A 57,671-nucleotide genomic window follows, 5' to 3' on the forward strand; every position below is an offset into this window, starting at 1 on the left:
CCAACACCAACCGCTGCTGCGGATCCATCCCCACAGCCTCACGCGGCGAAATCCCGAAAAACCCCGCATCAAACCCCGCCACATCATCGACGAACCCACCAAAACCAGACCCCCACCCCCGGTCCGCCGGGAACCCCGAGATGACGTCCCGCCCCTCGGACACCAGGTCCCACAGGTCTTCCGGAGATGCCACGCCACCGGGAAAGCGGCACGCCATGCCCACCACCACGACCGGGTCGTCGTCATCGCCGTCGGAGCCGGACAGGGCGACGGGCGCGTTCGCGACGCGGTCGCCGTTCAGGTGGTCGGCCAGGTCGGCGCAGGTGGGGTGGTCGAACAGCGCGGTGACGGGCAGCGCCGCGCCGGTGGCGCCGACGAGCCGGTTGCGCAACTCCACCGCGAGGTGGGAGTCGACGCCGAGTTCCCGGAAGGGCAGGTCCACCGGGACGGTGTCGGGTGACGGGTGCCCGAGCACGGCGGCGAGGTGCGCCCGCACGAGCCCCAGGGCGTCACCGGGCGCCCGGCGCGCTTCGGGTTCGGGCGCCTCGGGTTCGGGCGCCTGCTCGCCGAGCCAGTGGCGCTGCCGCTGGAACGGGTAGGTGGGCAGGTGGGCGCGCGGGCCGTCCGACACCCGTTCCCAGGCCGGTCGCAGGCCGTGGACGTGGAGCTGGGCGGCCGAGGTCAGCACCTGGTCGAGGCCGCCCTCGTCCCGGCGCAGCGTGCCGACGACCAGGGCGTCCCCGGCGATCTGCTGGACCGGGCCGGTGAGGACGGGGTGCGGGCTGGACTCGATGAACACGTCGCAGCCCAGGGCGGTCAGCGACCGGGTCGCCTCCTCGAACTCGACGCGCTGCCGCAGGTTGCGGTACCAGTACGAGGCGTCCAGGTCGGCGCCCGGCACCGGTCCGCCGGTGACCGTCGAGACGAAGGTGACGTCGGCGGCCCTCGGCGCGATGTCGCCCAGGTCCGCGAGGAGCTGTTCGCGCAGCGGCTCGACCAGCGGTGAGTGCGACGCCGTGCTGACGTGCACCCGCCGCACCCGGACGCCGTCGCGCTCGCAGGACTCGGTGAACCCGCGCACCGCCGCCGCCTCGCCGACGACCACCGTCGAGGCGGGTCCGTTCACGGCGGCGATCCACAGGCCGTCGGTCAGCCTGGTCGCCACGTCCCGTTCCGGCAGGGGGACGGCCGCCATCGCGCCGACGCCGGGCATGTCGCGGAAGGCCCGGCTGCGCACGGCCGCGACCTTCGCCGCGTCGTCGAGCGACAGCGCGCCCGCCACGCACGCCGCCGCGACCTCGCCCTGCGAGTGGCCCACCACGGCGTCGGGTTCGACGCCGAGGGAGCGCCACAGGGCGGCCAGCGACACCATGATCGCGAACAGGACCGGCTGCACCACGTCGACCTCGTGCGCGTCCCCGCGGGCCACGTCGAGCAGCGGGAAGTCGATGTGCGGCGCCAGCGCCTCGGCGCACTCGCGCATCCGGTCCGCGAAGACCGGCGAGGTGTCGAGCAGCTCGGCGGCCATCGCGGGCCACTGGGTGCCCTGGCCGGGGAAGACGAAGGCGACGCCGCCCGGTCGTCGGGCGGTGCCCCGGACCAGGCCGGGGAACGGCAGGTCGGCGGCGAGCGCGGCCAGGCCGGCGCGCACCCGGTCCCGGTCGGGCGCGATCAGCACCGCGCGGTGCTCGAAGGTGGAGCGGGCGGTGGCCGTGGTGCGGGCCGCGCCGGCCAGGTCGAGCCCCGGGTCGGCCTCGACGCGCTCCCGCAGCCGGGTGGCCTGGTCCCGCAGGGCCTGGGCGGTCCTGGCGGAGAGCACCCACGGCCCCGCGGCCGTCCCGGCCGACCGCCGGTCGCCGGTCCACTCGGCCAGCACGACGTGGCAGTTGGTGCCGCCCATGCCGAAGGAGCTGACGCCCGCCAGCCGCGGTCCCGGTTGGGGCCACGGCCCGGTGCGGTCCTGGACGCAGATCCCCAGCGCGTCCAACGGGATCTCCGGGTTCGGGGTCTCGTAGTTCAGGCTGGCGGGCAGCTCGCCGTGCTTGACCGCGAGCACGGCCTTGAGCAGGCCGGCCGCGCCCGCCGCGCCCTCCAGGTGGCCGATGTTGGTCTTCACGGACCCCACGAGCAGCGGCCGGTCGGCGGGGCGGCCGACGCCGAGCACCTCGCCGAGGGCGGCCGCCTCGACCGGGTCGCCGACCCTGGTGCCGGTGCCGTGCAGCTCCACGTACCGCACGTCGGCCGGGTCGACGCCGGCGCGCCGGTAGGCCAGCCGGAGCACCCGCGCCTGCGCGGCCCGCACCGGCACGGTCAGGCCCGCGCCGCCGCCGTCGTTGGTCACCGCGCTGCCGCGGATCACGCAGTGGACCGGGTCGCCGTCGGCCTCCGCGTCGGCCAGCCGCTTGAGCAGGACCAGCGCGCCGCCCTCGCCGCGGACGTAGCCGTTGGCGCGCGCGTCGAACACGTGGCAGCGGCCGTCCGGCGAGAGGCCGCCGAACTTCACCGCGGTCACCGCGCTCCGCGCGCTCAGGTTGAGGTTGACGCCGCCGGCCAGGGCGACCGAGCACTCCTCGCGCAAGAGGCCGGCGCAGGCGGTGTGCACGGCGACCAGCGAGGAGGCCTGCGCCGCGTCGACCACGAAGCTGGGACCGCGCAGCCCCAGCGCGTAGGAGACCCGGTTGGCGATCATGCCGCGCTGCGAGGCGGTCATGGAGTGCGCGCTGAGGTCATCGGGACCCCGCAGGTCCGCGTAGTCCTCACGGATCGCGCCGATGAACACGCCCGCGTCGCCGCCGGGCAGCACGCCCGCGTCCTCGAACGCCTCCCAGGCCAGCTCCAGCACCAGCCGCTGCTGCGGGTCCACCTCCGCCGCCTCGCGCGGGGAGATGCCGAAGAACGCCGGGTCGAAGTCGCCCACCCGGTCCAGGAAACCGCCTCGGCCCGTGCCCGCGTCCACCCGGTCTGGCGGCACCGGCGTGACCGCCTCCGCGCCGGCGCGGAGCAGCCGCCAGAACGAGTCCGGGTCGGGCGCGCCGGGGAGCCGGCAGGACATCCCCACGACGGCGACATCTTCGGAAAACCCCATGCCGCGGCCTCCTGCGTGGTCCGAGTGACAGGACGACGGGCGGCGGACCCCGTGCGCGTCGCACCGCCGTTCCAGCACCAGGTGGCCGCCGCCAACTCAGTCCACTATGGACAGAACACGCCGAGTGGACACCGGCACCCCCCGAGCAGGCGCCACACCCGTCGCGGTGTGCAACCGCACAGGGGCGCCCCGGGACACCGCACCACGCCCGGCCGGAAGGCACATACCCCTACTTTGCGCCGCCACCACCCCTACACCCTTCGTCGCCGGCGTCGGGGTGCCGATACGGTCGGCTGGACGGAGGGGGACGCACCATGTGCGGAGTTGCCGGCTGGGTTTCTTTCGACCGCGACCTGACCGAAGAGCGGTCCACCATCGAGGCCATGACGCACACCATGCGTCAGCGCGGCCCGGACGAGTGGGGCGCCTGGACCGGGACCCACGCCGCGTTCGGGCACCGCAGGCTGTCGATCATCGACCTGCCCGGCGGCACGCAGCCGATGTCGGTCGACACGCCGGACGGGCCCGTCGTCCTCACCTACAGCGGCGAGACGTACAACTTCGTCGAGCTGCGCGACGAGCTGCGCCGGCGCGGGCACCGGTTCCGCACCGCCAGCGACACCGAGGTGGTGCTGCGCGGGTACCTGGAGTGGGGCGAGGCCGTTGCCGAGCGCCTGGTCGGCATGTGCGCGATCGGCCTGTGGGACGGCCGCGACGAGCGCCTGGTCCTCATCCGCGACCGCCTCGGCACCAAGCCGCTGCACTACTTCCCGACCCGGGACGGCGTCGTGTTCGGCTCCGAGCCGAAGGCGGTCCTGGCGCACCCGCTGGTGGAGCCGGTGGTGGACACCGACGGCATCCGCAGGCTGCTGCTGGGCTTCCCGACCACCGACCAGGGCGTCTGGTCCGGGGTGAGGATCGCCAAGCCCGGCACCGTGATCACGGTGGACCGAACGGGCCTGCGCGAACGCGCCTACTGGCGGTTGACGGCCGCGCCGCACGAGGACGACCGCGAGACCACCGTCCGCACGGTCCGGGCGATGCTGGAGGACAACGTCGCGCACGAGCTGGTCGCCGACGTGCCGCGCGGGGTGCTGCTGTCCGGCGGCCTGGACTCCAGCGTGCTCACCGGCCTGGCCGACCGCGTGCTGCGCGAGCGCGGCGAGACCGTCCGCACCTTCTCGGTCGACTTCCCGGACCAGTCGGAGAACTTCACCGCCGACACGATCCGGCCGAGCGCCGACGGCCCCTACATCGCCGACGTCGTGGCCCACACCGGGACCGACCACCTCCACCTCGTCCTCGACCACCGCGCCCTGTCCGACCCGGAGGTCCGCCGGGAGGTCGTCGCCGCGTGGGACGCCCCCTACGGCATGGGCGACATGAACACCTCGCTCTACCTGCTGTTCAAGGCCCTCAAGGACCACGTCACGGTGGCGTTGAGCGGCGAGGCCGGCGACGAGGTCTTCATGGGCCACTTCTGGCACCACGCCGAGGTGGTCTACTCGGGCGACGACTTCCCGTGGTCGGTGGCCTGGCCCCAGCTGAACACCTCCTCGTACATGACGCGGGAGTTCACCGACCTGGTCGACCTGCCCGCCTTCAGCCGGGACAGCTACCGCCAGGCGCTCACCGAGGTGCCCCACCTGGACGGCGAGGACGCGCGCAGGCGCAAGCAGCGCGAGATCGCCTACCTCGGCCTGACCCGCTTCATGCGCACCCTGGAGGATCGCCTGGACCGCCTCGCGATGCGCGCGGGCGTCGAGACCAGGGTCCCGTTCTGCGACCACCGCCTGGTGGAGTACCTGTACAACGTCCCCTGGTCGCTGCACACCTTCGACGGCCACGAGAAGAGCCTGCTGCGCGCGGCGGGCCGGGACCTGCTGCCCGAGTCGGTGGCCTCGCGCCGCAAGAGCGGCTACCCCTCGACCCAGGACCTCCGGTACGTGGCCGCGCTCCAGCAGCAGGTGCGGGACGTCCTCGCCACCCCGAACACCGACGCGCTGTTCATGTGCGACCCGGCGAAGGTCGCCGAAGCGGCCGCCGCCGACCCCGCCGACGTGGGCCCCGCGGCCCGCCTGACCTTCGAGCGGCTCCTCGACGTCGACGCCTGGCTGGACATCGCCAAGCCCACCCTCAAGCTCTCCTGAGCCCGGGTCGCGCCCGGTCGGGGCGGCCCACCTGCGAGGATGGGCGCGCTGACCAGGCAGGACGCGTGGAGGTGGGGTCGGTGGCGGAACCCGGTGGCGGTCGGCGCGACCGCGGCGAGGGCGGCGACCCGGCGTGCAGGCTGTCGCAGGTGTGCCCGGAGTGCGGTTTCCTGGACGACGGCGAGCCGCCGGAGGTGTGCCCGCGCTGCGGCGCGGTCATCGCGGAGGACGGGCCCGTCGCGGGGTGACCAGGGGCTCGGCCGCGCGGGTACGGGGTCACGCACCCGACGCGGTCGGGACGACCTCGCGCCGGCCCGCCGGAAGAGGCCACAAAGGACTCGTCCGGACCCCTGTTCCCGCCGCCCCACCAGCGGGTCCGTCGTCGGTGACCGCGTCGTCGACGACGGGCCGCGACCGCTACCGCCACGCGGTTCTCGGCTTCGGTTCCCTTGTCGCCGCTGTCGGCGGTTGCCAGGATCCCTGTCAGGCGCTGAATCATCACTGGGGGCGATCGCGTTGTCGAACGAGCTGAAGACCCGCGTGCTCGCCGCGGCGGTGCTCGCCGCGGGACTGGTCGTGGTGTCGCCGCAGACCGGCCAGGCCGCCGCGGCGGCCTGCACGTGGCAGGGGACCGGGTGGGAACTGCCCGCCGAGGCCAACGGCGGCACGCTCCAGGGCTACGACGGCAGCCGGTACGCGGTCGGCACCACCGGCAAATACGTGCCGTTCACCGGCCTGACCAATCCGCGCGGGACGTTGTGGGACAACGGGAAGATCGTCCTGCGGGCCACCGCCGCGACGCCGCGCTACCGCGACGTGAGCAGGTCCGGGCTCGTCGTCGGCAACGACGTCGTCGGCGGGAGGACCGTCGCCGTCACCATCGGCCGCGACGGCGGTGCCACCGTGCTGCCCGGCGACGCCGCGTGGACCGGCTACTCGGCCGAGCTGGTCAACGGCGCCGGGGACGTCTACGGGTACGCGGACACCGCTGCCCGGGACGTCGTGGTGGTGTGGCCGGCCTCGGCGCCGGGCACCTACCGCGAGCTGCCCGCACCGGACGTCGACTTCATCCGCCCCGTCGACGTGGACGACCAGGGCCGGGTCGTGGCCATCACCGGCACGGCCTCGGGTGGCGGCCTGGTGCGCGACACCGATGGCCGGTGGCGCGTGCTCGCGGCGCAGGGCGCCGGAGGCTACAGCGACCCGCGCGCCATCCGCGGCGGCCGCGTCGTGGGCTCGCAGGGCACCGACGCTGGCCACGCCGCCACCGAGTGGACCGCGCGGGGCGCGCTGGTCCGCACCTTCCGCGACGCCGCCGTGGCGTTCGCCATCGGCGGCAACGGCACCGTGGGCGGGCGCACGGTCGTGAGCGCGGGCCAGCGGACGGTCCTGTGGCGCGACGGCGTGGTGGTCGACCGGCTCTCCGCCGTCCCGTGGACCTACTCGCTGCGCTGGATCAGCGACGACGAGAGCACCCTCGTGGGCAGCGACGGGGGTCGTCCCGTGCAGTACCGCTGCTCCTAGCGCCGCTCCCGGCGGCCCGCCCGCGCGTCGGCGCGCACCCCGTCGGCGCGCACCCCGTCGGGGCGCACCCCGTCGGGGCGCACCCCGTCGGGGCCGAACAGGACGAGGAGCTCGACCGCGCCGCCGTCGGCGCTGCCCAGCCAGTGCGGCGAGGACGTGTCGAACTCGGCGAACTCGCCGGGCGGCAGCGTCAGGTCGCGTTCACCCACCACCAGCCGCAGCCGGCCGTTGAGCACGTACAGCCACTCGAAGCCCCGGTGCCTCTGGGGTGTCGGTTCGAGCGGTTCCGGCCGGGCCGGGATGACCACCTTGAACGCCTGAGTCCCACCCGGCCGCCGGGACAGCGGCACGAGGACCATCCCGAACCGCCGGAGCGGCTTCAGGTGGATGCGGGGGTCGCCGGTGCGCGGCGCGCCGACGAGGTCGTCCAGCGGGACGTCGTAGGCGCGGGCGAGCGGCAGCAGCAGTTCCAGGGTCGCCCGGCGCTGCCCGCCCTCCAGCCGGGACAGGGTGCTCTCCGACACCCCGGTCGTCGCCGAGAGGTCGGCGAGGGTGAGGCCCCGGTCGCGGCGCAGCGCGCGCAACCGCGGCCCCACCGCGGCGAGCACGTCTTCCTCTCCACCGTTCACGGGACCAACTTGCCACAACGGCAAGATCCCGTGCCAAACCGGTCCGCGCCCGGCGAGGCTGGCCCTGCCGCAGCCCCGAACCGAGGACAGGACACATGATCACCGCGTCACGGCCGCCGCGCCGCCCCACCCGACTCGCGCTCGCCCTCGCCCTCCTGCTCACGACCGGCGCCGCGGCGTGCTCGACGCCGGCCGACGACCCCGTCCCGGCCCACGCCGCCGCCACCCGGGACGACCCGCGCTTCACCGGCGCCTTCCGGCACGGGTTCGCCGACGTCGACGGCGTCCGGATGCACTACGTGACCGGCGGCAGCGGCCCGGCGGTCGTGCTGCTGCACGGCTGGCCGCAGACCTGGTTCGGCTGGTGGCCGATCATGCCGGCGCTCGCCGAGCACCACACCGTCTACGCCGTCGACCTGCCCGGCCTCGGCGACAGCACCGGCTCCCCGACCGGCTACGACAAGGCCACCCTGGCGCGGTACGTGCACACCCTGGTCACCGACCGGCTGGGCGTGCGGGACGCCTCCGTCGTCGGGCACGACCTCGGCGCCGCGGTGGCGTTCCAGTACGCCGCCCGGTTCCCCGCCGACACCGCGCGCCTCGGCTACCTCGACCTGCCGCTGCCCGGCCCCGGGATCGACGGGCCCACCTACCGCTCGCTGAGCTGGCACATCGCCTTCCACTCCCAGCGCCGGGTCCCCGAGGCGGTGGTCGGCGACGACGTGCGCGAGTACCTGGCGCTGTTCTACCCGCAGGTCGCGTTCGGCGGGACGGCGTTCGGCGGCACCTCGGACCGGTCGCCGTTCACCGACGCCGAGATCGACGAGTACGCGCGGACCTATAGCAGGTCAGAGGCCCTGTCCGGCGGCTTCGAGCTGTACCGCGCCCTCGACCAGGACGTCCGCGACACCCTGGCGGCGGCCCCGGTGGGCGTCCCGACCCTGCTCATGACCGCCCAGGGGCAGCTCGACGCGATCCGGGCCACCGTCGCGCCGCGCCTGACCGACGTCGTGCGGGCGGTGGACGTGCCGAACGCCGGGCACTGGCTCGTGGAGGAGAACCCGGGGTTCGTCACCGAGGAGCTGCTGCGCTTCCTGGGCGGCTGACGAACCGCCGGTCCCGGTGGCGGCGCGACCGCCGGTCCCGGGGCCCCGACCCGGCGACGGCTCGGGGAGGCGGTTGGTCCGAACAGGGCATCCTGGGAGCGCATCGGCCTCGGGCGGCGTCCCACCCGAGGTAGCGTGGCGCGATTTCCACGTCGCCGGAGGGGGAGCCGATGACCGACCCGCTGTCCAACGTGCAGCGCCTGGTCGACGACTGGGAGCGCAACGCGCAGGAGAAGGCCGCGCGGTACGAGTCGATGCGGCAGGAGGTCGAGCGGATCTCGCTCACCCGGTCGGCCGCCGGGGGCGCGGTGAGCGTGACCGTGGGCCCCAACGGCATCCCCAGTGACGTGTCCATGACCGAGGCGGTGTCGCGGTTGCGGCCCGAGCAGATCGCGGCGGCGGTGATGGAGGCGATGCGCCAGGCCCAGGCCGCCTACCCGGCGGAGCTGGCGCGGATCGTCGGCGAGACCGTGGGCGACACCGAGTCCGGGCGGCACATCGTGGCCACCGCGGAGCAGCACTTCCCGCAGGTCGAGCCCGACACCCCGCCACCCGCGCCGCCGCGCCGGCGGCGCGAGGGCGACGACGGGGACTTCAGCGACGACAGCTACCTGGGGTGAGGCGATGACGGGCTACGAGGCGGTCACCGGGGAGATCTCCGCGCTGGCCGGGCGGGTCGAGGGCCTGGCCGAACGCCTGCGGGCCGCCGCCGACGCGGCGCGGACGGTGGCGATGAACGACTCCGCCTACGGCGTGGTCTGCCAACCCTTCGCCGCGCTGCTGCAACCGTTCGAGGAGATGGGCGTGCAGGCGTTGACCACGGCGGCGGAGACGGTGGCCGACAACGCCGCGAACCTGCGTAGCACCTCCCGCGCCTACGACGCGCAGGAGACGGCAGAGTCGGCGCGGATGGACGGGATGAACCGGTGACCAATCCGTTGATCGCCGCGCCGCAGAGCGACACCACCGCGGTCACCGGCATCGGCATCGCCGAGTCGGCCCAGGGCCTGGCGCAGGGCATCTCCGACGGCAGCTGGGTCGAGGCCGGCCTCGGCGGCGTCGGCGTCGGCCTGGAAGTGCTGTCCATGGTCATCGACCCCATCGGCACGGTCGCCTCCTACGGCGTCGGGTGGCTCATCGAGCACGTCCAGCCGCTCAAGGAGGCGCTGGACTGGTTCGCCGGCGATCCCCCGGTGATCCGCTCGTTCAGCGAGACCTGGTCCAACGTCGCCGCCGAAGTCGGCCGCATCGCCACCGAACTGGGGCAGCAGGACGCACCCGGCTGGACCGGCGCCGCCGCCGACACCTACCGCGGCCACGCCGCCCAGACCGCCGACGCCATCGCCGGCGCCGCCACCCTGGCCGAGGGCGTGGGCGTCGGCGTGATGGTCATGGGCGAGGTCGTCGCCGCAGTCCGCGAGATCATCCGCGACCTGGTGGCCGAAGTGGTCGGCAAGCTCATCACCTGGGCACTGGAGGCGGTGGCCACCCTCGGCCTGGCCACCCCGCTCATCGTCGCCCAGGCCACCTCCACCATCGCCCGCGTCTGCAACCGCATCTCCGACCTCGTCCGCAAACTCGTCAAGACCATCGGCAACGTCACCCCCCGCATCCGCCAAGTCCTCGACAAACTCGGCGAAATCATGCAGAAGCTCGGCGCGCTGGGCCGCCGCGCCGACGGACCCGGCACACCGGGCACCACCAGCCCGTCGAGCACACCCAGCGCACCCGACGCCCCCACCGTCAAGGGACCGGACGGGACCACCAGCCCATCGGGCACGACCAGCCCGTCCGGCGCACCGGACACCACCAGCCCGTCCGGCACCACCAGCCCGTCCGGCACCACCAGCCCGTCCGGCACCACCAGCCCGTCCGGCACGACCTCCCCGTCCGGCACCGCCTCCCCCACGGGCACGACGCCGAGCGGCACCGGCCCGGACGGTTCCCCGACCGGCGCCACGACACCGTCCGGCAGCCCGCGCACCGACGCGCCCGGGACCAACCCCGGCAAGCCCGGCGCCTCCCCCGACCAGCAGGCGCCCAGCCGGCCCGCCGACCCGGACACCAGCCGGACGCCGGAGGACCAGCGCCGCTGCGTCAACGACCCCGTCGACGTGGCCACCGGCGAGATGGTGGTCGCCAAGACCGACCTGTCCCTCCCCGGCCTGCTCCCCGTGGTCCTGCGCAGGGTCCACGTGTCCGGTCACCGCACGGGGAGGCTGTTCGGCCCGGGGTGGGCGTCGACGCTCGACCAGCGGGTGGAGGTCGACCGGCTCGGCGTGGTCTACGTCGCCGAGGACGGGATGCGCCTGGTCTACCCGGAGCCCGCCGACGGTCCGGTCCTGCCCGTGGTGGGGCCGCGCTGGCCGCTGCGCCGCACGCCGTCCGGCTACACCGTGACGGAGCCGGGCAGCGGGGTGACCCGCCACTTCGACGGTGCGGGGGCCGACGTCCCGCTGACGGCGCTCAGCCACCGCTCCGGCCAGCGCGTCGAGGTGTTCCGCTCCGCCGACCGGATCGACGTCCGCCACTCCGGCGGGCACCACGTGACCGCGCCGGTCGCGGACGGCCGCGTGGTCGCGCTGGGCGTCGTCGGCCCCGACGGCGTCACGGCGGTGGCGGCGTACGAGTACGATGACGCCGGCGGCCTGGTCGCCGTGCGGAACTCGTCGGGCGCGGCCCTGCGGTACGACTACGACGACGCCGGGCGGGTCACCGGCTGGCAGGACCGCAACGGCAGCTGGTACCGCTACGTCTACGACGAGCAGGGCCGCTGCGTGCGCAACCTCGGCGCGGACGGCTTCCTCGACGGCGCTTTCGAGTACCTGCCCGACCGGACCGTCTTCACCGACTCGATGGGGCACAGGACCACGTTCCACCTCGACGACCGCGGGCGGGTCGTCGCCGAGGTCGACCCGCTGGGCGCCGTGGTCCGCACCGCGTGGGACGAGTTCGACCGCCCGCTGCACCGCGTGGACGCCCTCGGCGGGGTGCACGCGTACCGCTACGACGGCGACGGCAACCTCGTCGAGGTGACGCGTCCCGACGGCCGCCGGTCGACGGCGGAGTTCGACGCCGGCGGTCAGCCGGTCCGCGTCGTCGACCCGGACGACGGCGAGTGGACGTGGTCCTACGACGAGGCGGGCAGGTTGCTGACCGCCACCGACCCGACGGGGGCGACCACCCGGTACGCCTACGACGAGCGCGGCGGGCTCGCCGGGGTCGTCGACGCGGGGGGAGCCGCGCGCCGCGTCCGGTGCGACGCCGCCGGGCTCCCGGTCGAGGTCACCGCGCCCACGGGCGCGACCGTCCGCTACGAACGCGACAAGTTCGGCCGGGTCACCGCGGTCCTGGACCCGGTCGGCGGCACGACGCGGGCCTCCTGGACCGTCGAGGGGAAGCTGACCCGCCGCACCTTCCCGGACGGCTCCGTCGAGCGCTTCACCTACGACGGCGAGGGCAACCTGGTCGAGCACGTCGACCAGCTCGGGCAGTCGAGCCGGATGGAGTACGGCCGCTTCGACGTGATCACGGGTGAGACCGGGCCGGACGGGGCGCGGGTCTCCTTCGCCTACGACACCAACCTGCGGCCCGTCTCGGTCACCAACGCCAACGGCGAGACGTGGCGCTACGACTACGACCCGGCGGGCAGGCTCGTGCGCGAGACCGACTTCGCGGGCCGCGAGACCCGCTACGCCCACGACGCCGCCGGGCGGGTCGTGGCCACGACCAACGGCGCCGGGGAGGTGGTGCGGGTCGTCCGCGACGCGATGGGGCACGTGGTCGAGCGGAGCGGCCCGGACTTCACCGCGGTGTTCCGCCGGGACGGCGCGGGCCGCGTGGTGGAGGCCCGCAACGACGACGCGCACCTGGTCCTCGAACGCGACCCGCTCGGCCGGGTCCTGCGGGAGGCCGTCGACGGCGACGCCGTGGTGTCCACCTACGACCGGGTCGGGCGCAGGACGTCCCGCCGCACCCCGTCCGGCGTGGAGAGCCGCTGGGTCTACGACCCGGCGGGCGCGCCGGTCGAGCTGCGCACCGCGGGCCGCTCCCTGCGGTTCCGGTACGACGCGGCGGGTCGCGAGGTCGAGCGCACCCTCGCGGACGCCGCGGTGCTCACCCAGATCTGGGACGCCAACCACTGGCTCCGGGCGCAGGCCGTCACCGGCCCGGGGGTCACCGGCTTGATCCAGCGGCGCTCCTACGACTACCGCGGCGACGGGCACGTGAGCAGGGTCGTCGACCAGCTCAGCGGGGTCCGGGAGTACGGCCTCAACCCGGTGGGGCGGATCACCTCCGTCGACGGGCCCCGGTGGAGCGAGCGGTACGCCTACGACGCCGCCGGGAACGTCACCGCGGGTCACTGGCCGGCCGACGAGCCCGACGCGCCGCTGGTCGGCGCGCGGGAGTTCGCGGGCGGTCGGGTGCGGCGGGCGGGCGCGACGACCTTCGAGCACGACGCGCAGGGCCGGGTGGTGGCCCGGCGCGGCCGCACGCTCTCCGGCCGGGTCCGGCACTGGCGCTACACGTGGTCGGGCGAGGACCGGCTGACCGGGGTCGTCACCCCGGACGGCGTCCACTGGCGCTACCGCTACGACCCCCTGGGTCGCCGGGTCGCCAAGGAGCGGCTCGCGCCGGACGGGTCGGTCGTCGACTCGGTGCGGTTCTCCTGGGACGGCCCCGTCCTGGCCGAGCAGCGGCACAGCTCGGGCGCGGGCACGGTGTGGGAGTGGCAGCCCGGCACCTTCCGCGCGGTCAGCCAGCTCGACCAGGACGAGGTGGACGCGCGCTTCTACGCCATCGTCACCGACGTCGTCGGCACGCCGACCGAACTCGTCGACGCCGACGGGGCGATCGCCTGGCACTCCCGCCCCGCGGTCTGGGGCGCCGGCACGGGCCGCGGCGGGTCCGCCACCGGCGGGTCCGCCACCTGCCCGCTGCGGTTCCCCGGCCAGTACCACGACCCGGAAACCGGCCTGCACTACAACCACCACCGCTACTACGACCCGTCGACCGCCCACTACGCCAGCAGCGACCCGCTCGGGCTGGCCCCGTCGCCCAACCCGTACGCGTACGTGTTCAACCCGATGGGGTGGACCGACCCGCTCGGGCTGGAGAAGTGCATCGACAACCGGCAGTTCAACAGCCGGCAGGAGGCGCTGGACTCCGCGTACGACCGGGCCGGGATCCCCCGGGGCGCCGAGCCGGACGCCCGGTGGGAGGTCGGCGGCGACCCGACGCGCCGGGGCGAGCCGGGCTACCGCTACTCGGAGGACCCCGGCGCGCACGGCAACTACGCGCAGTTCGAGACGGAGAACGGATCGCGCGTCATCGCCGAGCACACCAACGACCCGAGAGCTCCGCAACCGCACTTCCACGCGGGACAGCCCAAGGGCGACGCGGCCCGCGACGGCGTCGACTTCGGCTGGGGCGGCGGTTCGGAGTTCGAGAGGTACGGTCAGGTCGACGGCAAGCACCACTACTACTACCCGGAGGGCACCTAGATGGCCGACCGCACGGCGGCGCTCGTCGCAGCGGGCCTGGAGGTCCTGGGCACCGTCGACCTGGCGGGCGACCTGGCGCCGGCGGACGCCTGGCGGCGGGTCGTCTCCGGCGCCGCCCGACCGGCGGTCGAGGTCCCGGACGACGCCGACGACCCGGAGGGCCGCGTCGACGCCGAGTGGCGGGAGCTGGCCCGGCGGCACGGCGTCCTGGCCGACGACGGCACCTTCCTGATCAGCCCGCCGGGACCCGGCGCGTTCACCGCGCCGTGGACCGCCGTCCGCCTCACCGACCGCACCGACCTCGCCCGCCACCTCACCGCCAACCCCGGCGAGCCGGAGTTCGTCACCGCCTCCGCCGACGGGACGGCCGTGCTGGGCGTCACCACCGAGGAGTACGCGACCTGGCTCGTCCTGGCCTGACCTCCCCCGCGGTCACGTGGTGGCGACGAGCTCGCCGGTGGTGCGCTCGCGGACGAAGTCGACCAGCGCCCGCGGGCCCTGGTCGAGGCGGTACCGGCGGCCGATCGCGGCCGGGGGCCGCCGCCGGCTCGCCGACCTCGCGCATCCCGCCGTGCCGGCCCTCCGGGTCGAGGACGAACCGCAGGTCCACGTCGTCGCGGCCGATCCCGTCCCGCCGGGAACCTGCCGGGCGCCGGCCAACGCCGCGCACAATGCACCTGTTCCACCCCGACCAGCACCGTGACCTGCGCTTCCACCACCGACCCGAGCTCGCCGACCCCCGGCGGCCACCGTTCACCGATCCCCTAGCGATCCCCTAGACCGGTGTGAAATCGAGTCAGCCTGTAGTTGAGTTGGCCATACTCGGCTCCCGGGCCCACCCCGGCACAGCTCGGGTCGGGCCACCAGGCAGAGTGTGGGCGCGACCTGAACACCACGGGCTCCGGGTCACGTACAGAAGGGAATGGTCGGTCGGATGTTCCGCCGTATCGCGATCGTCAACCGGGGAGAAGCCGCGATGCGGCTCATCCACGCGGCCCGGGAGCTGGCCGAGGAGACCGGGGCGGCGATCGACACGATCGCACTGCACACCGACGTGGACCGCGGAGCCGCCTTCGTCCGCGAGGCCGACGTCGCCTACGACCTGGGTCCCGCGTCCGCCCGCCCCTACCTCGACCTGAAGCTGCTCAAGCAAGCGCTGGTGGAGACGAAGGCCGACGCGGCCTGGGTGGGCTGGGGCTTCGTCGCCGAGGACCCGGCGTTCGCCGCGCTCTGCGAGGAGGTCGGCGTCACCTTCATCGGCCCGAGCCCCGACGCCATGCGCAAGCTCGGTGACAAGATCGGCGCCAAGCTGATCGCCGAGGAGGTCGGCGTCCCGGTCGCGCCGTGGAGCCGCGGTCCGGTGGAGTCCCTGGACGCCGCCCTGTCGGCCGCGGCCGGGATCGGCTACCCGCTGATGCTGAAGGCCACCGCGGGCGGCGGCGGGCGCGGCATCCGCGTGATCACCAGCGACGCGGACCTGGCCGACGCCTACGAGCGCACCAGCCAGGAGGCCGCGAGGGCGTTCGGCAGCGGTGTCGTCTTCCTCGAACGCCTGGTCACCGGGGCCCGGCACGTCGAGGTGCAGGTCATCGCGGACGGCCAGGGCACGGCGTGGGCGCTGGGCGTGCGCGACTGCTCCGTCCAGCGGCGCAACCAGAAGATCATCGAGGAGTCGGCGTCGCCGGTGCTCGGCGCCGAGCAGGCCGCCGACCTCAAGGCCTCCGCCGAGCGGCTGGCCGTCGCCGTCGGTTACCGGGGCGCGGCCACCGTGGAGTTCCTGTACCACCCCGGCGACCGGGCGTTCGCCTTCCTGGAGGTCAACACCCGCCTCCAGGTCGAGCACCCCATCACCGAGGCCACCACCGGGTTCGACCTGGTCAAGGCCCAGTTGTGGGTGGCGGCGGGCAACCGGCTGGAGGGCGCTCCGCCGGTCGAGCGCGGGCACGCCGTCGAGGCCAGGCTCAACGCCGAGGACCCGGACCGCGACTTCGCACCGTCACCGGGGCGCATCGCCCGGTTCGACCTGCCCGCGGGGCCCGGCATCCGGGTGGACACCGGCGTCGGCGAGGGCGACACCATCCCGGCCGACTTCGACTCCATGATCGCCAAGATCATCGCCCACGGCCGCGACCGCTCCGAGGCGCTGAGCAGGCTGCGCCGGGCCATGGCCGACACCACCGTGGTCATCGACGGCGGCGCGACCAACAAGAGCTTCGTCCTCGACCTGCTCGACCAGCCCGAGATCGTCGACGCCACCGCGGACACCGGCTGGATCGACCGGGTCCGGGGCGAGGGCAGGCTCGTGGCGCGCCGCCACTCCGCCGTGGCCGTCGCCGCCGCGGCCATCCAGGCCTACGAGGAGGAAGAGGGCGCCGAGCGCCAGCGGCTGCTGTCCACGGCGTTCGGCGGCCGCCCGCAGGTGCGGCACGAGAGCGGCCGCAAGCTGGACCTCAAGCTGCGGGGCGCCGCGTACCGGGTGCGGGTCACCAGGGTCGGCGCCCAGCGGTTCCGGGTCGGCATCGAGGCGGGGACCCGGGTCGCCGCCGCCGACGTCGAGCTGGACCGGTTCGACGAGCACACCGGCCAGATCCGCGTCAACGGGACCCGGCACCGCCTGCTCATGGGCGCCACGGGGCCCGTGGTGCTGGTCGAGGTGGACGGCGTCGCCCACCGGGTCAGCCGGGACGAGGGCGGCGTGCTGCGCTCCCCCGCGCCCGCGCTGGTCGTGGCCACCCCGGTCGCGGTCGGCGCCGAGGTCGAGGCCGGCGCGCCCGTCCTGGTGCTGGAGAGCATGAAGATGGAGACGGTGCTGCGCGCGCCGTTCACCGCCCGGGTGAAGGAATGCGCGGTGGCCGTCGGCAGCCAGGTGGAGGTCGGCGCGCCGCTGCTGCGGCTGGAGCCGCTCACCGAGAACGCCGAGGCCGACGCCGCGACCGACCAGCCGGTCGAACTGGACCTGGCCGACATCCCGGACGCCTCGCCCGCCGACCGCGTCCGGCGCGGCCTCCAGGAGCTGCGCGGGCAGCTGCTCGGCTTCGACGTGGACCCGCACGACGACGGCAGGGTGCTGCGGGACTACCTCGCCGCGCGGCGCGAGGCCACCGAGGCGGGCCGGCGGCCGCTGGCCGAGGAGGTCGCCCTGCTGACCGCCTTCGGCGACCTGGCCGAGCTGAGCCGCAACCGCCCGGCGGGCGAGGACACCGGCGGCGAGGGCCACCTGCACAGCGCCCGCGAGTACTTCCACACCTACCTCCAGAGCCTGGACGTCGACCGGTCCGGCCTGCCGGAGCGGTTCCAGGGCAAGCTCGCCACGGCGCTCGCCCACTACGGCGTCACCGGCCTGGACCGCACGCCGGAGCTGGAAGCCGCCGTGTTCCGGATCTTCCTCGCCCTCCAGCGGGCGACGGCCGACGCGGCGGTGGTGACCACGCTCCTGCGGTCCTGGCTGGACGAGGCCCCGCCGGACGAGACGCTGCGCGAGACGGTCGGGCTCGCCCTGGGTCACCTGATCTCCGCGACCCAGGTCCGGTTCCCGGCGGTCGCCGACCTCGCGCGCGGCGTCGTGTTCGCCTGGCTGGGCCAGCCGCTGCTGCGCCGCAACCGGGCCCGCAGCTACGCCGACGTCCGCGAGCACGTGCGGTACCTGAGCGAGCAGCCTGACGCCGCCGACCGCGACGAGCGGGTGGCCCAGATGGTGCGGACCACCGAGCCCCTCGTGCGGCTGTTCAGCCAGTACCTGGAGCGCAACACGCTCGACAACGCGCTCATGCTGGAGGTGCTGACCCGGCGGTACTACGGCAACAAGCGCCTGGTCGACATCCGGACCAGCAGGGTCGGCGACCACACCTTCGTGACCGCGCAGCGCACCGACTTCACCGTGGTGTCCACCGCGACCCACCACGACGACCTGGGCGAGGCGCTGCGGAGCCTCGGCGCCCTGGCGCCGGCCACGGGCCCGCTGGACGCCGACGTCTACCTGGCGTGGCGGGACCAGCCGGAGGACGCCGCCGACCTGGCCGCCGCGCTGGCGTCCGTGGTCAGCGCGCACCCGCTGCCCGACCAGGTCCGCAGGCTCACGCTCACCGTCGCGGGCCGCGGCGACGCGGTCATGCACCAGCACATCACGTTCCGCCCGTCGGACTCCGGGATGGCCGAGGACCGGCTGATCCGGGGCCTGCACCCGTACATCGCCCAGCGGATGCAGCTGGAGCGGCTGCGCGAGTTCGACCTCACCCGGCTGCCCTCCGCCGACGAGGACGTGTACCTGTTCCACTGCGTCGCCAAGGACAACCGCGCCGACGAGCGGATCGTGGCCTTCAGCCAGGTCCGCGACCTGGTGGCCCTGCGCGACCACGACGGGCGCCTCGCGGCCCTGCCGACCGCGGAGAACACGCTGGCGACCTGCCTGGACTCGATCCGGCGCGCCCAGTCCCAGCGGTCGAAGTCGGCGCGGTTCAACACCAACCGCATCGTCGTCTACGTCTGGCCGGCCAGCGACATCACCCTCGGCGAGCTGGAGCTGCTGGCCCAGCGGATCCTGCCCAGCACGGCGGGCGCGGGCCTGGAGGAGATCGAGTTCATCCTGCGCCAGCGGCACGAGGGCGGCGACCTGGTGCGGACCGCGCTGCGGATCACCTTCGACACCACCGGGACCCCGGTGCTCACCCTCGGCGAGCCGTCCGACGCGCCGATCCCGCCGCTGGACGGCTACCGGCAGAAGGTGCTGCGGGCGAGCAGCCGCAACACGGTGTACCCGTACGAGATCACCGGCATGATCGGCGAGTTCACCGAGCACGACCTCGACGAGGACCACGTGCTGGTGCCGGTGGACCGCCCCAGGGGCAACAACACCGCGGCCATCGTCGCGGGCGTGGTCAGCACCCCGACCGCCCGCCACCCGGAGGGCGTCACCCGCGTGGTGCTGCTCGGCGACCCGACCGCCGCCCTCGGCGCGCTGTCCGAGCCGGAGTGCCGCCGGGTGATCGCCGCGCTGGACCTGGCCGAGCGGCTGGGGGTGCCGCTGGAGTGGTACGCGCTGTCCGCGGGCGCCCGGATCTCCATGGAGTCCGGCACCGAGAACATGGACTGGGTGGCCGCCGCGCTCAAGCGGATCGTCGAGTTCACCCAGGCCGGCGGCGAGATCAACGTGGTGGTCGCGGGCATCAACGTGGGCGCCCAGCCGTACTGGAACGCCGAGGCCACGATGCTCATGCACACCAAGGGCATCCTGGTGATGACGCCGGACTCGGCCATGGTGCTCACCGGCAAGCAGTCGCTGGACTTCTCCGGCGGCGTGTCCGCCGAGGACAACTTCGGCATCGGCGGGTACGACCGGGTCATGGGCCCCAACGGGCAGGCGCAGTACTGGGCGCCGGACCTGGCGGCGGCCCGCGACCTGCTGATGACCTACTACGACCACACCTACGTCGTGCCCGGCGAGGACGGCCCGCGCCGGGCCGAGACGACCGACCCGCACGACCGCGACGTCACCGACTACCCGCACCGCGCGGCGGGCAGCGACTTCACCACCGTCGGGCAGATCTTCTCCGCGGAGCACAACCCGGACCGCAAGAAGGCGTTCGACATCCGGGTCGTCATGCGCGCGCTGTCCGACCAGGACCGCCCGGTGCTGGAGCGCTGGGCGGGCATGGCCGACGCAGAGACGGCGGTCGTGCAGGACGTGCACCTGGGCGGCATCCCGGTCTGCCTGCTGGGCATCGAGTCGCGCCCGGTGGAGCGGCGCGGCTTCCCGCCCACCGACGGCCCCGACACGTACACCGCGGGCACGCTGTTCCCGAGGTCGTCGAAGAAGGTGGCGCGGGCGATCAACGCGGCCAGCGGCAACCGGCCGGTCGTGGTGCTGGCGAACCTGTCCGGGTTCGACGGTTCGCCCGAGTCGATGCGCAAGCTCCAGCTGGAGTACGGCGCGGAGATCGGCCGGGCCGTGGTGAACTTCCGGGGACCGATCGTGTTCTGCGTGGTCTCCCGCTACCACGGCGGCGCGTTCGTGGTGTTCTCCAAGGCGCTGAACCCGAACATGACCGTGCTGGCCGTGGAGGGCTCGTTCGCCTCGGTGCTCGGCGGCGCGCCCGCGGCCGCGGTGGTGTTCACCCGGGAGGTCACCGCCCGCACCGCGGCCGACCCCCGGGTGCGCGAGCTGGAGGCCAGGAGCGCGACCGCGACCGGCACCGACCGGACCGCGCTGGTCGCCGAGCTGGACGAGCTGCGCTCGTCGGTGCGGGCCGAGAAGCTGAGCGAGATCGCGGGCGAGTTCGACCGGGTGCACAGCATCGGGCGCGCGGTCGAGGTCGGTTCGGTCGACGCGGTGATCCGGGCGGCCGAGCTGCGGCCGCGGATCATCGAGGCGCTGGAGTCCAAGCTGGGGTGAGCCCCGACTCGGCTCGGTGAGGGGGCGGTGCCGCGGCACCGCCCCCTCCGCGTTCCCGCTCCCCGCTGCGCCCCCGGCCCCCGGTGCGCCCGCCCCGGTGGGCCCACCTCTGGCTGCACCCACCAGGAGCTGGGCCCGCTTTCTGATGGGCCCGCCGCCTGCGCCCGCCCCCTGGTGGCCCCTCCTCCTGCACCGGCCCTTCCCCCTTCCTCTGCCCCTTTCCGTTCCCGTCGCGGTGGCCGTGCATGATTCGCCTTGCATGATTCGGCGTGCCGGGGAATCACCGCGGTCGACGGGAGAAGGGGGCCGGCCCTGAGCACGTGGCTGGCGGAGGTCGTCTCGGTCCTGCTGCTCCTGCTGGTGCTGGGGTGCGCGGTGGCGCGTCCCCGAGGTCTGCCGGAGGCGGCGGTCGCGGTCCCGGCGGCGGTGGCCCTCGTCGCGATCGGCGCGATCCCGCTGCCGGGCGCGGTCGACGAGATCGGCCGGCTGGCGCCGGTGGTCGGGTTCCTGGCGGCGGTGCTGGTGCTGGCGCACCTGTGCGACCGGGAAGGGCTGTTCCAGGCGTGCGGCGCGTGGCTGGCGCACCGGGCGGCCGGGCGTCCCCGGCGGCTGCTGGGCGGGGTGTTCGCGCTCGCTTCCGCGATCACGGCGGTGCTCAGCCTGGACGCGACGGTCGTGCTGCTCACCCCGGTGGTGTTCGCCACCGCCGCCCGAGCGGGGATCCGCCCGAAACCGCAGGTGTACGGCTGCGCGCACCTGGCGAACACCGCCTCGCTGCTCCTGCCGGTCTCGAACCTCACCAACCTGCTCGCCTTCACCGCCGCCGGCCTGAGCTTCACCCGGTTCGCCGCGCTCATGGCGGCGCCGTGGCTGGTGGCCATCGCCGTCGAGTACGCGGTCTTCCGCCGGTTCTTCGCCGCCGACCTCGACGCCCGCGCCGAGGCGCCGCCGACCACCGAACCGCCCCGGTTGCCGCTGTTCGCGCTGGGCACGCTCGTGGTGACGCTGGCCGGCTTCGTGGTGACCTCGGCGTTCGGCGTCGACCCGGCCTGGGCCGCCACCGCCGGGGCGCTGGTGCTGGGCGTGCGGGCACTGGCCCGCCGCCGCACGAGCCCGACCGAGGTCGTGCGCGCGACGTCACTGCCGTTCCTGGCCTTCGTGCTCGCCTTGGGGGTCGTGGTCCGCGCCGTGGTCGACAACGGCCTGGGTGACTGGCTCGGCCGGCTGATCCCCACCGGGAGCGGCCTGCCGGAACTGCTGGCCGTCGCGGCGCTGGCGGCCGTGCTGGCGAACGCGATCAACAACCTGCCCGCGGTCCTCGTGCTGCTGCCGCTGGTCGCGCCGGCCGGACCCGGCGTGGTGCTGGCGGTGCTGATCGGGGTCAACATCGGCCCCAACCTCACCTACGCCGGCTCGCTGGCCACCCTGCTGTGGCGGCGGATCGCGCACCAGCACGACCACGACGTGGACCTCCGCGAGTTCACCCGGCTCGGCCTGCTGACCGTGCCGGCGGCGCTGGTCCTGTCCGTGGTGGCGCTGTGGGCCTCACTGCGGCTGCTCGGGGGCTGAGGCGACGACGCGCCGCCTGCGCAGGTAGGGGGCGGAGAACAGGTAGAGGCCGGTGAACAGGAGCAGGGTGAGGGGCGGCAGGGGCAGGTAGAACAGCCAGGGCGCGGACTCCGCCTGGTTGAAGAAGGCGAAGCAGGCGATCACGGCGACGGTGAAGGCGATGGACACCCAGCGGTGCAGCTGGCGGACCCACTTCTTGCCGGTCATGCGGCGGCTCCTCGTTCGTGGGACGCGCTCGGTCGCGGTCCCGTGAGGAGGACAGTAGGAAGCACCGGCCGCCCGGTGCTTCTCGATTCCTGACCGGTTCGGCGCGGGTCCCCCTCGGCGGGCTGTCCTCCGCGAACGCCTGGTGGTGCCTCACCTCCCCCGGCGTCGACATCCCGGGCTCGTACCCGGTGACGCTCCCCGGCAACTGGTCGGCCTCGCACTCGCGCTGTTCGCGACCCCGCTCGTCAGCATCGCCACCACCTCCGCGCTCCCCTGCCAGGACGGAAACCAATGTCCAACCAGCCGAAACCGCCGGGTACCTTGGTGTAGGCCCGCACCACGGCAGGAGGTCACCCGATGTACGAGGACGACTCGAAGAGCATCGGCCGTCGAGTGCGCGAAATTCGGAGTTGGCGCAGCCTGACCGTGACCGAGGCAGCCGAATTGGCAGGCATGACGACCGCATACCTCAGCATGATCGAACGGGGACGGCGACCCGTGACGAAGAGGTCTGTGCTCGAAAACCTGGCCCGAGCGTTGCGGGTCTCTCCCGCCGAACTCACGGGCAAGCCGTACACGCCTTCGGACGCGCCGTCCGCTGAAGCACGCGCCGGAATGCCCGCCGTCGAGGACATGCTCACCGGTTGGCAGGTCGGTGAAGTTCCGAGTGCGCTCGGTCGACCCTGGGGTGAGGTTCGCGCCGATGTCAAGCGGCTCAACCTGGTGCTGCGCCCGAAGGCCGAGTACGCGGAGCAAGCGAGCCTGTTGCCGGTGTTGATTCGCGACCTGCTTGCCGCCTCAGCGGTGGCCGAACACCGAAAAGACGCGCTCATCGGATTGATGAGCGCCTACAAGGCGGCCGCCTACTTGGCCCATGACCTCGGGGTCGCCGGCCTCCCGGTCCTGGCCGCAGAGCGGATGCGCCGCGTCGCAGAGGAGCTGGAAGACCCGGTATGGGTTTCCTACTCCGCCTACCAGCGCGCCCAACTGCTCAGTGGCGCCAACCGCGCCCGCCAGTACGAGTTGGCGGTGCAGGTGGCAGACATGACCGACTCTCGCGCGGAGGTTCGCGGTCTGGCCCACCTGACTGCCGCACTCGCTTCAGCAGCCTTGGGCAACGGTGAGTCGGCGCAGGACCACTTGACTGAAGCCACGCAGCTCGCGAACGCGTTGGACGAAGACGTGAGCCCCTGGATGCAGACGAATTTCGGCAGGACCAACGTTGACATCTGGAAAGTGTCAATTGGACTTGAGCTGGGTCAGGGTGGTCGAGTTGCCGAAATCGCCGAGGGGGTCAACCCGGCAGGCGTTTCAGCTTCACGTCAGGCTGCTTTTTGGATCGACTACGGCCGCAGCCTGCTGGGTGAACGGAGAACCCAAGGGAGCGGCTTGGAGGCACTGCTCGTAGCGGAACGCTTGGCACCTCAGAAAGTGCGGAACAACTTCTTCGCGCGCGAGGCGGTGTCGAACCTCCTCGTCAAGGCTCGCCGAGATGCGGGCAGCCGAGAGTTGCGAGGGCTTGCCTACCGCATGCGTGTCGCACCGATCGGGTGATCCTGGAGCAGCCTTAACACGCTGTTAAAAGCTGACAGCGGAGCACCCTACCGTTTGCAAGGCGGGTGGGGGCTATCACGGCTCCGACGGTGGCAGCGCTACTGCGCAGCATCCCCCTCCCGGCGGGGCAACAGCGCGGCCCGATGGCCGTGCACCGCCGCAATCCGCTGACCCAACGGCGAGGAGGGGGCGTTGTGGAACCTTCGTTGTACAGCATTCGACTTCGCAAGGAAGAGCTGGACCAGGCACGCAAGGCTGCCGGTTTGCGATCCGATTACGCCTTGGCCAGGGCGATCGGGGTGATCCGGTCCACGGTCACCAGGGTGTTCGCGGGCGAATTGCAACCGAGTGGGGCGTTCATCGCCGGCGTGGTCGCGGTGTTCGCCCGGTTCGACCGCTACTTCGAGGTGGTGCGCGGGCAGACCGAGGTGGTGGTGCCCGGCGTCGACAGCGGCAGAGCGCCGCAGGGGGACGTCGACGATGTCGGCCGTGCCCGAAGAGCCGCCTGATCACATCCGCCACCTGAAGAAGCTCTCATCGACGGAGACGGCAGCACCGATGTCACCACCACTGACGGCGCACGTCGCGGAACGCCCCGGCAGCGCGGGGACGGCCAGGCCACGCCTCATCGTCCCCTACATCGCCATGTGGAGCGGGGAAACGACGGAGGAGGAGCCACGACTCGTGGTGCTCCCGAGCAGGACCGGCATCGGCTATGCGGACGAGATCCTCGGTGACCGCGACAGCCGGGGCGTCCTCTGGGACCGCGCCACCCTCGACCCCGGCCACGGCACACCCCGGTTCGCCCAAATCCACGTCCACCGCCAACGCCGCGCCATGCGCAAACTCCTGTGCCAGGTCTGCGCCGGCCCCGCCGACCGCGACGACGACGGCACCCTCTGGCTCATCCCCGACCGCACCCAACCCTGGCCGAACTGGCCAGAGGGGATGGCCGTCGCCGAACCACCGATCTGCCGACCCTGCGCGCACCTGGCGACTCGCGCCTGCCCCGCACTGCGCGCAGAGGGGCACTTCGTCATCCGCGCACGCGAACACCCCATCCACGGAGTCGACGGAACCCACTACCGCCCAGGCCCGCACTCCCCCGTCCCCGTCACCAGCCAACCGGTCGCCTTCGACGACCCCGCCATCCGCTGGGTCCTCGCCTCGAAACTCGTGCGCACCCTCCACGACTGCACGATCGCCACGGACCTCTGACGAGGAGTCACCCCGACGACGGCGCCGCGCAAGGGTGTGCGTGGCGACCGAATCCACCAGCACCGCCCTGCCACCGGTTGTCGTCCGGCCCGCCTAGCCACCGGCCGGGCAACACCGGCGAACACCTGTGAATAAGGTCTCCCGAACGCGGGCGAATTCACACCGGCAGCCAATCGAACGGGCCACACCGAGGTCGACACCGAGGTCAACGCCCAGGCTCACACCAAGGCCGACCAGGTAGAACGACCATTCGGCGTTCAGTTCGAACGCGAAGTCACCGGACACCGCTTTCCGGAACGCCTCACCGCCATTCCACCGGCCGCAACTCCGCCACCAGGCACAACAGCCGGTTGCGGAGAACCGAAGGCCCGTATCAACACCCGGCCGACGGCTTCGGCAGCACTCCCGCCAGAAATGTCCACAGTGGACATATGGTATTGCTATTCCGGGCAGTTGCTCCATCAGGGGGAGACTGCCTCAACCACTTGGCGTCCGATGAAGTCCCGTGATAAAGATCAGGGCCTGCTGACGCACCGGTATCCGGCAGCCCGCACCAGAGGAATTGATGGATCAACAAAGACTCACGATGGCGTTCTGGTTCCTGCTCGCCATCGTGCTGATCGCCGTGTTTCTGCTGGTACGCCAGCGACGCGCCACCCGTGCGCTGCTGGTCCGGGCCGAGAGGGCCGAGGCCCTGGCGCGGGTCCGGGCCGAGGAGGAGCGGCACCTGGTCGAGGCCCGGCTGCCCGCCCTGGCGGAGTCGCTGGGCCACCGGCCCGTCGAGGTGCCCGGCCCGAAGCACCCGGAGGCGGCCGGGGACCACGAGCGGGTGCTCGCGCTGTTCGCCGACTCCGTGCGGCAGGCGACCGCGCGGGGCGAGCAGTCGGCCCGCGCCACGCTCAAGGCGATGATGCGCGCGGTGCAGAGCCTGGCCAACGAGCAGCAGGTCGCGATCTCGGCCATGCAGGACCGGCACGACGACCCGGACGTGCTCGCCGGCCTGATGCGGATCGACCACATGAACTCCCAGCTCAACCGGCGGGCCCAGGCCACGGCGGTGCTCTGCGGGTCGTGGCCCGGGCAGCAGCGGTCGGCGTCGGCGCTGACCGACGTGGTGCGCGGGGCCACCTCGCGCATCCGGGACTACCTGCGGATCAACGTCCCGGCCGAGTCCGACGTGGCGGTGGTCAGCCGCGCGGTGGAGCCGGTCGTGCTGGCCGTGGCCGAGCTGCTCGACAACGGGGCCCGGCACTCGCCGCCCAGCACCGGCGTGGAGGTCAACTTCCAGCAGGCGCACAACGGCATGGTCGTGATGGTCGACGACGGCGGTGTCGGCATGACCGTCGAGGAGCTGCGCCGCGCGGCGCGGCTGCTGGCCGGGGACGGCGCCAGCGACATCAACCGGCTCGGCGACCCGCCGCAGGTCGGTTTCGCGGTCATCGGCGTGCTGGCCAAGCGCTACGGCTTCCGCGTCTCCGTGGACACGCGCTCGCCGTACGGCGGTGTGCGCGCGGTCGTGTTCCTGCCGACCGAGCTGCTCACCCACGTCAGCCGGCCCACCATGCCCGACAACGCCGTCGCGCTGCCGCCCGAGCAGCGGCCGCCCGCCAGCGGCGACGACGACAACGCGGAGCCCGAGCGCACCCCCGGCGGCCTGCCCCGGCGACGGCGGACGCGCACCGCCGACCAGGGCGCGCCGCCGCCCCCCGCCGGGACCGCACCGCCCACCCAGCGGATCGCGACCGGGCTGGCCGCCTGGAAGCGCGGTACCGACTCGGGCCGGGCCACCACCCCGCCGCCTGTCGCTGAAGGGAACACCCAGGCATGAACAACTTGGGCTGGATGCTCGACGACGCACTGAAGATGCCGGAGACGCGCCACGCCGTCCTGCTGTCGGCCGACGGGCTGCTGATGGCGCACTCCGCCGGCATCGACCGGGACGACGCGGAGCGGCACGCCGCCGCGATGTCCGCCCTCCAGTCGCTGGCCCGCGCCACGGCCGAGTTCTGCGGGCAGACCAGCGCGGAGTGGCAGCAGACGGTCAGCGAGTTCACCAACGGCTACGTCTTCCTGGCCGCCGCCGGGCCGGGCGCGTACCTGGCCGTGTCGGCGACCGCGGGCGTGGACATGGAGGCGGTCTCCTTCCGGATCCACGAGCTGGTCCAGCGGTTGGGCAAGGAACTGACCAGCCCGCCGCGGCAGGACACCGGCAGCCCGTCGTGAGCGGCGACAGGCGCTCGCGGGGGCTCGTGCGGCCGTACGTGGTGACCGGCGGCCGGGCCCACGCCAGCCGCAACACCTTCGACGCGGTCACGGTCGTGATCGCCACCCGCGAACAGGTCGCCGGCCTGTCGCCGGAGAAGAAGCGGCTGATGGAGCTGTGCCGGGGCGGTGCGCTGTCGGTGGCCGAGATCGCCGCGCACCTCTCGCTGCCGATCAGCGTCACCAAGGTGCTGCTGTCCGACCTGGTCGACAGCGGCCACATCGCCACGCACGCCGCGGTCTCGCACTCCGCCCTCCCCGACATGAAGCTGCTGAAGGACGTGCTCGATGGCCTCCGCGCTCGCCTCTGACGGCGTCTACCTGCGCGACACCGTGCGGACGGCGGTGAAACTGCTGGTCGTGGGACCCTTCGCGGTCGGCAAGACCACCTTCGTCGGCACCCTCTCGGAGATCCGCCCGCTGCGCACCGAGGAGACGATGACGCAGGCCGGCGCCCTCGTCGACGACCTCGCCGGCGTGAGCGGCAAGAGCACCACCACGGTGGCCCTGGACTTCGGCCGCCTGACGCTCACCGACGAGCTGGTGCTCTACCTGTTCGGCGCGCCCGGCCAGCAGCGGTTCACGCAGGTCTGGAAGGACATCGCCCACGGCGCGCTCGGCGCGCTCGTGCTCACCGACACCCGCCGCCTCGAACAGTCCTTCGAGGTCATGAGCCTGCTGGAGGAGCTGGGCATCCCGTACGCCGTGGCGGTCAACTCCTTCGACGGCGCGCCCGCGTTCCCCGGCGAGGAGCTGCGGGACGCGCTGGACCTGCTCCCCGAAACGCCGCTGGTGCTCTGCGACGCCCGCGACGCGACCTCGTCCACGCAGGCGCTCATCACCCTCGTCGAGCACCTGCTCACCCGCAACCAGGAGAACGCGTGACCTCGCAAGCCGCCCCCGGGCAGGCCTGTCCCGCACACCGCGGCCGGATGCCGCTGCACGGCCCCGAGTTCGCCACCGACCCCGCCGCGACCTACCGGGCGTTGCGCGAGCACGGGCCGGTCGCCCCGGTCGAGCTGGCGCCCGGCGTGCCCGCCACCCTCGTCGTGGGCTACGCCGCCGCGCTGGACGTCCTGCGCAATTCCACCGCGTTCCCGCGCGACCCGCGGCGGTGGCAGGCGAAGATGCCGGCGGACTGCCCGGTGCTGCCGATGATGATGTACCGGCCGAACTGCCTGTTCACCGACGGCGCCCAGCACGCGCGGCTGCGCGCCGTGGTCACCGACAGCCTCGCCCGGGTCGACCCGAACGCGCTGCGCGGCCAGGTCGAGCAGACCGCGGACCAGCTGATCTCCCGCTTCGCCGGCAACGGCGAGGCCGACTTGCTCGGCGAGTACGCGAAGCTGCTGCCGCTGATGATGTTCAACCACCTCTACGGCTGCCCGCCGCAGCTGGGCGACCGGCTGGTCGTCGCCATGCGCAACGCCTTCGACATGGTCGAGCCGGAGAAGGCCAACGCCGAGCTGACGGAGTGCATGCTGGAGCTGGTCGCGCTCAAGCGGCAGCGGCCCGGCCAGGACATGCCCTCGTGGATGATGGCCCACCCGGCCCGGCTGACCGACGAGGAGCTGATCCACCAGCTCGTGCTGCTCATGGGCGCGGGCACCGAGCCCGAGCAGAACCTGATCGCCAACGGCATCCGGCTGCTGCTGGCCGACGACCGGTTCGCGGGCGACCTCTCCGGCGGCAGCCTGCCGGTCGAGGAGGCGCTCGACGAGGTGCTGTGGACCGACCCGCCCATGGCGAACTACTCGGCGAGCTACCCGGTCGAGGACACCGACTTCGCCGGTGTCCGGCTGCCCGCCGCCGAACCGGTGGTGATCAGCTTCGCCGCCGCCAACAACGACCCCGCGCTGGGCGAGCAGCAGCGCTCGGGCAACCGGGCCCACCTCGCCTGGAGCGCGGGCGTCCACTCGTGCCCGGCCCAGCAGCCGGCCCGCCTGATCGCGTCCGTGGCGATGGAGAAGATCCTCGACGCCCTGCCCGACATGCGCCTGGCCGTGCCCGTCGACGACCTGGTCTGGCGACCCGGCCCGTTCCACCGCGCGCTCACCGCGCTCCCCGTGCGTTTCACCCCGGTAGCCGTGCCCGTCCAACCCGACGAGTCACCTGGAGAAACCCGTTGGAACGTACAGCCGACCCCATCGCCCTCGACCCCTCCGGCCGTGACGTCCACGCCGAGTCCGCAGCCGTCGCCGCACGCGGACCGGCGACCCTGGTTGAGCTACCTGGCCAGGTTGTTGCGTGGTCGGTGACCAGCCAGGACCTCCTGCGCGAGCTGCTCGGCGACCCCCGGGTCTCGAAGGACGCCAGGCAGCACTGGCCCGCGTACGGCAGCGGCCGGATCGCCGAGGACTGGCCGCTGCACCTGTGGGTGTCGGTGCAGAACATGTTCACCGCGTACGGGACCGACCACCGCCGCCTCCGCACGCTGGTGTCCAAGGCGTTCACGGCGCGGCGGGTGACGGCGATGCGGCCGTCGATCGAGCGGATCACCGCCGGGCTGCTGGACGAGCTGGACGAGCTGGGCGCGGCGGAGCAGCCGGTGGACCTGCGGGAGAGGTTCGCCTACCCGATCCCGATCGCGGTGATCTGCCGGTTGTTCGGCGTGCCGGACGACGCGCGGGCGAGGTTGCGGAGGGTCGTCGACGGCGTATTCGACACCACGGTCACCGCCGAGGCGGCCCAGGCGAACGCCGTGCAGCTGTACGGGATCATGCACGAGCTGGTCGCGGCGAAGCGGGAGGACCCCGGTGACGACCTGACCAGCGGCCTGATCGCGGTGCGCGAGGACGACGGGTCGAGGCTGGAGGAGGCCGAACTCGTCGACACCCTGATCCTGGTGATCTCGGCGGGCTACGAGACCACGGTGAACCTGCTGGACCAGGCGATCACGGCCCTGCTGACCCACCCGGAGCAGCTGGCGGCGGTCCGGGCCGGGACGAGCGGCTGGGCGGACGTGATCGAGGAGACCCTGCGCTGGCAGGCCCCGATCGCGAACCTGCCGCTGCGGTACGCCGTGGAGGACCTCGACGTCGGCGACGGCGTCGTCATCCGCAAGGGCGAGGCGATCCTCGCGGCCTACGCGGCGGCGGGCCGGGACAGGTCGGTCCACGGCGGGACGGCCGACGAGTTCGACGTGACCAGGGCCGACAAGTCCCACCTGGCCTTCGGCCACGGCGTCCACTACTGCCTGGGCGCGCCCCTGGCCCGCTTGGAGGCGGAGGTCGCCCTGCCGGCCCTGTTCGCCAGGTTCCCGGGGATGGAGCTGGCCGTGGCGCCGCACGAGCTGAGGCCGGGCCACTCCTTCATCTCCAACGGCCACGAGTCCCTGCCGGTGAAGCTGAAGTAGCCGTTCGCCGCCCCGGCGCGAGCGCTCGCGCCGGGGTCCGGGGGCTTGCGTCTCAAGCCGCATGAGACCCCATAGTGGGCGCCATGCACGACAACCAGCTGTACCCGATCGGGGACGTGGCGCGCCGCACCGGGTTGAGCGTGAGCGCCGTCAGGTTCTACGCCGACACCGGCGTCATCCCGCCCACCGGCCACACCGACGCCGGGTACCGGCTCTACGACGTCGACGCCATCGCGCGGCTGGAGCTGGTGCGCACGCTGCGCGAACTGGGCGCGAGCCTGGACGACGTCCGCCGGCTGCTGGCCGACGAGACGAGCCTGCACGACCTGGCGACGACCCACCTCGCGCTCGTCGAGCGCCAGATGCGCCACCTGCGCGCCCGCCGGGCCGTCCTGCGGACCATCGTGAACCAGAACACCGCGACCGGGAAGGTTTCCCTCATGCACGACCTCGTCTCCCTGTCCGACGACGACCGCGACCGGCTCCTCGACCGGTTCTGGGACGAGGTCACCGAGGGCCTCACCGTCCACCCGGCCTTCGCCGAGAGCCTGCACCGGATGCGGCCCTACCTGCCGGAGGAACCCACCACCGAGCAGCTCCAGGCCTGGATCGAGCTGGCCGACCTGGTGCAGGACGGCGAGTTCCGCCGCTCGGTCCGCGAGTACTTCCACAACGCCTTCTCCTCACCCAGGGCGCTCGACGTGACCGCACCGCGGATCATGGAGCTGGTCGAACGGCACCGGTTGCTCGAAGTGGAGGCCTGGGAAGCGCAGCGGGCCGGGTCGCCCCCGGACTCGCCGCAGGCGCGGGAGATCGCCGAACGCCTGGTGGCGTCGGTCGCCGAGCTCATCGCCGGGGTCGCCGGGCAGCCGCTCGACGAGGACGGCCTCGCCGAGCTGAGGCACTCCATGGCGTTCCCCGACCCGACCAGCGCGTCCCACCAGCACGCCGAACGCGCCGTGGCCGGGTTCACCGACCTGCTGGACACCTACACGTCGCTGATGGCCACCATCAACGGGACGCCGCAGCCGGATCCGCAGGAGGCGGCGGAGAGCGAGCGGTGGGTGGCCGCCGCCCTCATCTCGGCCGGCGCCCTCCACGAGCCCGCACCGGACCGCTGACGTGCCGCCTGCCCGGCCTTGCGGGTGGGGCAGGCGGGACCGCCGATGAGCGGTCCCGCCACCCCCGGTTCCCCGGGGGTTCGTCAGGCCGGTTCGACCGGCAGCCACAGCTCGCAGGTCGCGGTGCTGAAGTCGTCCGCCCGCTCCAGGACCGCGACGATCGAGGGCCCCGGCCGCAGGCGCCACGGGTTGGAGGGGAACCACTCGGTCGCGGTGGCGGCCCAGGCCGTTTGCAGGGCCTGCGGGTAGGGCCCGGAGGTGCGGAAGACCGCCCACGTGCCCGCCCGCGCCTCGACGGCGTCGAGGTCGTCGGGGGTCGGCGTGTCACCGGAGACGGCGACGCCGTGCAGGTAGGTCAGCTCGCTGCCCTCGGTGGCGTCGGGGTCGAGGTCGTCGCAGACCTGCAACAGGCCTTCCGGTTCGACCTGGCCGAGGGCCTTGAGCCGGGCGTGCTCCTCCGGCGGCAGGGAGCTGATGTGCCGCTGGATGTGCGGGTTGACGCCGTGGTGGATGAGCGGGACGCGGGCGGCGTGGCCGATGAGCCGGAACGCGGGGCGGGTGGCCAGGCGGGTGTCCATGGGGGTGCTCCCTTCGACGGTCAGGCGGAACCTGACGTGCGGTTGTGCGCGAAGGGGGCCTCCGTCGCGGCGGACGTCACCGGGGCTCGCGCCGTGCACGGCCCGGAACGCGCGGCCGAACGCCTCGGTCGAGCCGTAGCCGTACCGGACCGCGATGCCGAGCAGGTCGTCCCGGCCGCGGACGACGTCGGCGGCGGCGACGGTCATGCGGCGCCGTCGCACGTACTCCGACAGCGGCATGCCCGCCAGCGACGAGAACATCCGGCGCAGGTGGTACTCGGTGGTGCCGAGCGCCTTGGCCAGCCCGTCGACGTCGACCTCCTCGCCGAGGTGTTCCTCGACCAGGTCGACCAGCCGGTTGAGTGCCGAGATCACGAAGGCCTCCTTTCGACGTCAACCCTGGCCGGTCGCACCCCGGCCGCGCCCGATCGTCGCGGACCGGTCCGATCGGTCGACCTCATGTCGAGGTGAGGGCGATCCCGTGGCAGGCCGGCCAGGTGGACCGGCCGGGCGCGGTCAGGGGCGCAGCAGGTACCCGAGCAGCTTGCGGAGCTCGGCGGCGTTGCCCGGCTGCGGGTCGAAGACCGCGTCGAGCAGCGGCAACACCTGGTCGCGGGCTTCGCGGGTGCGCATGACCCGCTTCCACAGCGCCAGGTTGAGGCGGTAGCGCCACCTCGGGGTGGCGGCCAGCCCGATGACGTTGACGACGTTGCGGCGGGTCTTGGCGGGCAGCGCGTCCACGTCCTCGGGCGTGGCGAGCAGCCACTCGGGCAGCACGTCGAGGCCGTGCGCGGTCATGGAGCCGAAGTCGGTCGGCCAGGCCGCCGCCCACAGGTAGTCGACCATCCGGCACCAGCCGCGCAGGAACGCGATCTCCAGTTCGGGCCAGGGCCCGGCGTCGAGGTCGGCGAGCGCGCCGGCCACCACGTCCAGGCAGGTCTTGTGCGCTTTCCACAGGGCGAGGCGCACCGGTTCCGAGTCGGCCGACCCGCTCCCGCCCACCAGGTCGAAGTAGGCGCGCCAGTCGGCCACCGCCTCGACGAACTCCTCGGGCACGACCCCGCCGGTCACGTACCGGAACCGGGACCGGGTCGGCGGGTCGGCGATCGGCAGGTCGGGCACCACTCCGGAGGCGGCGGCCGCCAACCACGGGATGACGCTGAGCGCGTAGTTGCCGTAGCCCCACGGGGCGTCGGGGTCGATCCGGCCGTCCCGCCGGCCGCCGGGGTGGAGCCGGCCCGTGCGGAACTGCCACTGGTGCTGGAACATCAACCCCCACAACGGGTTGTCGCGGTTGTCCGCGCCGAACCGGTTGGCGGGGTTGGTGCTGCCGATCAGCACCCGGTACGCGGCCATCCGCTGCTCGAAGCGGAACGGGTCGAACACGCCCTCCAGGTCTTCGGCCGTCGTCCAGGTCGCGTACAGGTCCAGGGCCGCGAGCTCCTCGGGGTGGGCCATGACCGGAATTCTCCGCACGGCCCACGCCCGGTGTCCACCAGGACCGGTCGAACGGCCATACAGTTCACCCTTCAGGCTTTGACTTCGCTCGTTGGAAGTCCTTTTTATGCGGTTCACCTACTTTGAGTAGGCATTGCGCCTAGCGCTTCACCGGAACGTGTTCTGGCGTACCCGGTGCACGAGGAGTGAGGTGGTGATCACCCCCCGAGCGAAGGGCCACCCCGGTGATCGACAAAGCTTCCTTCGAGGCACTGAAGTTCCAGGGCGACCCGCTCGCCGACGCCGTGATCGCCGAGCTGGTGTCCACCGGCCGGGTCGGCGCGGTCAACGGGGTGCTGGAGCACTTCCGCACCAACGACCAGCCCATCCCGGAGCAGCTGCCGGACTCGGTGCGGCGGTTCCTGGTCGCCACCGACGACCCGCCGGCGTGGGTGGACCCCGACCTGGTGGCCCGGGCCTACGAGTTCTTCGTCGACGACGGCGTGCACGTGGCGGCGGTGCTCTCGTTCGGCGCGATGGTCAACTGCTACGCCCAGCCCCGCCCCTCCCGGGCGCTCAGCCTCACCCACGGCCTGGCCCAGCCCCACCGGAGGCTGTCGGAGACCTCGCAGTTCGTCATGAACATGATGGGCCGCGACGCCTTCGGCTCGGGCGGGTCGTTCGTGCCCACCATCCAGAAGACCCGCCTGATCCACGCCGCCGTGCGCCACTTCCTCAGCAGCTCCGGCCGCTGGGACACCGCCGCCGACGGCGTCCCGATCTGCCAGCAGGACATGGTCGGCGCGCTGCTGATCTTCTCCGTCCAGGTGATCGAGGGCATGCGCCGCATCGGCATCTCGGTCACCGACGCCGAGGCCGCCGACTACTACTACGTCTGGCGCGTGGCGGGGGCCATGCTCGGCATCCCCGTCGAGGCCCTGCCCGAGTCCGTCGAGGACGCGTGCGAGCTCAGCGCGACGCTGGTCGAAACCTCTTACGGCCCGTCCAGCGAGGGCGTGGCGCTCACCCGCCACCTGCTCGACCTGTACGAGGAGCTGTTCCCCGGCAAGGCCTTCGACGGCATCGTGGCCGCGGTGGTGCGGCAGGTCGTCAACCCCGAGGTGGCCGACTGGATGCAGGTGCCCGACTCGCGCGGCTGGGGCCGGGTGGTGAACGCGGGCACCCGGTTGATGCGCGCGCTGGAGCGCTCCGAGGACACCAGCGCCCTGGCCACCACCATCCTCGACCGGGCGGGCTCGCTGCTGCTCGGCGGCAGCGTCCGCAACCTGACCAACGGCCAGTCCACCACCCTCACCATCCCCGACGACCTCCGCGAGCGCTGGGAGGCCGCGGGGCGCTCACCGCTGCCCGGCGTGGAGCCCGCCGCCACGACGACGTGAGCCAGGGGGCGACCACCGGCTCACCGGGCCGCGGTGCCGGCGGTCGCCCTGATCAGGCGGACCGCTTCGTCGACCCCGCCGGCCCAGGGCGCGCCGTGGCCGGGGACCAGCAGCTTCGCCCGGAGGTGGGCCAGGCGGTCCAGGGAGGCGAGGGCCTGCTCCGGGTCATCGGTGAACGGGGCGGGCTGGGGGCCGCGCCGCCCGGTCAGGACGTGGCGGGTGGTGAGGGCGTCGCCCGCGAAGACGGCGTCGGCGACGGGCACGTGGACGGCGATGCTGCCGGGCGAGTGGCCGGGCATGTCGATGACGCGCGGCGAGCCGGGGAGGTCGAGCACGTCGCCGTCCGCCACCTCGGTCACCTCGGTGAGGTAGGTGGTGCGCAGGCCGCCCTTGCGCGCCGAGTACCCGAGGAAGCGGGCCGCCGCGCCGAGCTTCACGCCGCCCCACTCGGGCTTGGTCTTCACCTCGCCGCGCGACCGGGCGGCGTCGGCGCCGTGGACGTGGACGGGGACGCCGTGGTCGCGGCGGAGGCGTTCGGCGAAGCCGAGGTGGTCGCTGTCGCCGTGGGTGAGGACGACGCCGCGGACGTCGTCGACGGACCGGCCCAGCGCGGCCAGTTCGGCGGTCAGCTCGCGCCAGTGGCCGGAGAGCCCGGCGTCGATGACGGTGACGCCCTCGTCGGTCACGACGAGGTGGACCGCGACGATGTCGTTGCCGATGCGGTGCAGGTGGTTGCCGATCTTCACGTTTGCGCCTTCCCTTCGGGCCCGGGTGTTGATGGCTACGGTACATAGCCATCATGGCTATGGTCCATAGCTATGATGGACGCGACACCACCGCCGACCCGAGGAGGACGGATGCCCACCCCCGAACGGACCTCGCTCGCGGACATCGTCGGGGCGGCCCGCGCCATCGTGGAGGAGGAAGGGCTCGCGAGCCTGACCATGCAGGCGGTCGCCGTGCGCGTCGGCGTGCGGGCCCCGTCGCTCTACAAGCGGGTGCGCAACCGCGACGACCTCGTCCGGCTGGTCACCGAGGCCACCGTCCGCGACCTGGGCGAGCAGCTCGGCCCGGTGTCCACCGGCGGGGACGCCCGCGAGGACCTGGGTCGGCTGTGCCGGGCGTTCCGGGCGTTCGCCCACGCCCACCCGGCCGGCTACCACCTGGTCTTCGCCGCCGGACCGGCGGGGAGCAGGCCGGACGTCGACTCGCTCGCCGCGGCGGCGGCCCCCGCCCTGCGGGTCGCCGCGGACCTGGCCGGGCCCGACGAGGCGCTGGAGGCGGCGCGGATGATCACGGCCTGGGCGCACGGCTTCGTCAGCATGGAGCTGGCCGGGGCGTTCAACCTGGGCGGCGACGTCGAACGCGCCTTCGAGTACGGGATCGCCCGGCTCGCGGACGCGCTGACGAGGGCGTGAACCGGGCGTTCGGGCCGGCGCCGCCTCGGAGCCGTCGCGCCGGACCCACCGAACAGTCCATTGTAGACAATGCAAACCCCATGCCACAGAAGGCTCCGGTTGGCAAGCCCACCGAACTGTGACGGCCGACGCGCCCGGACGGCGGTAGGCGCGCCGGTGCGCGCTCGACAGACTCAAGAGGTCCAGACCAATCTTGTAGTGGAGGCACCGTGCGGAGTTCCACCAACCGCGAGCGCACCTTCCGGACCCTCGCCGCAGCGGCCGCGGCCGTCGGCGCGCTCACCGCCGTGGCGGGTCCGGCGGCCGCGGCCACCGGCACGACCACCGAGTTCCAGGCGAGCGCCGGCTGCGTCACCACGGACATCCACCTCGACCCGGCGGCCAGGGAGGCCGGCTGGACGGTCGACTGCGCCGACCGCCGGTACGTGTTCGCGGACATCACCGTGTTCGCCGGCGGCGTGGCGCACAGCAACCCGCAGGAGGCGAGGTGGGTCGACGCCGGGGACACCTGGCAGGACCTCAACGTCTACCCGCAGACCACGCCGGCGATCGACCACCTCTGCGTGCACCTGGTGAGCTACGTGGACCCGACCAACCCGTTCGAGCAGCCGCAGGTCATCGGGCACTCCTGCATCTGACCGGGTGACCGGCTGACCACCCGTCCGGGTGAGTCGACCCGCGGTCGTCCCGGTGTGCCCCACCGGGACGGCCGCGGCACGCGGCGACTCGTCAGCGCGGCACCGGGTCCCGCTCCACCGGAGCCCTCCCGGCGGTGGCCGTGGACGCCGCCGGGACTTCGCCCTCCCGGATGCCGAAGCGCGCGTGCAGCGCGCGCAGCGGCTTGGGAGCCCACCAGTTGGCGCGGCCGGCCAGCTTCATCGCGGCGGGCACGACGAGCGCCCGCACGATCGTCGCGTCCACCACCACCGCGATGAACATGCCCACGCCGATGAGCTTGATGAAGGTGATTCCGGACAGCGAGAACGCGGCCACCACGATGACGAACAGCAGGGCCGCGTTGGTTATCAGGCCACCGGTGCTGCTCAGCCCGCGGGCGACGGCCTCCTCGTTGTCCCCGGTCACCTCGTAGTGCTCGCGCACCCGGGACAGCAGGAACACCTCGTAGTCCATCGACAGGCCGAAGATGATCGCGAACACCAGGATCGGCATCGACGGCTCGATCATGCCCGTGGGGGTGAAGCCCAGCAGGCCCGACAGGTGGCCGTCCTGGAAGATCCACACGAGCGCGCCGAACGTGGCCGACAGCGACAGCAGGTTGACCACGATCGCCTTGACCGGCAGCAGCACCGACCCGAACGCGAGGAAGAGCAGCACGAACGTGACCAGGACGATGATCAGCGCCATCCACGGCAGCCGGTCGCGCAGGTCGTCGAGCTGGTCGACGAGCTCGGCGGTCGCACCGCCCACCAGCACGGTCGCGCCGGGTGGCGGCGAGAGGCCGCGGATGTCGGTCACGATCGCCCGCGCCTCGGCGGACATCCGGTCCACCGGGTAGGTGACGGTGATGCGGGCGGTGGAGCCCTGAGCCCCGGTGACGACGGCATCGGCCACGTTGGGCAGCCGGTCGATCCGCGTGGCGAACCCGGCGGCGGCCTCCTCCTGGACGTCCCGGAGGACGACCGTGACGGGGTTCGTCGCGTTGTCGGGGAAACGCGTGCTCAACGCCTCGGACACCTCGCGCGTCTCGGTGCCGGCGGGCAGCATCCGGGCGTCGATGCCGCCCCACGACGCGTGCAGGAACGGCAGCCCCAGCGCCACCACCAGCGCGACGGGCGCGAGCAGGAACAGCGCCGGGCGGCGCATCACGGCCCGCGCCAGGCGCGCCCAGCCGGTGCGCTCCCGGTCGCGGCGGCGGACCAGCCACTTCGGCGCGCCCGCGTTCACCCTGGGCCCGAGCACGCCGAGCAGGGCGGGCAGCACGGTGAGCGCGGCCACGAGGTCGACCAGCACGGTGGCGACACCGCCGAAGCCCATCGACCGCAGGAACGTCTGCGGGAAGATCAGCAGGGTCATCAGGGACACCGCGACGGTCACGCCGGACACGGCCACGGTGCGGCCGGCGGTGGCGACGGTCCTGGCCACGGCGTCCTCGGTGGTGCCGCCGCGGGCCAGTTCCTCGCGGAAGCGCACCAGCATGAACAGCCCGTAGTCGATCGCGAGGCCGAGGCCGAGCAGCGTGGTGATGTTGATCGAGTAGATCGAGACGTCGGTGACCAGGGTCAGCAGGTGCAGCACGGCGAACGAGCCGAAGATCGCCACCGCGCCGATGGCCAGCGACAGGCTCGCGGCGACGACGCTGCCGAAGATGACGACCATGAACACCAGCAGGACCGGCGTCGCGATGCCCTCGGCGATGCCGATGTCCTTCTTGACCTGGTCGGAGATGAGCTTCTGGGTGACGACCTGGCCGCCGACGCGCGTGGTCAGGCCCTCGGCGACGGCCTTCTCCCGGACCACGGGCAGGTGCACGCGCCGGGCCTTCTCGTCCGCGCCCTCCAGCTGGAGCACGACGTAGGTCGACCTGCGGTCCGCGCTGACGAACCGGGGCGAACCGGTGTCGAAGTAGCCGCGCGCCGACAGCACCCGGTCGGCGGGCAGCGACGCGAGCGCCGCGGTGACGGCGGCGCGGTAGGCCGGGTCGTCGACGGTGCGGTCCGCGGACTCGTAGAGCACGACGACGTCCGAGTCCTGGCGCCCGAGGTCGGCGGCCTCGGCCTCGCCGGACAGCACGCTCTCGCTGCCCGGCACCTCGAAACCGCTGGACGAGCTGAGGGACCCGAAGACGCCCAACCCCCAGACGACGGACGCGACCAGGGCCACCGCGGAGCCGGCCAGGACCGCCCTGCGATGGCGGTGGACGAAGCGTCCCCATGCGTCGAACATCCCTGCCCCCTCTGCTGCGACACCGCCGGACGGCGGTGTTCCGGATGACCCTCGGTCGGGGTGCGCGGTCATGCCGGCACCCAGCGCGATCCCGACACGCTGATCAGGGGAACGCCCCCGTCCCCCGTCACCAGGTAGTCGTCGCCGGACGCGGTCACGTCACGCGCCGCCGCGCCGGGACCCTCCCCGTGCAGGTCGAGCCGGTCCGCCCGCCACCGCGCGGCGCCCTCGCGCGCGCGGGACACCGCCAGCGCCGCTTCCAGGTGGCCTACCGGGAGCCGGAACTCCGGCGGGTCGGTGCGCACGACCAGGTCGGCCGGCCGGGACGGGCGCACGGACGTCGTCCACCCGCCGTCGCCCGCCCGCCACGGACCGACGTCCACCGCGTAGGGCCGCCACCGGTACCCCGCCGCGGACCGCCGGGGGCTCGCCGCCGGAGCGGGCGACCACCGGGGCTCCGGCCGCGGGCCGAACACGACCACGGCGCCGGCGACCGGCTGCCCGGCGCGCAGCAGCTCCACCCGGACGCGCCACCGGTCGGACGTCCCGACGACCCGCGCCCGCCTGCCCAGCACGCACGACCCATGCGGCACGGCGAGCCCGGCCGGCCACGCCCACAGGTCCTCCGCGGCCGCGACCGCGACCGGACCGATCGGCGGCGCCAGCCACTCCGCGCCCGCCAGCAGGTACTCCAGCGCCACCGACACCGGCACGCCGGGCGCGCCGCCCGTGCGCACGTCGTCGAGGAACGCCGCCCAGCCCGCGCCCAGCCGGTGCGCGGTGTCGAACAGCCGGCCGGGCTCGTGGGCCGTCACGGTCCCCAGCAGGAACCGCCGGGTGAGCAGGGACGCGCGGTTCTCCCAGTCCGACGGCACGACGAGGCCGGCGAGCTGCCCCGGCGTCACCGCGCCGATGTCGGAGAGGAACCCGATCTCGCCGCTGCCCGCGCGCGTCAGCTCCGAGCGCCACGCCGCGAGGCCCGCCTCCACCGAAATCGGCCGCATGTACCGCGCCGCCGCCTCCAGGTTGGTGATCAGCCCCAGGCCGTCCCACGTGGGCCAGGACAGCGACTTCACCGGGTACGGCAGCCGGTGCCCCGCCCACATGGCGAGCCGGGCGAGCCCCTCGTTGGCCGCGGCGTAGTCGACCTGGCCGACCATGCCGCCGTAGCGGCCGGTGAGCGAGCCGACCGCGCACAGGGCCTTCAGCGGCCGGTCCCCCAGCGCGGCGAGCACGTGGGAGAACCCGTCGACCTTCACCGCGATGACGTCGAGCACCTGCTCCGGCGTCTTGTTGGCCAGCCTGGTCGGCGCGTCGACGCCGGCGTTGTGCACCACGAACGCCAGCCGCGGCCCGGCCGACGCCACGAGCGCGGACACGCTCGCCGCGTCGGTCACGTCGCACACCTCGTAGCGCACCCGGGCGCCGACCGCGCGGGCCCTGGCCAGGTTGGCGACGACCTCTCGCGTCTCGCGCATCCGCCGGACCCGGGCCCGCACGACGGGCAGCGGGTCGGCGCGGTCCCGGTAGGCGGCCTTCACCAGCTCCTCGAAACGCCCGTCGTCGGCCGCGGCCCAGCCCTCCTCCGGGCCGGGCAGCGCACCGCGACCGCTGACCACCACCTCGCAGCCGGTGCGCCGGGCGACGTCGAGGGCGAACTCGAACCCGATGCCGCGCCCGCCGCCGGTGATCAGCAGCACGTCGGTGGGCGCGACGGCGATCTCCGCACCGTCGGCGTCGGCGGCGCGCGGCAGGATCGTCCACCGCCGGTCGCCGCGCACGCCGACCTCCAGCGGACCGTCGGCGAGCAGTTCCGCGACCAGCGCCTCGCCGGGGTCGCCCACCGGTCCGAGGTCCACCACCCGCACCGCGCACACCGGGAACTCCCGGGGCAGCGTCTTCGCCAGCCCCGCCCACGCCCCGGACAGCGGCAGCGCGTCCGGGTGGTCGGCCAGCCCCATCGTGCCGCCCAGCGACGTGACCGCGAGGTACCGCAGCCTGCCCGCGACCGCTTCGCCCGCCCAGTCGCCGTAGACCGCGCGCAGCGCCTCGACGGTCCGCCGCATCGCGGTCCGCCAGTCCTCGCCGCCGGTGCCGCACAGCGCCAGGTCGACGACGACGTCCACCGGGGCCCCGGCGTCGTCCCGGACCTCGCCGCCGAGGGCCCGCACCGCGTCCGCCACGCTCGCGCGCAGCGCCGCCGTGCCGTTGAGCACCAGCGCGGTCCTCCCGGTCAGCGCGCCCGGCGGCGGCGGGTCGAGGCGGCCCAGGGGGTGCGGCGACAACGCCTGCCGCACCAGTCCCCCCGTCACGCGCCCACCGGTTCGCGCAGGCGCAGGCGCACGCGCACGCCCTGCCGCGGCCGCAGCGAGATCATCGACTGGCCGTACGTCAGGAACCGGCCGGGCACCGCCTCCACCCGGAACCGCCGCAGCACCATCGCGACGATGACCCTCAGCTCCAGCAGCGCCATCTCCTTGCCCACGCACAGCCTCGCGCCGCCCCCGAACGGGAAGTAGGTCAGCTTGGCGCGCTCCCGGCCTGCGCCGCCCGCGAACCGGCGCGGGTCGAACGCCTCCGGGTTCTCCCACACGTCCGGGTCGCGGTGGGTGACCAGCGGCGAGAGCAGGATCGACGAGCCGCCGGGTATGTCGTGGCCGCCCACCACGTCGTCGTCCACCGCGTCGCGCGGGAACGTCCAGATCGGCGGGTACAGGCGCAGCGCCTCGTCGATGGCGTGCCCGGTGCCCTCCAGGCCGGGCAGGTCCCCCGCGACGGGCACGCGGTCGCCCAGGACCCGGCCCACCTCGGCCACCAGCTCCTCCTCGACGTGGCGGTGGTTGGCGATGGCCCACAGCGCCCAGCACGCGGAGGTCGCGGTCGTCTCGTGGCCTGCCAGGTAGACGGTGAGCAGCTCGTCGCGGACCTCGCGGTCGGTCCACCCGGCCCGCTCGACGAGCTCGACGAGCCTGCCGCCGCCGGTGCGGGCGTGGTTGGCCCGGATGTCGTCGATCAGGGAGGTGAAGAACCGGTCGACCCGCCGGACCCGCTGGTTGCGGGCGGTCGGGACCCAGCCGGGCAGGTGCTCGGAGAGCAAGCCGTGCGGGAACATCAGCTCCATGCACGCGTCGCCGATCCGCTTCATCGCGGGCACGGCCTCGGCGGGGTCGTAGCCGAACAGCGACCGGCTCAGCGTGACCAGGGTCAGCCTCAGCATCTCGTCGAGCAGGTCGACCGGCTCGCCCTCGCGCGCCTTGACCTCCCAGCGGTCGAGCATCTCCCCTGTCGCCTCGACCACGCTCGGCACGATCGCGTTCACCACGCCGCCGTGGAACGCGGGCTGCACCACGCGGCGGTGCGACTTCCACACCGGGCCGTCCGTGGTCAGCAGGCCCTCGCCCATCACCAGCTTGAACTGCTCGTAGAGCTTGCCGCGCACGTAGTTGCGGTTGTTCTCCACCAGCACCCGGTGCACCGCCGCCGGGTCGGTGACCAGGTGCATCAGGTACGGGCCGATCCGGAGCCGCACGACACCGCCGTGGTCGCGGCGCAGGCCGAGCAGGAACTCCGCGGGCGCGGCGCGCCACTGGGGCAGGTTGCCCAGCAGCGGCAGGCCGCGCGGCCCCGGTGCGATGGTGCTCATGGGTACTCCTCCACGGGCTCTTCCACGGTGGTCAGACTGGGATGGCGCGGGGCGCGGCGGTCGGCCTGCCGGGCGCGCCCGCGGGCAGCTCGCGCAGGTGGCGGCCCTCCCGCACGTCGAAGTAGCCGACGACGAGCCCGGCCACGTCCTTGAGCTGGGCGAGCACCCGGCCGTCGGGCGCGGTGGCGACGACCCGGCCGCCCGGCTCGGCGCCGAGCACGACGCCGCGCGGGCTGCTGGTCAGGTCGACCACCCCGCCGAGCGCGCCCAGGGCGACGTCGTGCGCCCCGGTGTAGAGGTCGACGCGGCCGACCCCGGTCGGCACGGACACCGGCGCGTACCGGTCGTCCAGCAGCTCCACGCCGGTCAGCCGCAGCATCCCGTCGAGCAGCAGGGCCGGGGTGGTGAAGCGCTCGAACACCGAGCCCGGCCGGGCGGGCGCGGTGTAGGCGGCGCGGGCGCCCATCGGGTGCAGGCGCGTGCCCGCCGTGCTGCGGAACGGCCCGTCGAGCCGGACCGGCGCGCCGTCGACGTGGTACGGGTCGACCACGGGCAGCTCCGCCGCGGTGGGCCAGGCGTCCCAGGTGGGCGGGCGGGGGTGCGCGTCGGCCAGCACGACGCGCACCGAGCAGTGCTGCCGGTCCGCGGCCAGGACGCGCCCGGAGCGGGCCACCACGTCGGCCACCACCCGCACGTCCACCACGGTCACGTCCTCGTCGGCGGCCCGCAGCTCGGCCAGCGCCCGCAGCGGACCGCGCGCCGTCGCACCGACCTTGACGAACCGGTCGAAGGTCAGGTCGCGGAACCCGGTCACCACGCGGCCCGGCGCGAGCAGCCCGGCGGCCTGCGCGGCCATCTCGGCGGCGAAGCAGCCCGGCAGCGTCGGCACGCCGTCCACGGTGTGGTCGCGCAGGTGGTCGTCGCGGTCGTCGAGCAGCCGGAAGACCACCGCGCCGGTCGCGGTGCGCTCCACGCGGTCCTGGTAGAACCCGGCGGGCCGGGTGCCGGGCGCGTTCTCGGTGGCGGTCACGGGGGTTCCCTCACTCCTCGATCGCCGGTCGGGCGGCGGCGTGCAGGCCGGGCACGACCCGCCTGCCGCCGGCCAGCAGCCGCCACCAGGCCGGCACGTACCGCTCCGCCGTCCGCCGGCGGACCGAGCGGGCGACGGCCTCGGCCACGGCGGTGTCGGAGGTGACGGTCCAGCGGCGCACCGGGTTCGCCAGCCTGCCCTCGTGCCGGAAGCCCTCGGTCTCCGCGTAGCCGGGCAGGACCAGTCCGAAGTGGACGCCGTGGTGGCGCTCCTCGGCGTGCAGCGCCTCGGTCCAGCCGCTGAGCGCGAACTTCGCGGCCGAGTACGCACCGGACCCGGCCAGGCCGATGCGACCGGCCACGCTGGACACCACGACCACCACCGATGGCCGCGACCGGCGCAGCAGCGGCAACAGCTCCTCGGTGAGCCGGACGTGCGCCTCGAAGTCCAGGTCCAGCGCGCGGCGGACCTGGGCGCTGCCGGTCTCGGCGAACGTGCCGCCGAAGTGTGCGCCGGCGTTGTGCACCAGGACGTCCAGCCTGCCGAATTCGTCCTCGACCCGGTCGGCCACCCGCCGGGCGGCGGCCGGGTCGGTCAGGTCCTCGACGAGCACCCGGGCGCCGCCGACCCGGTCCGCGGTGGCCGCGAGCCGGTCGGCGCGGCGGGCCACGAGCACCAGCCGCGCGCCCGGTTCGCGGGCCAGGCGCACCGCCGTGGCGGCGCCGATGCCGCTCGACGCGCCGGTCACTAGGACCACGCTCACCGGCCGCCACCCGTCCCGCCGGCCGCGGGCACGACCAGCGCGCCCGGTTCGCCGGTGATGGTGAAGGGCGGCGGGGGCAGCGCCTCGCCGTCGGCGCAGACGAGCAGGCCGGGGTTGGCCACGCGCACCGACCGCACGCGGAACCTCCGGGTCGAGGTATCCGACGCGCGGGCCTTGCCGCTGAACAGCCGCAGCACCGTGCCGAGGGTCGCCACGAGGGTGTTGGGCCCCATCGTGGCGACGTCGAGCAGGCCGTCGTCGACGCGGGCGTCCGGGCAGACGTGCAGCTTGCCGCCGAACCTGCGGGTGTTGCCGACCGCGAACAGCACGGCGGGCAGCGTCGCGGGCACGCCGTCGAGCTCCACCTCGTAGACCTCCGGGCGGAAGCGCGGCAGTTCGAGCACGGCGGCCACGTCGTAGCGGCGCGGGCCGGACGGCCGGCGCAGCCTGCTGCCCCGGTCCGCGACCGAGGCCGCGTAGCCGATCATGAGCACGCTGGCGAACCGCACCGACCGCCCGTCGGGGTAGTCGACCCGGGCCAGGTCCACCTCCCGGGTGCGGCCGGCCGCGAGGGCCTCGCCCACCGCCCGCGCGGCGGCGACCGGGTCCGGTGGCAGGCCCAGCGCGTCGGCCAGGTCGTTGCACGTGCCGGTCGGCACCAGCCCGACCGGCGTCCGCCCGCCCGCGACGGCCTGCGCCGCGGTGTGGAACGTCCCGTCGCCGCCGATCGCCACCAGCGCGTCCGTGCCGCGGTCGATCGCCTCGCGGTAGCCGCCGAGCGCCTCGCCCGCGCCCGCCGCGGTCAGCACCTCGACGTCGACGTGCCCGCGCAACCCGTCCAGCACCGCGTTCAGCCGCGTGCCGTGCCGACCGCCGCCCGCGGTCGGGTTCAGCGCGACGGTGACCTTCATCGCCCCACCTCGTCCTTCTCCCGGAGATCCCCGACCCGGACCGCGGTGTCCCCGACGGCCCTCCCCACGACCACTGCCGCGGCGCCGTCCCCGGTCGTTCCCGAAGGAACGCGCAGGAACGCCGCGGCCACCGCGCCGACCAGCACCACGGCCGCGCCCACCCACACCGCCGGGCGCACCGCCTCGACGAACGCGACGGGATCGGCCAGGCCGCCGCGCCCGTCCGACGCCCGCAGCACCACCGTGGTCATCACGGCCACGCCCAGCGCGAACCCGATCTCGCGGACCGTGGTGTTGGCCCCGGACGCCTTGCCGCGCTCGGCGGGGCGCACGGACGCGAGCACCGCGGCCGTCATCGGCGTGAACACCAGGCCCATGCCGATCCCGCCGAGCAGCAGGGCGGGCAGGACCAGCCGGTAGTCGAACTCCGGCCGGAGCAGCACCGCGCTCGCCGCGAGCGCGAGCGCCTCGCACGCCAGGCCGGCGGCGATCAGCGCACCGGGCCGCACCCGGTTCGCCAGCACGCCCGCCGCCACCGCGACCAGCATCGGCATCGCGGTCCACGGCAGCGTCCGCACACCGGCCTCCAGGGCGCTGTAGCCCACCGGGCCCTGGAGGTAGAGCATCAGCCAGTAGATGGACCCGAAGACGCCGAAGAACATGGTGAACGACACCGCGTTGCTCAGCACGAACGCCGGGACGCGGTAGAACCGCAGGGGCAGCAGCGGGTGCGGGCAGCGCCGCTCCCACAGCACGAACGCGATCCCGCCGACCACCGCCCCGGCGAACGGCGCCAGCACGGACGGCGCGGTCCAGCCGTCCTGGCCCGCCCGCGCGGTGCCCAGCACCGCCAGCGCCACCGACAGCGAGACCAGCACCATGCCCGGCAGGTCGAGCGCGCCGTCGTCACCGCGGCTCTCCGCCAGCCGCCACCGGCACAGCGGCACCAGCGCGAGGCCGATCGGCACCAGCAGCCAGAAGATCCACGGCCAGCTCAGCCGCACCGCGACCAGACCGCCGGCCAGCGGGCCCAGCGCGATGCCGAGCCCGTTGACGGCGCTCCACAGCCCCACCGCCACCGTGCGCCGCCGGTCCGGGACACCGGTGGCGAGCAGGGTGAGCGACACGGGGTACACGGCCGCCGCGCCCGCGCCCTGCACGACGCGCGCCGCCAGCAGCGCCGGCAGCGAGTCCGCCAGGGCGCAGGCGGCCGACCCGGCGGTGAACACGCCGATCGCGACGAGGAACACGCGCCGCCTGCCGAACCGGTCGCCCAGCGCCGCGCCGGTGAGCAGCAACCCGGCGAACGCCAACGCGTAGGCGTGCACCACCCACTGCGAACCGGACGGCCCGATGCCCAGGTCGCGGCTCATCACCGGCAGCGCGTTGGTGACCACGAGGTTGTTCAGCGACACCAGGAACATCGGCGCCGCCGTCGCGAGCAGCAACCAGCCGAACCCGCCGCGGCTCCGCTCAGCCATCACGCCGCAGGACCTCAACCGGGATGCCGTCGGCGGGGAACCCCGGCGGGAACAGCGTGATGAAGGCGTCCGGCCACACCGACTCGCGGCCGTACGGCAACGCGAACCGGTAGCGGCCGCACACCGCGGCGACCGCGGCCACCAGCACCGCCACGGCCAGCGGTTTGCCGATGCACTGGCGCCGCCCGCCGCCGAACGGCAGGTACGCGAACCGGGGCCGCTGGGCCTCGGGGTCGCGGAAGCGGGCCGGGTCGAAGGAGTTCGGGTGGTCCCACAGCCGCGGGTTGCGGTGCGTGCCGAACACGCTGACCATCACCGTCGTCCCGCCGGGCACGTGGCGGCCCGCCAGTTCGTCGTCCTCGACCGCGTCGCGCGGGAACTGCCACACCGACGGGTACAGCCGCAGGGTCTCGTCCACCACGGACCGCGTCACCGGCAGCTCGTCTAGCCGGTCGAAGGTCGGCGGCGCGTCGCCGAGCACCCGGTCGACCTCCTCCTCCACCTCGCGCCGGACGGCCGGGTTGCGGGTCAGCTCGTACAGGGCCCACATCAGGGACAGGCCGGTGGTCTCGGAGCCCGCGAGGAACATCGTGACCAGGTTGTCCGCCAGCGCCTCGTCGGGCAGGTCGGACTCCATGATCAGGCCGGCGACGTCGTCACCGGTCTCGCCCCGGGCCCGCCGCCGCGCCGCGATCCGGCCGATGATCCGGTCGAACACCCGGCGCGCGGCCTTCTTGCGCCGCTGGTAGCCGGTGGGCAGCCACTTCGGCAGCAGCAGCTCCTCGACGCTGCTGACGTTCTTGAAGATCACCTCCAGCGCGGAGGCGACGGACCGGGTGAAGCGCTGCTCCGGGCGGGACAGGTCCTCGCTCACGAGGACCTCGCCGAGCAGTCGGGCGCTGAAGGCCATGGTCTCGTGGACGAGGTCGATCCGGCCGCCCTCCCGGGCGGCCCGGTCCCAGGAGCGGAACGCGTCGTCGAGCGCCGCCAGCGCCAGGTCCACGCCCCGCGCGACCCGCTCCGGGGTGAACGCGGGCTGCACGACCTTGCGGTGCGCGCGCCAGTCGGCGTCGTCCAGCGTGAGCAGGCCCCGGCCCATGAACACGTGGAACGCCACGTAGAGCTTGCCCCGCACGTAGTTGGCGATGTTGGAGGTGAGCACCCGCTCGATGGCGGACGGGTCGGTCAGCTGGACGTACCCGCGCGGCACCAGGTCGACCCTGGCGACCTCGCCGTGGTCGCGCTGGAGGGCGAGGGTGAAGTCCAGGGGGTCCTTGGCGAGCTCCGGCGTGACGCCGAGCACCGGCAGGCCCTTCGGCCCGCTCACCTCCCGGGCGCCGATCCCGGTCACCGGGCAGCGCCCGGCCGCCAGGGCCGCGTCATCGGTCGCGGTCATGTGTGTCTCCTGGTGGAAGAGCCTTCACGGGCGGTGGAGCCCTCGCGGGCGGTGAAGCGACCGGTGGCCTGGTCGACGTGGCCGAACACGCGGCCGACCGTGCCCTCGACCTCCAGCAGCACGCGCCCGTCCGCGGTCGCCGCGACGCAGAGGTTCGCGGCGGCCGGGTCCTCCAGGTCGAGCCCGACGGGCGTGGAGTACAGCTCGACCCGCTCACCCAGCAGGGACAGGTCGTTGTGGGGTGAGAACACCTCGATGCGGCGGATCGAGCGGGGCACCGCGACGGGCGTGCGGCCGTCCACCAGGTCGAGCACGGCGACCCGCGCCAGGCCGTCCAGCAGCACGGACGGCACGAGCAGGTCCGAGAACCAGCGCCGCACGCCGGCGCCGTCGAGGGCGAGCCGCGCCCGCTTGCCCCTGGCGTGCAGGCGGGTGTCCTCGGTGGACACGAAGACCCCGGTCAGCAGCACCGACGAGTCCGGCGCGTGGTACGGGTCCGCGACCGGCCGCGCGCCCTCCTCGGCCCAGTGCTCCCAGCGGGGCGCGGGTCGGTAGCCGTCGCGCATCCGCACCGTGACGGCGAAGTGCTCGCGGTCCGCGACGAGCACCCGCCCGTCGGGCGCGACCACGTCGGCCAGCACCCGCACGCGCACCACGGACTCCGCGCCGTCCTCGCCCAGCAGCCGGGCGCGGATCTTCTTGGGCCGGGGCCGGCCGTCCGGGTAGACCCGGAGGAACGCGCTCAGCACCAGGTCCTCGAACACGGCGGGCACCCGGTGCGGCACCAGAACCTTCGCCGCCTCGGCGGCCAGTTCGGGCACGAAGGTGCCCGGCAGGGTGGGGTGCCCGTCGACCCGGTGCTCGGCGAGGAAGCCGTCGCGGTCGAGGTCGAAGGTGCGCGAGACGGTCACCTCGTCGGGCCCGGACCAGGTGACCTCGTCGACGAACGGCAGCGCGGACGCCGCGCAGAAGTCCGCGTACTCCGGCACGACGGCCGCGATCGACGCCCGCTCGCGGTCGCCGTAGACGACCGTGCTCACCGGTGGCACGGGGTGGCCCAGCTCCGCGAGGAAGTGCGCCACGCCCTCCTCGGTCGGCGTCGCGGTGAACTGGTTGGCCTTGGCCAGGAACGCGCGCATGACCGGTCCCGCGCCCAGCCCGGTGTCGCGCCACAGCGTCCAGCCGATGGTGAACTCGACCGCGCCCCGGTCGCGGGAGCACTCGGCGGCCGTGTTGAGGAAGTCGTTGGCGGAGCCGTAGTCGGTCTCGCCGCGCTGACCGGTGAAGCCGACGAACGAGCCGAAGTTGCACCACCGGCGCGGCTCCCGGCCGGCGAACGCCTCGCGCAGGTTCAGGTAGGTGCGGACCTTCAGCTCGCGCACCTCCAGGAAGTCGGCGCGGGACTTCGTGCGGATGTCGGCGGCCCGGTTGGTGCCCGCGACGTTGAGCAGCAGGTCGACGTCGCCGTGCTCGGCGAGCAGCGCGCTCACCGCGGTCCGCACGGCGTCGGTGTCCCGCAGGTCGCATCGCCGGTAGTGCACGCGGCCCGGCCCGCAGAGCCGTTCCAGCCCGGTGAGCGTGCGGCGCACGGACCGCGCACCGGCCAGCCGCTCGAAGCGGGCGTTGGCCTGCGCCACGGTCGCCCCGCCGGCGGTGAGCGCCTTGATGTACCGGGCGCGCCCCAGCTCCGGCGCGTCGTCGGGCGCGTCCAGCAGCGCCGGGTCGTGCGCGGAGAGGTCGGTGCTGCCGAGCACGACGACCCGCGGCCGGTGCGCGCGGGCCAGCGCCAGGAGGACGGCCGCGCCGATACCCCGGCCCCCGCCCGCGGCGACCACCAGGGCGTCCCCGGGCGCCGGCGGCGCGGTCGGCGCGGCGGGCACGGGCCTGGACCGCGTCACGAGCCGCCGCCCGGCCACGTGCCGCACCACGGGCAGCAGTTGCCGGTTGGCCAGCTCCGACGCGGACACCGCGAGCGCCGACGCCGGGTCCGCGTCGTCGTGGACGGTCGCCACGACCGGCACGCCGGGCAGCTCCAGCGCCAGGCTCTTGGCGAACCCGGTGAACAGCCCGGTGAACGGCGACGGCTCCGGGCTCACGACGGTGACCAGGAACGAGGCGGCCGGCAGTTCCGGGAACCAGCCGGCGCACCGCCGCATCACCAGGAACACCAGCTCGTGCAGGTCCAGGACGCGGCGGGCCGCGGCGGACCACGCGGCCGACCGCAGCGCCGGGTCGGTGAGGTCCACCACGACCCGCACGTGCGCGGGCGTGCCGCCCCGGGTCCAGCTGTCGTGCTCGTCGACGTCGCCCGTGCCGGTGAGCACGACGGCGTCGGCGGGTAGCGGCAACGCGGCCGGGTCGCCGTTGGTCAGCACCACCACCCCGCCGGGCAGCGCGGGCAGCGGGTCGCGCGCCGGCACGGCGGGCGCGTCCACCCAGTCCAGCACGTGCCGCTGCACGACCCGCGCCGGTGCGGGCGGGCGCAGCACGACGGTGCGGCCGGACCCGGAGGGCGGCAACCTCAGCTCCCGCCCGGGTTCCGCCCCGCCGAGCAGGGCCAGCAGGTCGGGGGCGCCCTCGGCGCCCAGGTACGCGCTCGTCACGCCGCCTCCAGGTCGATCTCGGCGAGCACCCTCAGGTCGTGGGACTCGGCGTACTCGCGCCGGGTCACCGCGAACAGGAACGCGCCCTCGGCCACCTCGCCGCCCGTCCCACCGGGCGTCGACTCCTCGACGAGCCGCGACCACGACGCCAGGCTGTTGCCGTTGACCCCGGCGACCAGGGCGATGTCGATGTCGCCGAACTCCAGGTACCGGCCCGCCAGCTCGAACGCGTCGGCGAGCGACCCGCGCCCGCCGTCCACGGTGATGTTGAGGCCGCGCAGGTCGAAGTAGTTCGACAGCCGGGCCGCCACCACGTTGGGCATCTCGCCGGGGAACGAGTCCTCGACGGGGGCGGCGATGTGGTCGTGGGCGTGCTCCCGGAGCTTCTTGAGCATCGCCAGGACCTCCTCGGAACCGCCCGAGGCGTGCGCGGCGCCCACGAGTTCGTCGAGGTAGGCCCGCAGCGCGTAGAGCACCGCGTTGCGGGTCGGCCCCATGTGGCCGACGACGACGCCGGTGGCCGCGCGGTCGGCCTCGCACGCCTCGCGGACGTCACCGGCCAGCCGCCGCATGCACTCCATGATCATCAACTGGGTGCGGTCGGTGGCGCGCAGGGTGCTCGCGGGCATCCGCACCTCCCGGAACGACGGCGTCGGGTAGGTCCGGCCGAACGAGGGGGCCCCGTCGGGCACGTGCGAGGAGCAGCCGACGACCACCAGCCCGCCGCGGCGGCGCTCGCCGTAGCCGAACGACGCGGGCACGTCGGGCCGGTGCTCGCGCAGCAGGAGGTGCGCGTTCGTGCCGCCGAAGCCGAAACCGGACACGGCGACCGTGCGCGCCCGGGTCCCCGCCGGCCACGGGACCGGCTCGCGGGGCACGTGGAGCGTGTCCGGTCCGGCCCCGAAGCCGGGCGGCGCCTCGGTGAACCGCTGCTGTGCGGGGATGGTGCCGTGCCGCAGCGCCAGCAGCGCGTGGATGACCGACACCACGCCCGCCGCCCACCCGGTGTGGCCGATGAGCGACTTGTTGGAGGTGACCGGCACGGGGCCCGCGCTCGCGTAGGCGGCCCGCAGCGCGGCGAACTCGGCGAGGTCGCCCGCCGGGGTGCCGGTGGCGTGCGCGATCACCCAGTCCACTTCGGACGGTTGCACGCCGGATCTGCTCAGGGCGCGCTCGATGGCCAGTTCCTGGCCGCTGCTGGACGGCGCGTAGACGGCCTTGCCCTTGCCGTCCGCCGAGAGGCCGATCCCGCCGACCACGCCCAGCACGGTGTCGCCGTCGGCGAGCGCCTTGGACAGCCGCTTGAGGACCACGACGCCCGCGCCGTCGGAGAACAGCACGCCGTCGGCGTCGCGGTCCAGCGCGCGCACCTCGCCGCGCACCGACAGCCCGTGCAGCTTGGCGAAGAGCCCCGACCCGGCCGGTGCGAGGGCGAACGCGCCGCCGCACAGGGCGGTGTCCACGTCGCCCGCGACGATGGCGCGCAACCCGATGTCGATGGCGTACAGCGAGGAGGAGCAGGCCGTGTCGACCACCGACACCGCCGTGCCCTCGGGCAGCAGCCCGCTCGCCGCGGACCTCACGACCCGGTGCGGCGGCTCGGCCCGCCGGCCGCGCGGCAGGCACCGGTCGAGCAGCTCGCGCAGGCCGTCGTCGTCCGCGGGCAGGCCGTCGCGCTCCGCGAACCCGACGACCTCGCGGCGGACCAGGGCCTCCTGGAGGTGCTGGCTGCCGTCCGGGGTGTAGCCGACGTACAGGCCGAACCGGTCGGCGTCGGAGCGCCCCACGCCGTCCAGCGCCTGGTGGATGCTGTGCCGCAGCCACAGGGTGGTGAAGTCGGTGTCCGGGGCGACGTCGAGGTCCGGGTGCGGGGTGAAGCCGGTGATGAACCCGGAGCGCCGCTGGTAGGTCTTGTCCGGCGCGGAGGGGTCGTCGTCGTGGAAGCTGTCCACGTCCCACCGGTCGGCGGGGACCTCCACGAACAGCTCCGCGTGCCCGCGCAGCAGGGACCAGAACTCGTCCGGGCTGGACGCGCCGGGCACGGCGAGCCCCATGCCGACGACCACGACCGGGTCGCCGTCCGCACCGGTCGGCGCCGGCTCGGCCTCCGTGGCCGGCTCCCGCACGGCGACCGGTTCCGGCGCGGTGACCGGCACGGCGGCCTTGGCTTGAGTGGCGGCCTCGACCGGGGTGGCGGCCTTGGCCGGGGTGGGTGACATCGCCTGCCGCAGCAGCGACAGCCCCCCGTCGGCCACCACCGACTGGCCGGTGACGTACGAGGAACCCGGTCCGGCCAGGAAGACGACCACCGAGGCCAGCTCGGCGGGCGTGCAGAGCCTGCCCACCGAGGTGGCCGCGGCGGTGTTCGCGCTGACCGACCCGAAGTCCGGGAACATCCGCCCGACCTCGTTGTCGATCAGCCCGGCCGAGGCGGTGTTGACCCGGATGCCGCGGTCCGCGAACTCGGCGGCGAGGTAGCGGGTCAGGGCCTCCAGCGCCGCCTTCGTGATGCCGACGCCCAGGTAGTTGGCCGGCGCGTGCAGCGCCCCGATGGACGACACGTTGACGATCGCCCCACCGGCCGGCATCAGCTCCGACGCCGCGAGCGAGCACCACAGCGCGCCCTTGACGTTGGTGGCGTAGGCCCGGTCCAGGTGCTCGTCGGTCAGGGCCGCCGCCGGGAGGAAGATCCCGGCGGCGGCGTTGTTGACCAGGAGGTCGAGCCGGCCGTGGGTGCGCCCGACCTCCTCGAACATCCGCTCCACCTGTCCCCGCCGGGCGACCGAGGCGCGGACCGCCTCGGCCCGCAGCCCGTCCGCTACGAGCGAGTCGACCAGCGCGCGCGCCGTGTCGAGGGAGTGGAAGCAGTTGACCACCACGTGCGCGCCGGCCTCGGCCAGGGCCCGGCTGATGTGCGCGCCGACGCTGCCCGCTCCGCCGGTGACGAGGGCGACCTTGCCGTCCAGGTCCCCGGTCGTCATCTGGCACCCGCTCTCAGCGAGCCGACGAAGAAGTCGACCACACCGCCGAAGGTCGGGTAGTCGGACACGCGCAGTTCTTCGGGCCGCGCGCCCATGCCCAGCTCCTGGCCGATCCTGGCGAACAGCTCGGTCTGCTTGACCGAGTCGACGCCGAGGTCCGCCTCCAGCGCCGCGTCGTCCTCGAAGACGTCCTCCGGGTACTCCAGGACGGTCGCGTAGAGGGAGCGGATGCGGGCCGCGAGCACCTCGCGGTCCGGCGGGCCCCCGGCGGTGGCGCCGCCCGACCGGTCGGCGGCCACCCGGTCGGCAGTCGCGTCGACCGGCCGCCCGACCGCCCGGTCCGGGACCGGCTCGGGCGCCGGCCGCGACTGCTCCACGGCGGGCGCGGACAGCACCGGCACGTCGCGCGAGGTGATCACCGGCAGGCGCACGACCGCGCCGTTGAGGTGCTCGACCTGCGCGTGGGCGGTGGGCGGTCGCAGGAAGTCGACGACCTCGGCGATCGAGGAGGTGCCGCTCGCCAGGGGCGCCAGGCCCAGGGTGTCGGGTCGAACGGTTCGGACGATGTTGGTCACCGTCCGGCCCGCGCCGACCTCGACCCAGATCCGCGCGCCTCCGGCGTGCAGCCGCTCGACCGCGCCCCGGAAGTCCACCGGGGCCACCAGGTGCGAGGACAGCGCGTCCGCCAGCCGTTCGCCCGCCCGGTAGTGGCGGCCGAGGATCGGCGAGTGGACCGGCACGGCGAAGTCGCCCGCGCGGACGTCCTCGATGCGGTGGGCGAACTCCTCGCGGGCGCGGTCGAGCAGCGGCCCGTGGAACGGGTGGGGCGCGCGCAGCGAGGTGGCCGCGACCCCGATCGCGGCGGCGATGGTGCGCACCCGCTCCATCTCGTCCGGGGTTCCCGACACCGTCGTCTGCCGCGGACCGTTGTCCACCGCCACCACCGCGTTGGAGGTGGGCAGCAGCGCCAGGACCCGCTCGGCGCGGTCGCGGTCGCAGGACAGGCTGACCATGCGGCCGCCGCTGGTGTCGCACTCCCGGAGGGAGAGGATGCGGTGGCACAGCACCTCCGCGCCCCGGCTCGTCGACAGCGCACCCGCCGCGACCAGCGCCGAGATCTCGCCCAGGCTGTGCCCGACGAGCAGCGACGGCACCACTCCCCTGGCCGCCAGGACCTCGTACAGCGCGACCGAGGTCGTGAACGCCGCGACCTGCGCGACGTCGGGCGCGGTGGCGAGCAGCTCGTCCGCAGTGGGCGGCGTGTCGCCCAAGACCGGTTCCAGGCCGCGGCCCAGGGCCCGGCGCGCGACCGCGTCGACCTCGTCCACGACCTGCCGCGCGATCGGGAGTTCGAGCAGCACGGAGAACGACCCGGGCGAGTAGGACCCCTGCCCGGGGAACACACCGACGACTATCTCTCCCATGCGTAAAATCGTGGCCTCCTCGAATGAGCAGCAACCGACGACGCCGTTCACGACGGCGGTCGTGCGGCGTTTTCGGGCAGCGAACGGACGGCGAACAGAACTGCCGGCTTTCTTCGACAGCCCGTCTCCTGCGGAATGCAGTGACCGGTGACGGCAGTGCACTGCGACGGACACCCCTGGACGCCACCCCCCGTTGGCGTCCTGTTCACCCACCGGTATTGGAATACTCGACGATTGACCGGAAAGTTTTACAGGTTATCGCCCACACCACCCGATCGGACCAACCGAGACCACTCGAAGCAATATTCCACGCCCCACCGGAAAATCAACGAGCTGTAAACGCGCGGTTACTCCCACGACCGGACGGCGAAAGCGACAAGTCCTCACGTCGCCACCGACGGGAGGCCGGAACAAAATTACTGCCAAATGATTCGCGAACACCCACCGGCAGGGCAGCCACCCGGATCGATACGGGCTCGAATTGAAATATCGACGTGCGTTTGGCGGGCGGATCGCGACGACGCCCCTCGGGGACCGCGTCCGGTTCACCGGCCCCGGTGCGGGTACCAGTGGGCATGAGCGCCGAGTGGACCGAGGTCGAGGGCACCCCGGTGCACGCCGCCGTGCTGGGCCCGCCCGACGCGCCGCGGGTGGTGTGCGTGCCCGGCCTGGGCTGCTCGCACCGCTACTTCCTGCCGCTGGTGCGGCTCCTGGGCCGGGAGGCGCGGGTGGCCGCCGTCGACCTGCCCGGTTTCGGCCGCACCCCCGGCCCGCCCGAGGCGCTGGACGTCCGGGGCCTGTCGACGGCGCTGGCCGGCTGGGTGCGGGCGACCGGACGCGGCGGCGCGGTGCTGGTGGCCAACTCCGCGGGCTGCCAGGTCGTCGCGGACCTCGCGGTCCACTCCCCCGAGCTGCTCGGCCCGGTGCTCATGGTCAGCCCCACGATGGACCGCCACGCCCGGTCTGCGACCCGCCAGCTCGCCCGGCTGGTGGCCGATGCCCCGAGGGAGCGGCCCGCCCTGGCGCCCGTGCAGGCGCTGGACTACCTGCGGTGCGGCCCGCGCCGGATCGCCGCGACGTTCCGCCACCTCCTCGCGGACCGCGTGGAGGACAAGCTCGGCCACGTCCGCACGCCGACGGTCGTGGTGCGCGGCAGCCGCGACCCCGTCGTCTCCCGGGAGTGGGCGCGCGAGGTCGCGGCGCTGCTGCCGGACGGCCGGTTCGTCGAGGTCGTGGGAGAGGCGCACGCCGTGCACCACTCCGCACCCGACCGGCTGGTCCCGATCGTCCGCTCGCTGCTGCGCGAGGCCGCCGGCCGGTGAGGGGCGCCGGACGACCGCGCACGCGTCACGGCACCACGTGGCGCTCCTCGGCGAAGTGGCACGCGCTGGGGTGGCCGCCGCGGTCGACCAGGGCCGGTTCCTCGGTGGCGCACACGTCCCGCGCCTTCCAGCACCGGGTGCGGAACCGGCAGCCCGACGGCGGGTCGATCGGGGACGGCACGTCGCCGGTCAGCCTGATCACGTCCCGCTGCCCGCGCAGCTCCGGGTCGGGCACCGGCACGGCCGACAGCAGGGCCTGCGTGTACGGGTGCGTGGGGTGCTCGTAGATCTCCCGCTCGGTGCCGATCTCGACGATCTTCCCGAGGTACATCACGGCCACCCGGTCGGACAGGTGGCGCACCACGGACAGGTCGTGCGCGATGAACACGTACGACAGCCCGAAGTCCTTCTGCAACCCGGCGAGCAGGTTCATCACCTGCGCCTGGATGGACACGTCGAGCGCGGACACCGGCTCGTCGCACACGATCACCTTCGGCCGCAGCGCCAGCGCCCGCGCGATGCCGATGCGCTGCCGCTGCCCGCCGGAGAACTGGTGCGGGTAGCGGTTGATGTGCTCCGGGTTCAGGCCGACGACGTCGAGCAGTTCGCGCACCCGCCCGATCCGCGACCCGCGGGGCGCGACCTCCGGGTGGATGTCGAACGGCTCGCCGACGATGTCGCCGACGGTCATGCGCGGGTTGAGCGACG

Annotated in this window: 43 protein-coding genes (1 of these 43 running past the window's edge); 24 read left to right on the plus strand and 19 right to left on the minus strand. The window is 74.0% G+C overall.

Annotation, left to right across the window (positions count from 1 at the left end):
- Positions 1-3,085, minus strand: a 3,085-nt coding sequence (locus ABD223_RS34980) for a type I polyketide synthase (protein WP_344041022.1), incomplete at its 3' end; no start/stop codon positions are given.
- 314 nt (positions 3,086-3,399) lie between these two features.
- Here ABD223_RS34980 and asnB point away from each other — a divergent pair.
- The 3 genes from asnB (at position 3,400) to ABD223_RS34995 (ending at position 6,759) form a co-directional block, all read left to right on the plus strand.
- On the plus strand, positions 3,400-5,235 hold the full coding sequence (gene asnB, locus ABD223_RS34985; protein WP_344041023.1) for an asparagine synthase (glutamine-hydrolyzing): 1,836 nt from the start codon (positions 3,400-3,402) through the stop codon (positions 5,233-5,235).
- Positions 5,236-5,315: 80 nt separating this feature from the next.
- Entirely contained in the window at positions 5,316-5,483 is a 168-nt protein-coding gene (locus ABD223_RS34990; RefSeq protein WP_344041024.1) for a hypothetical protein, read from the plus strand.
- Positions 5,484-5,751: 268 nt separating this feature from the next.
- On the plus strand, positions 5,752-6,759 hold the full coding sequence (locus ABD223_RS34995) for a hypothetical protein (RefSeq protein ID WP_344041025.1): 1,008 nt from the start codon (positions 5,752-5,754) through the stop codon (positions 6,757-6,759).
- Here the strand turns inward: ABD223_RS34995 and ABD223_RS35000 are convergent.
- Positions 6,756-7,388: a helix-turn-helix domain-containing protein gene (locus ABD223_RS35000; RefSeq protein WP_344041026.1), complete on the minus strand. Its 633-nt coding sequence runs from the start codon at positions 7,386-7,388 to the stop codon at positions 6,756-6,758. The genes ABD223_RS34995 and ABD223_RS35000 overlap by 4 nt on opposite strands.
- 95 nt (positions 7,389-7,483) lie before the next feature.
- Here ABD223_RS35000 and ABD223_RS35005 point away from each other — a divergent pair, with 95 nt between their 5' ends.
- The 5 genes from ABD223_RS35005 (at position 7,484) to ABD223_RS35025 (ending at position 14,418) form a co-directional block, all read left to right on the plus strand.
- Positions 7,484-8,494, plus strand: coding sequence for an alpha/beta fold hydrolase (locus ABD223_RS35005; protein WP_344041027.1), 1,011 nt, complete (start codon positions 7,484-7,486; stop codon positions 8,492-8,494).
- Between the two features lie 170 nt (positions 8,495-8,664).
- Positions 8,665-9,114: a YbaB/EbfC family nucleoid-associated protein gene (locus tag ABD223_RS35010; RefSeq protein WP_344041028.1), complete on the plus strand. Its 450-nt coding sequence runs from the start codon at positions 8,665-8,667 to the stop codon at positions 9,112-9,114.
- A 4-nt stretch (positions 9,115-9,118) separates the two neighbouring features.
- A complete protein-coding gene (locus ABD223_RS35015) occupies positions 9,119-9,424 on the plus strand; it encodes a type VII secretion target (RefSeq protein ID WP_344041029.1) in 306 nt (101 codons plus the stop codon).
- Positions 9,421-13,998 carry an RHS repeat-associated core domain-containing protein gene (locus ABD223_RS35020; protein WP_344041030.1) on the plus strand — a complete coding sequence of 1,526 codons (4,578 nt, stop codon included), beginning with the start codon at positions 9,421-9,423 and terminating at the stop codon, positions 13,996-13,998. Before ABD223_RS35015 ends, ABD223_RS35020 begins: the two co-directional genes overlap by 4 nt.
- The gene (locus tag ABD223_RS35025; RefSeq protein WP_344041031.1) at positions 13,999-14,418 is read left to right on the plus strand and encodes a hypothetical protein; all 420 of its coding nucleotides are present in this window, start codon (positions 13,999-14,001) and stop codon (positions 14,416-14,418) included.
- A gap of 12 nt (positions 14,419-14,430) precedes the next feature.
- Here the strand turns inward: ABD223_RS35025 and ABD223_RS35030 are convergent, their stop codons facing one another.
- On the minus strand, positions 14,431-14,658 hold the full coding sequence (locus ABD223_RS35030) for a hypothetical protein (RefSeq protein WP_344041032.1): 228 nt from the start codon (positions 14,656-14,658) through the stop codon (positions 14,431-14,433).
- A gap of 274 nt (positions 14,659-14,932) precedes the next feature.
- Here ABD223_RS35030 and ABD223_RS35035 point away from each other — a divergent pair, with 274 nt between their 5' ends.
- Positions 14,933-20,386 (plus strand): ATP-binding protein, encoded by a 5,454-nt coding sequence (locus tag ABD223_RS35035; protein ID WP_344041033.1) that lies wholly within the window; start codon positions 14,933-14,935, stop codon positions 20,384-20,386.
- A 324-nt stretch (positions 20,387-20,710) separates the two neighbouring features.
- Complete coding sequence (locus ABD223_RS35040; RefSeq protein WP_344041194.1) at positions 20,711-21,955, plus strand: arsenic transporter; 1,245 nt, start codon at positions 20,711-20,713, stop codon at positions 21,953-21,955.
- Here ABD223_RS35040 and ABD223_RS35045 read toward each other — a convergent pair.
- The gene (locus ABD223_RS35045; RefSeq protein ID WP_344041034.1) at positions 21,932-22,162 is read right to left on the minus strand and encodes a hypothetical protein; all 231 of its coding nucleotides are present in this window, start codon (positions 22,160-22,162) and stop codon (positions 21,932-21,934) included. The two genes, ABD223_RS35040 and ABD223_RS35045, sit on opposite strands and share 24 nt — an antisense overlap.
- Before the next feature lie 357 nt (positions 22,163-22,519).
- Here ABD223_RS35045 and ABD223_RS35050 point away from each other — a divergent pair, with 357 nt between their 5' ends.
- The 10 genes from ABD223_RS35050 to ABD223_RS35095 all read left to right on the plus strand — a co-directional run bounded on the left by ABD223_RS35050 (position 22,520) and on the right by ABD223_RS35095 (position 31,672).
- Entirely contained in the window at positions 22,520-23,716 is a 1,197-nt protein-coding gene (locus ABD223_RS35050; protein ID WP_344041035.1) for a helix-turn-helix domain-containing protein, read from the plus strand.
- Between the two features lie 143 nt (positions 23,717-23,859).
- Entirely contained in the window at positions 23,860-24,225 is a 366-nt protein-coding gene (locus tag ABD223_RS35055; RefSeq protein WP_344041036.1) for a helix-turn-helix domain-containing protein, read from the plus strand.
- A 49-nt stretch (positions 24,226-24,274) separates the two neighbouring features.
- Positions 24,275-24,934 (plus strand): hypothetical protein, encoded by a 660-nt coding sequence (locus tag ABD223_RS35060; RefSeq protein WP_344041037.1) that lies wholly within the window; start codon positions 24,275-24,277, stop codon positions 24,932-24,934.
- Positions 24,935-25,520: 586 nt separating this feature from the next.
- Positions 25,521-26,762, plus strand: a complete 1,242-nt coding sequence (locus ABD223_RS35065) for an ATP-binding protein (RefSeq protein ID WP_344041038.1) — start codon at positions 25,521-25,523, stop codon at positions 26,760-26,762.
- On the plus strand, positions 26,759-27,157 hold the full coding sequence (locus tag ABD223_RS35070; protein WP_344041039.1) for a roadblock/LC7 domain-containing protein: 399 nt from the start codon (positions 26,759-26,761) through the stop codon (positions 27,155-27,157). Before ABD223_RS35065 ends, ABD223_RS35070 begins: the two co-directional genes overlap by 4 nt.
- Positions 27,154-27,507 (plus strand): DUF742 domain-containing protein, encoded by a 354-nt coding sequence (locus ABD223_RS35075; protein ID WP_344041040.1) that lies wholly within the window; start codon positions 27,154-27,156, stop codon positions 27,505-27,507. The genes ABD223_RS35070 and ABD223_RS35075 overlap by 4 nt, the downstream gene beginning before the upstream one ends.
- Positions 27,485-28,081: a GTP-binding protein gene (locus ABD223_RS35080; protein ID WP_344041041.1), complete on the plus strand. Its 597-nt coding sequence runs from the start codon at positions 27,485-27,487 to the stop codon at positions 28,079-28,081. Before ABD223_RS35075 ends, ABD223_RS35080 begins: the two co-directional genes overlap by 23 nt.
- The gene (locus tag ABD223_RS35085; RefSeq protein ID WP_344041042.1) at positions 28,078-29,454 is read left to right on the plus strand and encodes a cytochrome P450; all 1,377 of its coding nucleotides are present in this window, start codon (positions 28,078-28,080) and stop codon (positions 29,452-29,454) included. The genes ABD223_RS35080 and ABD223_RS35085 overlap by 4 nt, the downstream gene beginning before the upstream one ends.
- A complete protein-coding gene (locus ABD223_RS35090; protein ID WP_344041043.1) occupies positions 29,451-30,551 on the plus strand; it encodes a cytochrome P450 family protein in 1,101 nt (366 codons plus the stop codon). Before ABD223_RS35085 ends, ABD223_RS35090 begins: the two co-directional genes overlap by 4 nt.
- 83 nt (positions 30,552-30,634) lie before the next feature.
- The gene (locus ABD223_RS35095) at positions 30,635-31,672 is read left to right on the plus strand and encodes a MerR family transcriptional regulator (protein ID WP_344041044.1); all 1,038 of its coding nucleotides are present in this window, start codon (positions 30,635-30,637) and stop codon (positions 31,670-31,672) included.
- 83 nt (positions 31,673-31,755) lie between these two features.
- Here ABD223_RS35095 and ABD223_RS35100 read toward each other — a convergent pair whose 3' ends face one another.
- Together ABD223_RS35100 and ABD223_RS35105 are read right to left on the minus strand one after the other, a co-directional pair.
- Positions 31,756-32,625: an AraC family transcriptional regulator gene (locus ABD223_RS35100; RefSeq protein WP_344041045.1), complete on the minus strand. Its 870-nt coding sequence runs from the start codon at positions 32,623-32,625 to the stop codon at positions 31,756-31,758.
- Positions 32,626-32,766: 141 nt separating this feature from the next.
- The gene (locus tag ABD223_RS35105) at positions 32,767-33,708 is read right to left on the minus strand and encodes a Leg1-related protein (protein WP_344041046.1); all 942 of its coding nucleotides are present in this window, start codon (positions 33,706-33,708) and stop codon (positions 32,767-32,769) included.
- A 224-nt stretch (positions 33,709-33,932) separates the two neighbouring features.
- Here ABD223_RS35105 and ABD223_RS35110 point away from each other — a divergent pair, with 224 nt between their 5' ends.
- Complete coding sequence (locus ABD223_RS35110) at positions 33,933-35,087, plus strand: oxygenase MpaB family protein (protein WP_344041047.1); 1,155 nt, start codon at positions 33,933-33,935, stop codon at positions 35,085-35,087.
- Between the two features lie 20 nt (positions 35,088-35,107).
- On the opposite strand, the gene ABD223_RS35115 is transcribed toward ABD223_RS35110, so the two are convergent.
- Entirely contained in the window at positions 35,108-35,833 is a 726-nt protein-coding gene (locus ABD223_RS35115; protein WP_344041048.1) for an MBL fold metallo-hydrolase, read from the minus strand.
- 111 nt (positions 35,834-35,944) lie between these two features.
- On the opposite strand from ABD223_RS35115, the gene ABD223_RS35120 reads away from it, so the two are divergent.
- Together ABD223_RS35120 and ABD223_RS35125 are read left to right on the plus strand one after the other, a co-directional pair.
- The gene (locus tag ABD223_RS35120; RefSeq protein WP_344041049.1) at positions 35,945-36,505 is read left to right on the plus strand and encodes a TetR/AcrR family transcriptional regulator; all 561 of its coding nucleotides are present in this window, start codon (positions 35,945-35,947) and stop codon (positions 36,503-36,505) included.
- 209 nt (positions 36,506-36,714) lie between these two features.
- Complete coding sequence (locus ABD223_RS35125) at positions 36,715-37,143, plus strand: hypothetical protein (RefSeq protein ID WP_344041050.1); 429 nt, start codon at positions 36,715-36,717, stop codon at positions 37,141-37,143.
- A 91-nt stretch (positions 37,144-37,234) separates the two neighbouring features.
- On the opposite strand, the gene ABD223_RS35130 is transcribed toward ABD223_RS35125, so the two are convergent.
- The 11 genes from ABD223_RS35130 to ABD223_RS35180 all read right to left on the minus strand — a co-directional run bounded on the left by ABD223_RS35130 (position 37,235) and on the right by ABD223_RS35180 (position 55,641).
- The gene (locus ABD223_RS35130; RefSeq protein WP_344041051.1) at positions 37,235-39,409 is read right to left on the minus strand and encodes an MMPL family transporter; all 2,175 of its coding nucleotides are present in this window, start codon (positions 39,407-39,409) and stop codon (positions 37,235-37,237) included.
- Between the two features lie 68 nt (positions 39,410-39,477).
- On the minus strand, positions 39,478-41,721 hold the full coding sequence (locus ABD223_RS35135) for an SDR family NAD(P)-dependent oxidoreductase (protein WP_344041052.1): 2,244 nt from the start codon (positions 41,719-41,721) through the stop codon (positions 39,478-39,480).
- Positions 41,718-43,052 carry a cytochrome P450 gene (locus tag ABD223_RS35140; RefSeq protein ID WP_344041053.1) on the minus strand — a complete coding sequence of 445 codons (1,335 nt, stop codon included), beginning with the start codon at positions 43,050-43,052 and terminating at the stop codon, positions 41,718-41,720. Before ABD223_RS35140 ends, ABD223_RS35135 begins: the two co-directional genes overlap by 4 nt.
- A gap of 31 nt (positions 43,053-43,083) precedes the next feature.
- Entirely contained in the window at positions 43,084-44,082 is a 999-nt protein-coding gene (locus ABD223_RS35145; protein WP_344041054.1) for a hypothetical protein, read from the minus strand.
- A gap of 10 nt (positions 44,083-44,092) precedes the next feature.
- Positions 44,093-44,845 (minus strand): SDR family NAD(P)-dependent oxidoreductase, encoded by a 753-nt coding sequence (locus ABD223_RS35150; protein WP_344041055.1) that lies wholly within the window; start codon positions 44,843-44,845, stop codon positions 44,093-44,095.
- Positions 44,842-45,756, minus strand: coding sequence for a diacylglycerol/lipid kinase family protein (locus tag ABD223_RS35155; RefSeq protein WP_344041056.1), 915 nt, complete (start codon positions 45,754-45,756; stop codon positions 44,842-44,844). Before ABD223_RS35155 ends, ABD223_RS35150 begins: the two co-directional genes overlap by 4 nt.
- Positions 45,753-47,237 carry an MFS transporter gene (locus ABD223_RS35160; protein WP_344041057.1) on the minus strand — a complete coding sequence of 495 codons (1,485 nt, stop codon included), beginning with the start codon at positions 47,235-47,237 and terminating at the stop codon, positions 45,753-45,755. Before ABD223_RS35160 ends, ABD223_RS35155 begins: the two co-directional genes overlap by 4 nt.
- Positions 47,230-48,633: a cytochrome P450 gene (locus tag ABD223_RS35165; protein WP_344041058.1), complete on the minus strand. Its 1,404-nt coding sequence runs from the start codon at positions 48,631-48,633 to the stop codon at positions 47,230-47,232. The genes ABD223_RS35160 and ABD223_RS35165 overlap by 8 nt, the downstream gene beginning before the upstream one ends.
- Positions 48,630-51,236: an SDR family NAD(P)-dependent oxidoreductase gene (locus ABD223_RS35170; protein WP_344041059.1), complete on the minus strand. Its 2,607-nt coding sequence runs from the start codon at positions 51,234-51,236 to the stop codon at positions 48,630-48,632. The genes ABD223_RS35165 and ABD223_RS35170 overlap by 4 nt, the downstream gene beginning before the upstream one ends.
- A complete protein-coding gene (locus ABD223_RS35175; RefSeq protein ID WP_344041060.1) occupies positions 51,233-54,217 on the minus strand; it encodes an SDR family oxidoreductase in 2,985 nt (994 codons plus the stop codon). Before ABD223_RS35175 ends, ABD223_RS35170 begins: the two co-directional genes overlap by 4 nt.
- A complete protein-coding gene (locus ABD223_RS35180; RefSeq protein ID WP_344041061.1) occupies positions 54,214-55,641 on the minus strand; it encodes an acyltransferase domain-containing protein in 1,428 nt (475 codons plus the stop codon). Before ABD223_RS35180 ends, ABD223_RS35175 begins: the two co-directional genes overlap by 4 nt.
- A gap of 575 nt (positions 55,642-56,216) precedes the next feature.
- On the opposite strand from ABD223_RS35180, the gene ABD223_RS35185 reads away from it, so the two are divergent.
- Complete coding sequence (locus ABD223_RS35185; protein ID WP_344041062.1) at positions 56,217-56,963, plus strand: alpha/beta fold hydrolase; 747 nt, start codon at positions 56,217-56,219, stop codon at positions 56,961-56,963.
- Positions 56,964-56,988: 25 nt separating this feature from the next.
- Here ABD223_RS35185 and ABD223_RS35190 read toward each other — a convergent pair whose 3' ends face one another.
- A protein-coding gene (locus ABD223_RS35190; RefSeq protein WP_344041063.1) for an ABC transporter ATP-binding protein crosses the window boundary here: on the minus strand, positions 56,989-57,671 show its 3' portion. The gene runs 310 nt beyond the window's last position; 683 of the gene's 993 nt are visible here — the last part of the coding sequence; the start codon falls outside the window, past its right edge; it ends in the stop codon at positions 56,989-56,991.

It is taken from the genome of Saccharothrix xinjiangensis (assembly GCF_039527585.1).
In the GTDB taxonomy this organism is placed as follows: domain Bacteria; phylum Actinomycetota; class Actinomycetes; order Mycobacteriales; family Pseudonocardiaceae; genus Actinosynnema; species Actinosynnema xinjiangensis.

Coding starts and splice junctions, on each gene's coding strand:
- ABD223_RS35185 (WP_344041062.1), top strand. CDS start 56,217: ATGAGCGCCGAGTGGACCGAGGTCGAGGGCACCCCGGTGCACGCCGCC.
- ABD223_RS35050 (WP_344041035.1), top strand. CDS start 22,520: ATGTACGAGGACGACTCGAAGAGCATCGGCCGTCGAGTGCGCGAAATT.
- ABD223_RS35140 (WP_344041053.1), bottom strand. CDS start 43,052: ATGAGCACCATCGCACCGGGGCCGCGCGGCCTGCCGCTGCTGGGCAAC.
- asnB (WP_344041023.1), top strand. CDS start 3,400: ATGTGCGGAGTTGCCGGCTGGGTTTCTTTCGACCGCGACCTGACCGAA.
- ABD223_RS35055 (WP_344041036.1), top strand. CDS start 23,860: ATGGCCGTGCACCGCCGCAATCCGCTGACCCAACGGCGAGGAGGGGGC.
- ABD223_RS35175 (WP_344041060.1), bottom strand. CDS start 54,217: ATGACGACCGGGGACCTGGACGGCAAGGTCGCCCTCGTCACCGGCGGA.
- ABD223_RS35130 (WP_344041051.1), bottom strand. CDS start 39,409: ATGTTCGACGCATGGGGACGCTTCGTCCACCGCCATCGCAGGGCGGTC.
- ABD223_RS35155 (WP_344041056.1), bottom strand. CDS start 45,756: ATGAAGGTCACCGTCGCGCTGAACCCGACCGCGGGCGGCGGTCGGCAC.
- ABD223_RS35025 (WP_344041031.1), top strand. CDS start 13,999: ATGGCCGACCGCACGGCGGCGCTCGTCGCAGCGGGCCTGGAGGTCCTG.
- ABD223_RS35070 (WP_344041039.1), top strand. CDS start 26,759: ATGAACAACTTGGGCTGGATGCTCGACGACGCACTGAAGATGCCGGAG.
- ABD223_RS35010 (WP_344041028.1), top strand. CDS start 8,665: ATGACCGACCCGCTGTCCAACGTGCAGCGCCTGGTCGACGACTGGGAG.
- ABD223_RS35095 (WP_344041044.1), top strand. CDS start 30,635: ATGCACGACAACCAGCTGTACCCGATCGGGGACGTGGCGCGCCGCACC.
- ABD223_RS35035 (WP_344041033.1), top strand. CDS start 14,933: ATGTTCCGCCGTATCGCGATCGTCAACCGGGGAGAAGCCGCGATGCGG.
- ABD223_RS35120 (WP_344041049.1), top strand. CDS start 35,945: ATGCCCACCCCCGAACGGACCTCGCTCGCGGACATCGTCGGGGCGGCC.
- ABD223_RS35005 (WP_344041027.1), top strand. CDS start 7,484: ATGATCACCGCGTCACGGCCGCCGCGCCGCCCCACCCGACTCGCGCTC.
- ABD223_RS35015 (WP_344041029.1), top strand. CDS start 9,119: ATGACGGGCTACGAGGCGGTCACCGGGGAGATCTCCGCGCTGGCCGGG.
- ABD223_RS35180 (WP_344041061.1), bottom strand. CDS start 55,641: ATGGGAGAGATAGTCGTCGGTGTGTTCCCCGGGCAGGGGTCCTACTCG.
- ABD223_RS35045 (WP_344041034.1), bottom strand. CDS start 22,162: ATGACCGGCAAGAAGTGGGTCCGCCAGCTGCACCGCTGGGTGTCCATC.
- ABD223_RS35080 (WP_344041041.1), top strand. CDS start 27,485: ATGGCCTCCGCGCTCGCCTCTGACGGCGTCTACCTGCGCGACACCGTG.
- ABD223_RS35165 (WP_344041058.1), bottom strand. CDS start 48,633: ATGACCGCGACCGATGACGCGGCCCTGGCGGCCGGGCGCTGCCCGGTG.
- ABD223_RS35105 (WP_344041046.1), bottom strand. CDS start 33,708: ATGGCCCACCCCGAGGAGCTCGCGGCCCTGGACCTGTACGCGACCTGG.
- ABD223_RS35060 (WP_344041037.1), top strand. CDS start 24,275: ATGTCACCACCACTGACGGCGCACGTCGCGGAACGCCCCGGCAGCGCG.
- ABD223_RS35065 (WP_344041038.1), top strand. CDS start 25,521: ATGGCGTTCTGGTTCCTGCTCGCCATCGTGCTGATCGCCGTGTTTCTG.
- ABD223_RS35160 (WP_344041057.1), bottom strand. CDS start 47,237: ATGGCTGAGCGGAGCCGCGGCGGGTTCGGCTGGTTGCTGCTCGCGACG.